Source organism: Corynebacterium glaucum, assembly GCF_002287505.1.
Taxonomy (GTDB): Bacteria; Actinomycetota; Actinomycetes; order Mycobacteriales; family Mycobacteriaceae; genus Corynebacterium; species Corynebacterium glaucum.
Window position 1 is genome coordinate 338,723 of the sequence record NZ_CP019688.1, and the last position, 56,532, is coordinate 395,254.

Sequence of the window (56,532 nt, forward strand, 5' to 3'; positions counted from 1 at the left end):
CGCAGGGTGTCAACTACCTCGACATTTCCCCGCGCCAGATGGTGTCCGTGGCAACGGCAATGATTCCGTTCCTCGAGCACGATGACGCTAACCGTGCGCTGATGGGTGCGAACATGCAGAAGCAGGCTGTGCCGCTGCTGCGTTCTGAGGCGGCTTACGTTGCTACCGGTATGGAGCAGCGCGCTGCCTACGACGCAGGCGACACCGTCATCTCCGCGCTCTCCGGCGTGGTTGAGACCGTCACCGGTGACTACATCACCGTGATGGGCGACGAGGGCACGCGCGAGACGTACATGCTGCGCACCTTTGAGCGCACCAACCAGGGCACCTGCTACAACCAGACCCCGATTGTGAACCAGGGCGACCGCGTCGAGGCCGGCCAGGTCATCGCGGACGGCCCGGGCACCAAGAACGGCGAGATGGCTCTCGGCCGCAACCTGCTCGTTGCATTTATGCCGTGGGAAGGCCACAACTACGAGGACGCGATCATCCTCAACCAGCGCGTGGTGGAGGAGGACATCCTCACCTCCGTGCACATCGAGGAGCACGAGATCGATGCCCGCGACACCAAGCTCGGTGCCGAGGAGATCACCCGTGAGATCCCGAACGTGTCCGAGGACGTGCTCAAGGACCTCGACGAGCGCGGCATCATCCGCATCGGTGCGGACGTGCGCGACGGTGACATCCTGGTGGGCAAGGTCACCCCGAAGGGTGAGACCGAGCTGACCCCGGAGGAGCGCCTGCTGCGCGCCATCTTCGGCGAGAAGGCCCGCGAGGTCCGCGACACATCTCTGAAGGTGCCGCACGGTGAGACCGGCAAGGTCATTGCAGTGCGTCGCTTCAGCCGCGAAGACGACGACGATCTGAGCCCGGGCGTCAACGAGATGATCCGTGTCTACGTCGCCCAGAAGCGCAAGATCCAGGACGGCGACAAGATGGCCGGCCGCCACGGCAACAAGGGTGTCGTCGGCAAGATCCTGCCGCAGGAGGACATGCCGTTCATGGCGGACGGCACCCCGGTGGACATCATCTTGAACACCCACGGTGTGCCGCGTCGTATGAACATCGGCCAGGTCCTCGAGGTTCACCTCGGCTGGCTGGCCAAGGCCGGCTGGACCGTGAACCCGGACGACCCGAAGAACGCGAAGCTTTTGGAGACCTTGCCGGAGCACCTCTACGACGTGCCGGCTGAGTCGCTGACCGCAACCCCGGTGTTCGACGGCGCGACCAACGACGAGATCGCCGGCCTGCTGGCGAACACGAAGCCGAACCGCGACGGCGACGTCATGGTGGATGAGAACGGCAAGACCGTGCTCTTCGACGGCCGCTCTGGCGAGCCGTACAAGTACCCGATCTCCATCGGCTACATGTACATGCTCAAGCTGCACCACTTGGTGGATGAGAAGATCCACGCACGTTCCACCGGCCCGTACTCCATGATTACCCAGCAGCCGCTGGGTGGTAAGGCCCAGTTTGGTGGCCAGCGCTTCGGTGAGATGGAGGTGTGGGCGATGCAGGCATACGGCGCCGCCTACACCCTGCAGGAGCTGCTGACCATCAAGTCGGATGACGTGGTGGGCCGCGTGAAGGTCTACGAGGCCATCGTCAAGGGCGACAACATCCCGGATCCGGGCATTCCGGAGTCCTTCAAGGTGTTGCTCAAGGAGCTGCAGTCGCTCTGCCTGAACGTGGAGGTCCTCTCCACCGACGGCACACCGATGGAGCTCGACGGCGACGACGACGAATTTGATCAGGCAGGTTCTTCCCTGGGCATCAACCTCTCGCGCGATGAGGGCTCGGCGGCAGACACTGCATAAGCGCTAGGCAAGGGGTCGTCGACAAGCACAAAGAGCTTATCGACGGTTCCTTTACAACGAACTTGAACAAAAACTACTGAAAAGGAACTTTTACGTGTTTGACGTAAACCTCTTCGACGAGCTTCGCATTGGCCTGGCCACCGCCGACGACATTCGTCGTTGGTCCCACGGCGAAGTGAAAAAGCCGGAGACCATTAACTACCGCACCCTGAAGCCCGAGAAGGACGGCCTGTTCTGCGAGCGCATCTTCGGCCCGACCCGCGACTGGGAGTGCGCCTGCGGCAAGTACAAGCGCGTGCGCTACAAGGGCATCATCTGCGAGCGCTGTGGCGTTGAGGTGACCAAGTCCAAGGTGCGTCGTGAGCGCATGGGCCACATCGAGCTTGCCGCTCCGGTGACCCACATCTGGTACTTCAAGGGTGTGCCGAGCCGCCTGGGCTACCTGCTTGACCTGGCGCCGAAGGATCTCGAGCGCATCATCTACTTCGCCGCGAACATCATCACCTCCGTGGATGACGAAGCGCGCCACAACGATCTGTCGACCCTCGAGGCCGAAATGATCGTGGAGAAGAAGGAAGTCGAGGCGGACGCCAACGCCGAGATCGCCGACCGTGCGCAGAAGCTCGAGGAAGACCTCGCTGAGCTGGAGTCCGCCGGCGCGACCGCTGCTGCCCGCAAGAAGGTGCAGAACGCTGCCGACAAGGAGATGCAGCACATCCGCGAGGCTGGCGAGCGCGAGGTGGAGCGCCTCGACGAGATCTGGACCACCTTTACCAAGCTCGCCCCGAAGCAGATGATCATCGACGAGAACCTCTACGAGGAACTGGTCGACCGCTACGAGGACTACTTCACCGGCGGCATGGGCGCTGAGGCGATCCAGACCCTGATCCGCAACTTCGACCTCGATGCTGAGGCTGAGGAGCTGCGCGGCATCATCGCCGAGGGCAAGGGCCAGAAGAAGGTCCGCGCTCTGAAGCGCCTGAAGGTTGTCGCTGCGTTCCAGCGCTCCGGCAACGACCCGGCCGGCATGATCCTGGACGCGATCCCGGTGATCCCGCCGGAGCTGCGCCCGATGGTGCAGCTCGACGGTGGCCGCTTCGCCACCTCGGACCTGAACGACCTGTACCGCCGCGTGATCAACCGCAACAACCGCCTCAAGCGCATGATCGACCTCGGCGCGCCCGAGATCATCGTGAACAACGAGAAGCGCATGCTGCAGGAATCCGTCGACGCGCTGTTTGACAACGGCCGCCGCGGCCGCCCTGTCACCGGCCCGGGCAACCGTCCGCTGAAGTCCCTGTCCGACCTGCTCAAGGGTAAGCAGGGCCGCTTCCGCCAGAACCTGCTGGGTAAGCGCGTGGACTACTCCGGTCGTTCCGTGATTATCGTTGGTCCGCAGCTCAAGCTGCACGAGTGCGGTCTGCCGAAGCTGATGGCTCTCGAGCTGTTCAAGCCGTTCGTGATGAAGCGCCTGGTGGATCACGACTACGCGCAGAACATCAAGAGCGCGAAGCGCAAGGTGGAGCGTCAGCACCCTGAGGTGTGGGACGTGCTTGAAGAGGCGATTGCAGAGCACCCGGTGCTGCTTAACCGTGCACCGACGCTGCACCGCCTGGGCATTCAGGCCTTCGAGCCGAAGCTGGTCGAGGGTAAGGCTATCCAGCTGCACCCGCTGGCTTGTGAGGCGTTCAACGCCGACTTCGACGGTGACCAGATGGCAGTCCACTTGCCGCTGTCCGCCGAGGCGCAGGCTGAGGCCCGCATCCTCATGCTGTCTTCCAACAACATCCTGTCCCCGGCGTCCGGCAAGCCGCTGGCAATGCCGCGCCTGGATATGGTGACTGGCCTGTACTTCCTGACCATGCTGAAGTCTGAGGGCGAGATCGGTGGTGAAGGCGGCTACGCTCCGGCTGACGAGAACGGCCCGGCACGTGGCGTGTACTCGTCGTACCGTGAGGCCATCATGGCTTACGACCGCGGTGTGCTTGGCCTGCAGGCACCGATCAAGGTGCGCATCGACCACCTGCGTCCGACGCCGGAGATCGAGGCTGAGCAGTTCGCCGACGGTTGGGAGAAGGGTCAGCCGTGGATGATGGAGACCACCCTGGGTCGCATCATGTTCAACGAGCTGCTGCCGTTCAACTTCCCGTACCAGGAAGGCGCGATGGTGCGTAAGGGCGGCGGCTCCGGCAAGGTGCTGCTCGGCGACATCATCCAGTCCATGGTGGAGAAGTACCCGATGATCACCGTGGCTCAGGTGCTGGACAAGATGAAGGACGCCGGTTTCTACTGGGCGACCCGTTCCGGCATCACCATCTCCATGTCCGACGTGCTCGTGCTTCCGAACAAGGAAGAGGTGCTCGAGGAGTACGAGCGCGAGGCTGAAGAGATCGAGCGCAAGTTCTGGGAAAAGGGTGCGCTGACCGAGGAGAACCGCTACGACCGTCTGGTCGAGCTGTGGCAGGACGCCACCAACAAGGTGGGTCAGGCCGTGGAGGATCTCTACCCGGACGACAACCCGATTCCAATGATCGTGAAGTCCGGTGCGGCCGGTAACATGCGCCAGATCTGGACCCTGGCGGGCATGAAGGGCATGGTCGTGAACTCGCGTGGTGAGTACATCACCCGCCCGATCAAGACCTCCTTCCGCGAGGGCTTGACCGTGATGGAGTACTTCAACAACTCCCACGGTTCCCGTAAGGGCCTGGCCGATACCGCGCTGCGTACCGCAGACTCTGGATACCTCACCCGTCGTCTGGTGGACGTGGCGCAGGACGTCATCGTCCGCGAAGAGGACTGTGGCACCCACCAGGGTGTCAAGGTTCCGGTGGCAACGGCTGCAGGTGCCGACGGCCGCTTCGTGCGCCACGACCTCGTCGAGACTTCCGTCTCCGGCCGCGTGCTCGCAGCTGACGCGAAGGACGCCGAGGGCAACGTGGTGCTGGCGGCTGACACGGAGCTCTCCGAGGAGCGTATCGACGCCCTCGTTGCAGCCGGTGTCACTGAGGTCAAGGTCCGCTCGGTGTTGACCTGCCAGACCCCGACCGGTGTTTGCGCGAAGTGCTACGGCAAGTCCATGGCTTCCGGCCAGCTGGTGGACATCGGCGAGGCCGTGGGCATCGTCGCCGCCCAGTCGATTGGTGAGCCGGGTACGCAGCTGACCATGCGTACCTTCCACCAGGGTGGTGTCGGCGGCGACATTACCGGTGGTCTGCCGCGTGTTCAGGAGCTGTTCGAGGCCCGCGTGCCGAAGAACCGCGCCCCGATCGCGTCGGTGGCTGGCACCATCTCGCTCGAGGACGAAGGCAACTTCTGGACGCTGACCATCCACCCGGACGACGACTCGGACGACGTGGTCTACGAGAAACTGTCGAAGCGCCAGGGCCTGGCACAGGTGCGACGCCCGATGGAGTCCAACCCGGATGCCATGATCGAGCGCTCGCTTCGTGAAGGCGACCGTGTTGAGGTGGGTGAGCGCCTCATGCGCGGTGCCGCTGACCCGCACGACGTGCTCGAGGTTCTCGGCCGCCGAGGTGTGGAGAAGCACCTGATCAACGAGGTGCAGGCTGTGTACCGCACCCAGGGTGTGTCCATCCACGACAAGCACATCGAGATCATCATCCGCCAGATGCTGCGTCGCGGTACCGTCATCGACTCCGGTTCTACCGAGTTCCTGCCGGGTACCCTGGTCGACCTCGCCGAGGCACGCCAGGTCAATGCCGCAGCGGTGGCCGACGGCGGCGAGCCTGCCGAGATGCGCTCCGAGATCATGGGTATCACCAAGGCCTCGCTTGCCACCGAGTCCTGGCTGTCCGCGGCCTCCTTCCAGGAGACCACCCGCGTGCTTACCGATGCCGCGATCAACAAGCGCTCCGACAAGCTCATCGGCCTGAAGGAGAACGTGATCATCGGTAAGCTGATCCCGGCTGGTACGGGCATCTCCCGCTACCGCAACATCCAGGTCAAGCCGACCGAGGCGGCTCGCTCCGCGGCATACTCGATCCCGAGCTTCGGCGATTCGATCTACGGCGACGAGGGTTACGGCGAGTTCACCGGCGCCTCCGTCCGCCTCGACGAGTACGGCTTTGAGCAGATGTAGCGCACAGTAGGCGCGTCGCGTTGCAGCCCGGCCCCAATTCATTGTGGGGCCGGGCTTTTTGCATACGATTTTGCCTATTCGGGCACGTATAAATCTGCTTGAATATGAATTGTCGGCACAAAACCCTCCAAGCATGCTGCGCAGAACCGGCGGCCAGTGAGCGATTTCGTGGTGTCAGTCGCCGGCGATTTAGCCACCCGCACGAACGCAACAATCGTCGCGTTGCTCGCCCTGGTGGGTATCACCGGCCTCGCGGGCGGGTTCGAAGCCGCGGAACCGGAGGGATTTGTCACCGTCTCGGCGCCCCTTGGTGAAAACCCACTCGAACCGCCCGTGGAGCTCGAAGTCGAGCCGTTTGAAATCACAATCCGCCGGGCCTACGAAAAGGATGGTGCCCGGGTCGTAGAAATGCAGGTGACAAACACCGCGTCACGTCCACTTTCCCCAACCGACTTCATGCTCGGGTTTGCACTGAAGAATTCTGGCCTTCCCGAGGATCAGCAGCCGGATTTCGATGAGGCTTTCCATCGCCTGAAGGAGATCGGGGAAGTGCCGGAAGACATGTTCGGTGATCAATTTTCGCTCAACCCTGCAGTGCCCATGGATCTGGCAATGATTTTCAGCGACCCGTACGATGGCACAGCCAACGGCCAGGCGTTAGAGGCTGACATCCTCTATATCCGGTCGCGCGAATATCGGACTTCCATTCTCGACGGCACGAAGCGGTGGCTCGACGGGGAGACCACCGCGGAGGTGAAGTTGAAGTGAGTCCGAATCCTAATACCACGGTAACTCGCAGGATCTGGCCGATCGTCGTCTCGCTTGCGTTGCTGAGTTTCGGCGTGATCCTTCGGGATCAGCTGCCTACACCCGAGGACCTGGCGTACGAGACGTTCAATTACGACGAAAGCGCACCGCTGCTCGGCGAAATCAGCAATGTCCGCGTCACCACCGGCGAGACTCTAGGCGGGGTGAGTACCTACGCTTCGTGGGTGGTCATCGACTACCACTTCATCCCCGATTCGTTGGGCTCACCGGATGCTCGACTAGTTACTACAGACGGAACCATTTACGACGAGCTGCCTGTCACGGCCTGCCCTTCGGCGTACCCGGGCCTGAAAGTTGAATGCACGCTGGCATTTGAGATGCCGCTGGAAAAGCTTCCCGGCGCCGAGGTGTACTTCAGCCCGGAGGACACTTCGATGGCAACGCGAATCGTCGTTCCGCTCCAGAACCCGGTAGCAACCCACGATATCGTGAGGGAAAGGTTCGAGCTGTGAGAAAAATTTGGTGGGCGACAGCGCCTCTTGCTGCGGGCCTGATGCTGGCGGCGTCGTCGCAACCTTATTTCAGCCTGTACCGGCCTTGGGCACTTACCAAAGAACATGTGGTTGCGGCAGAGGGCGGGCACTTCAGCTTGCCGGTTGGGGAGTGGGGCCTTCAGGATACCCAGGCCACAACTGACCTTGCGCACGAGGCTGAAATCAAGATCCTCGGCTTCCAAGAGATAGTGCACAACGAGCAGATCGGCATCTATCCACCCGACGGGTTCACCACCTGGTTGGTCCTCATGGAGTGGAACGCGCCCTCCGATTCACTACTTTCGCGGTGCGGGATGTGGTTCACGGGTTCCGACGGCAAAGATTATCCCCGAAGCGATTTCGTCTTCTCAAGCGACGTGGATGAAAACCTGCAAGCCCGAGAAAGCTGCACACCACCCAGAGCAGGCGGGCCGAAGCAAGACTGGGACACCGGCGAGGTGACCACGGAAGAACCGAGGCCGGAGCAGTGGAGGAAGCTCGCCCCGATTGCAATGCCCAATGGAGTGCGACCGACAGAGTTGCACTTTTTATGGCTCAAACCGCATTACGTGACGATCGTGCTTCCCGAGCCGGCAGAGTTCATCGATGAATCCTCGGACGGTGCAGCAGGGGAGTAGGAGTGGCGCAAGAAGAAGTCGAGCGCTGAGGCGATCAAACAAACCACTACCAGCAGATAGGCTGCGCGAGCAACGATGAGGATGTAGGCGCCTAGCGGGTACCCAAGCTGCGGATCCTGCGGACCAAGCATGGCCCGACCAAGTTCGACAACACCGAGCTCCACAACTGTTGACAGCATGAACACCAGGCAGAAGATGGTCATCGGGATTAGCCCTGCCCGTGAGAGGGTCTTCAGCCCTTTCCACGTGGTCTTGAGGGGGCCGGCGACCGGCTTTACCGCCTCGTCGACAGCGTACTTGGCCTCGTGTTCCGCGGCACTCTTGAGACGTGTGCGCACCCGTGAGTCAGATGGCTCGTCCGCAGCTTCTGTAGCTTCTGCTGCTTTGTCCTTCACCTCTTTTGCCACTAGGGAAGTGCCGAAGACCACTGCGCCCAGTGTCAGCCATGCGATTGGGACGGTGACGAGTTGGTTGAGCGCGGGCAGCTTTGCCGCCAACCATGCCCACGCGTCCCCCAAGGGGCCGAACGAATCCCCGATGCTCGTTTTGATCTCAAGAAACTTCCGGTAGATCGGCGCCAGACTTTGCCTAGTGAGTGCCCAATCCTGCACAGCAGCCAAGCGGTTGGTGAGAAACACCGAGACAGTGGTCATCCACAGCACTTCCAGGTAGGCCGAAAGGTAGGTAAAGCCGAGGCCACGTTCCGTGAGGGTGAAGTAACCGATGATTTTCCGCAGCACAATCGTGCCAACGATGAGTGCTATGAGTGCGCCAGTGCTGTGCACAAACGCGCGGTAGAAATCCGCGTCGAAGTAATGGTTTTGGTACTCGTCGAAGGTCGCTGCTCGTCGAAAAGCATCGAGGTCTTCATTGAGCATGCCGTGCGTGGCGTAGACGGTGAGGAATGAAATCAACATGCCCCCTGCTGAAAGCAAACGCGTGCGTGCCGACGTCTCACTGAGCTCGGGGAAAATTGCGGAAAGGAAAGGCAGCGACGGGCGCAGTACCCAGAGACAAAAGACCAGCGACAGCATGACGCTCAGGGGTGCGAGAGGCATGATCAAGCTCGCTGCGAAACTGCTGTAATCGGACACCCACGTGGCCAGCCAAATCACTGCTTGGCGCCCGGCGAGCCCCAGGCAAACCAGAGTGACAAGCTGCGGTAGATGCCTGATGAGAAGACCCGCTGCCCGGAAGGGGATAATCGCTGATTCGGTAGCTATGTCTCGCAGCGTGCGCGATGCCGCATAAACGCGAGTGCTCATGTGACCAGTGTAAATGAGGTGAGAACGGCGCGCGCGTGCTTATAGCTCCGCGTTGCGCGCAGCGCGCCGAATTTCTACCCCGCCCATTAACGCCATGCCGCGCACGCGGATCACCGGTGCGTCGGCTGGAAGCTGATCCATCCTCACAGTGCAAGAGCGATCATTTCTGATTCCAAACCCACCCATAATGCCAATGCCGCCGTCGACGACCCGGACATCCTCAGGGACGATGATCTCGATGCCACCCATGCACGCGAAGGCGTTGATCACGGTTTCCGCTGAGGAAAGCCGCGCGTGACGCAAGTCGAGGAGATTGGCGCCCATGAGCGTCAGCGAGGTGTGCGTCGGCGCAACATGCCAGTCTCCACGCCGGTCGATCCCGCCCATCATTGAAATCGACGTACCCGAACCACCTGATTCCCCGGTGACGTAAGACAGGGCATCTGATCGCGGCCGCGTTACCGCGACGGACGCTGAGTGCGCGACGGGGGACACAGGGGACACGGGGGCCACAGGGGAGAGGTCTGCGGTCAACGTAGCAAGCTCATCGGAGTACACCGCCGCCCACGCTTCGCGCGTGCGCTCGTCAAACTCGTTGAGGGAAAGTTGACCATCCGAAAATGCGTCATGGAGGATTGCGGCAACGTGTTGGCGATCGGCGTTGCCTGCGCGTTTACGGGGGAGGTTCGCGTCGCTCATAAGGCAGATCTTACGGGTAGCGGCACTTTGCTGCCGTCTGGGAAAATGCGGCATTTTGGTCCAGGATTCGCGGCACCATCGTTGCCACACCGCTCGCGAGAATCTCGCCACTCGCAGACTCGCTGAGCTATTTCGATCTCATCGACACGCCTCGCCCGGACAAGGCTCGTCACAAGTAAACGAGGGGGAAAGACTAATCCATGCCGTATTTCATGCAGTTCGATCCGTCGATGAAGGCGATCCGGCCAACTGATAACACGAGGCTGCGTATGCCCACCCACAACGGTGACATCGAAGCCCACATCTACTACACAAAGTTTCAACAAATTGGCCCACCTCTTGTCGCAGTGCCAGCCACGGACGACAACTTCCGAGTACTCGGTCTTGACCCCGCAACTCACACTGAAACCAGCCGGTGGATCGTGCCCCCGTTCCCACTGTTGAGCATCGCATTCCAAAAAGGCGGGCCGTTTATCCGCGACGGAAAGCTCTCCGACGACTGGCCCGGTTTCACACGTGAGGAAACCGCCATCGTTTCAGGCGACTACCGCCCCGGCGTGCCCGGGTTCGTAGCCCGAGAACTGGACTACCCGCTCGATGTCGCAGAAGTGGACACCACCGACTGGCCTATTGAGATGTGGGTGGGTGGTAGCGCCGTCCGCGAAGCAGAACCCGAAGAACGCAACTACCAACTCGTTCCCTGGGCATATTTCCCGCTAGGCTACCTTGACTTGTGGTTGGAGCAGTACCGCTGTTTCCACCTCGGGCTCGACATCCCGACCAAACTCAGCCCTCCAGACACCGACATCGACTCCGACCGCGATGAGCACACCACCGACTCCGGTATGAAAACAACCGTCGTCTCCCTTGATGAATCTGCCGGCGACGATGCCGGAAAGCACACCATGTACGCCCAAGTCCTCGTCGACAGCGACATCGATAAAGCAGTCGCGGCGACGCAGTACTACCCCACGGCTACTTCCTCGAAGGCGTTCTGAAGTACTGGCAGACCACCAACCAGGTCGACCCGGAGCTCGAACTTGACCCCGAAGGCGACGGCATCGGCATCACCGGCCAACCCGACCACGTCCGCACCGTCCGCGAAAAACTCAACAGCCTGCCCACCACAGCCGAGGATATGCAGGCCCTCGTCGACGACATCGAAGCAGCCGGCATCTACCTCGACTAAAAACACCTGAGCTCCGGGATTTCCAAGAATGTGAGGACTTCTATCATGCCGGATGATTACGAATCCATCCTTCTCGCCGAGCGACAATTGGACGGCACGGGCGAGCAGATAGCAGCGGCCAAGGCCCTGGTGTATGAAGCAAGCTGTCTGGTATACCCCGGTGGGACGCTCCACTTTGAATTACTTAAGCGGGTTCAAAATCGGGGCCACGAAAGAAGAACGAGCCCAACTCATCGAGATTTTGCGCCCATACGCCGAACGCAGTTTTGCCGATCCCCGGGCACGCCGCATTTTCATGTATCTAAGTGAAAGCGGCCTAGTTGATGACCTTGACCTCTCCTTCCCCGTCGACGAGATCGAGCTTCTGAAGGACATACCGCTGGCTCGCGGAGTGATCTCCTACGACACCACGCTTGTTATTCACGGTATGTCTTCGAAAAATCTAGAACAGGTGGAACGATTTCTGCGGATTGAATCTCCGCGCCTGGTCGACTTCCAAGTACCGACAATAGAGGAAGGCACGCGCAAAAAGTTCTTCCGCCAAGCACCTGAGCTGCGGTGGCTAAAGGAATCTCGATTCCGCGGACTTGACAAAAGAACAGATAAGATCCTGGACCGAATGGGCTCATGACAGCAAATGGACACTCGCGCAGTGAAGTCTTCAACTAGAGTGAAATTGCAATTCGCCGCCGCAGCCAAATCTATCGAGCATGAGATCGTTGCATGCATCCGTCCAGATATTGCTGGCACCTTCTCTATCGGAGCCGACCTCGCCAACGCGGTCAACGCCCATGCGACAGACGATGAAAAGAATCGCATTATCGACGCATTGCTTCCTCGCGCCAATCCGGCGTTGGACGACCGTCGGGGAGACCACCACCGAGAGTTCCTCCGCGTACTTGGCGTCACCGACTTCGTGTAACCACACCCCAAAACATCGCGGGCGGAAAACGCCTCCCGGGCCCATTGCCCGCATTACCATCGGTGAAGGGGTGCTGTGGGCCGTTTCTTACGCGTCCGCGTCGCTGACTGCGAATCGATCAATTAGGGGGAAGCAATCGTGGAGAGCCTCGGCGGGGCACCAGTGCCACTCGACCCTACAAGCACGCCTTGAATTACGCCGATCTGAAGAAAGGTACTTTTGGCTTCATGTTCATCCCGGTTTACATCTCTATGCCTGCTGCCGACTACCCCCAGTTCATCGCCAGCGATGAGGAAACGCGGATAGATACGTTGGACGAGCGGGATTACCCATCGGACGACATCGACAAAAGGTATATCGGCACCCACGAACTCCTCGTCGAAATCCTCGACGCCGATACTGCGCACGCCATCGTCTACGGAACACACATGCTTGACGACGAGATGTATCACAACTCACCCGAAGACGTCGCACGCCTGGCGGAAATCCTTAACAACATCGACCATGACCAGATTGAAGATTCGCTGTCGATCTTCGAGCTCACGGACATCTACACCGATGCCCACAGCCGAGGAGATGCAATCATCACCACCCTATGACTGCTCGAAACATTGACCCGCTCGAGCGGCGCCAGATCGATTCCACTGGAGAAAACGGCGCGGCAGCGAGTTCGCTTCTGTACGAGGCTATCCGGAAAGTTCGTCCCGATCTTGTCGGTGAGTTAGCTTTCAACGTCTCCTACACGGCCATTTTCAAAGCTGAAGCATCAGAGGAGGAGGTCGCCGCAGTGGACGCACTTCTCCGACCGTACGCGGAGCGATCCTTTGCCGACCCGCGCGCACGCTACATCACGTGGTATCTCATCGCGATCGGGATCACAGACCTTGATGTCGCGTCCCATATTGCAGACGACATGGAATTGCTGCAGAACGTTCCCGGGGCACGGAGGGCGCTCAATGACGATGCAGACCTAATGTCAAAAGTTGCGTCACCTGACAATATTCAACACATCGATCGTGTCTTGCGCCTCGACGGTGAGCATGTGCGCGACGCTCAGTTGTTGATTCTTGTAGACATGGTCGGCAAGAAATTCTTCCGTCAGGCACCCGAGCTTCAGTGGATCAAAAATTCTCACTTTAGAGGGGAGCATCCCCGAATGGACAAAGCCCTCGACCGAATGGGCACATAGGCAGCGACAACACTCAAGGACAACAAAGTGGCAAACCCTCGGACAATTCGCCTCAAATTTGACGCGGCAGCAAAATCCATTGAGCACGAAATCGTCGCGTGCATCCGCCCGGACATAGCCGGTGATTTCTCGGTGCACACTGATCTGGCCGCGGCTGTCAATGCGCAAGCGACAGAGGATGAGAAGCAGCAGATCGTCGACAAGCTTTTGCCCCGTGTTAACCGCTCCGCTGAGGATGTGCGGATCGACCACCACCGTGAATTCCTCCGCAAACTTGGCGTGACCGACTTCGGAGGGAGATAGTGGTGACAAACGTAGATGGGGCTGCGCTGTTGGCGATGCGTTCGATGGAGAGAATGAGGGAATACAACGCAGCAGTAGACTCGATCCTGTTTGAAGTGGGATGTGCGGTACGTCCGTGGTTTGCGGCACACGGATTTGAGACCTCCTCCGTTGCCTATTTCGAAACGTTTATTGGTGTCATCCCGGAAGAAGATGCCCGGTTCGTCGAAACCTTGCGGCCATTCGCTGAGCGCAGCTTCGCTGATCCCCGGGCGCGGCTTATCTTCGGGCACCTCGCGGAAAGTCGCCTCGTTGACGATCTGGATATTTCCTATCCAGTGGACGAGATCGAACTGCTCAAAGACTATCCTGCTGCCTTTCGGAATCTCAGCCACGATGCTTTTCTCGTACTGAATGCGATGTCGCCTAAGAACATTGACCAGGTCGATCGGTTCTTCCGCATCGAATCCCCCAGCATTGAAAACTTCCAATTGGGAATTATCCGGCAGGGTGTGAAGAAGAAATTCTTCCGCCAGGCACCGGAGCTGCAATGGTTAAAAGAATCTCGCTTCCGTGGTTTAAACAGGGCCATAGATAGCGCACTCGACCGAATGGGAATGTGACATGACAGACTTCGATAAAGCGCTGTTGTTATCGGAGCGCGGGTTGGACGCCACAGGGGAGCAGGACGCGGCAGCGAATTCAATCCTGTACGAGGTGAGCTGTGGAGTACGACCTACGTTTTCAATGATCGGGTATCGCTCTACGGCGATATCGTATCTCGACTCGTTCTTGACCGATCCCACCGAAGCGCAGCTTGCTTGGTTCGTCGAAACCTTGCGGCCGTTTGCCGAGCGCAGCTTTGCCGATCCTCGGGCGCGGCGGGTCTTCTCCTATCTCGCTAGGCGTCAACTGGCCGATGATCTGGATCTCTCATACCCGGTCGACGAGATCGAGCTGCTCAAGGATTTCCCAGAGGCGTACATGACTATCAACTTCGATTACAACCTAGTAGATGACGCGATGTCGCCTAAGAACATTGACCAGGTCGTCCGATTTCTTCGCATGGAATCCCCCAACCTGGAACGCTTCCAGTTCGCAAACATCCGGCAGGGTGTGAGAAAGAAATTTTACCGTCAAGCACCGGAGCTTCAGTGGTTGAAGGAATCTCGCTTCCGGGGCGCGAACAAACCTGTGGATAGAGCGCTCGACCGAATGGGTACATAGAGGAGGCCGTGACGTGAGAGAAAAAGACAATGCAGCTGCGAAATCTGTGGAATACGAGATCGTCGCAAAGATCCGGCCAGATATTGCTGGAACCTTTGCGGTCGGCGCCGATCTTGCTGAAGCAGTGAAAACGCAGGCAACGGACGAGGAAAAGCAACGCATTGTTGAGATGCTGGTTCCCCTGGCTGATCCGGCGTTAGATGACCACCGCGGGCGCCACCACCGCGAGTTTCTTCGCGCCCTGGGCGATACGAGATTCGAGGAGCAATCCGGCACTCAACACCGCAGCGTGGACGACACAAGTTTGGAGCTCGCCGCCGCAGCGAAGTCTGTTGAACACCAGGTCGTGGTCAAGATTCGGCCAGACATTGCTGGAACTTTTTCCCTTGACGCTGACCTTGCTGAGGCAGTGAAGGCGAAAGCTACAGACGAGGAGAAGCAACGCATCGTCGAAAAGCTGCTTCCGCGAGTTGACCCTGCGCTAGGAGACCCCCGCGGTGCCCACCACCGAGAGTTCCTCCGCGCACTGGGCGTTACCGACTACAAATAACGTTATGGATATCCCGTTCTATATCTCGATGCCCGCTGCCGATTACCCTGACTTCCTCGCCACAGACGGGGAATCGCGGTTTGAGATCACCACAGAAGCGCTCGAGGAAGAGAACTTGCCGGTTGAAGACATTGACAAAATGCACTTTGTCACCGAGGAACTACTCGCGAAAATTCTGGATGCGGATACCGCACATGCCATCATCTACGGCACCCTCACCCTGGAAGACCCGGGTTATGACGAGATCTTTGCCAACTCGCCCGAAGATGCTGCCCGCCTGGCCGCCATTCTTAACAACATCAACCACGATGAAATCGAAGATTCTCTCGCAATCTACGACCTCACCGATATTTACAACGACGCCCGCGACCGCGGCGACGCGATCATCACCGTGTGGGGATAGCAATTTGCTTGCGACGTGCGCGGTGTAGTACTTTTAGCGAGATCTCGCCCGCATTCTCGCGCGGTGCGATGTCCAACGAACTCCATGCAACCACGGTTGGCGTGGGTGTTCATGCACACGGTAGGGCCCCGGAAGGAAAGAGCCCCCATTTTTGCATGTACGGCCACGTTGGACTCCGGTTGCGAAATACAGAAAGAGCGTGAATGCCTACTATTCAGCAGCTGGTCCGTAAGGGCCGCCACGATAAGAAGACCAAGGTCGCTACGGCCGCCCTGAAGGGCTCCCCGCAGCGCCGTGGCGTGTGCACCCGCGTGTACACCACCACCCCGAAGAAGCCGAACTCTGCACTGCGCAAGGTTGCCCGTGTGCGCCTGACCTCCGGCATCGAGGTTTCCGCCTACATCCCGGGCGAGGGCCACAACTTGCAGGAGCACTCCATGGTGCTCGTGCGCGGCGGCCGTGTGAAGGACCTGCCGGGCGTGCGCTACAAGATCATCCGCGGCGCACTGGATACCCAGGGTGTCAAGGACCGCAAGCAGGCTCGCTCCCGTTACGGCGCGAAGAAGGGACAGTAAAGAACAATGCGTAAGCAACAAGCTCCGAAGCGTCCCGTTGTCAAGGATCCGGTGTACAACTCCGAGCTGGTGACCCAGCTGGTGAACAAGATCCTGCAGGACGGCAAGAAGTCCACCGCAGAGCGCATCGTGTACGACGCGATGGAGATCTGCCGCGAGAAGACCGGTACCGATCCGGTTGGCACCCTCGAGAAGGCACTGGGCAACATCCGCCCGGACCTCGAGGTCCGCTCCCGCCGTGTCGGTGGTGCTACCTACCAGGTGCCGGTCAAGGTTGAGCCGGCCCGTTCCAACACCCTTGCACTGCGCTGGATGGTCACCTTCACCCGTCAGCGTCGCGAGAACTCGATGACCGAGCGTCTTGCCAACGAGATCCTGGATGCATCCAACGGTCTCGGCGCATCCGTGAAGCGCCGCGAGGACACCCACAAGATGGCTGAGGCCAACCGCGCCTTCGCTCACTACCGCTGGTAGTAACTACTTCTCGTCCTATGCAGCGAATCACGACCCGGCCGACAAGCCGCCCACGCACCGCGCGGGCGTTTACCGTCGCCGGGTCGTTGTGCTGGCACCTATAGGGGCCTTACACTGCTTCTTTGGACGAGTAGTGGAATAATCGACCAAGGACAATATCCGCCATAGACGCTGACTGCCGGGATTAACCGGGGCCGCAAGCGTCGACAACCTACAAGTTGGGGTAACAAACGTGGCACAAGAAGTGCTTAAGGATCTGAATAAGGTTCGCAACATCGGCATCATGGCCCACATCGATGCTGGTAAGACCACCACCACCGAGCGCATCCTGTTCTACACGGGTATTAACCGCAAGGTTGGCGAGACCCACGACGGTGGCGCGACCACCGACTGGATGGAGCAGGAGAAGGAGCGCGGCATCACCATTACCTCCGCCGCTGTGACCTGCTTCTGGAACGGCAACCAGATCAACATCATCGACACCCCAGGCCACGTTGACTTCACCGTTGAGGTGGAGCGTTCCCTGCGCGTGCTCGACGGCGCTGTTGCAGTGTTCGATGGCAAGGAGGGTGTGGAGCCGCAGTCCGAGCAGGTGTGGCGCCAGGCCGCTAAGTACGACGTGCCGCGTATCTGCTTCGTGAACAAGATGGACAAGCTCGGTGCGGACTTCTTCTACACCGTTGGCACCATCGTTGACCGCCTCGGCGCGAAGCCGTTGGTTATGCAGATCCCGATCGGCGCTGAGGACGATTTCGACGGCGTCGTCGACCTCGTCGAGATGAAGGCATACCTGTGGCCGGGCAAGGTTGAGACCGGCACTCCGCCGCAGATCCAGGAGATCCCGGCAGACCTGCAGGACAAGGCTGAGGAGTACCGCGAGAAGCTTCTCGAGACCGTTGCTGAGTCCGACGAGGCACTCATGGAGAAGTACTTCGGCGGCGAAGAGCTGAGCACCGAGGAGATCAAGGCTGCGATCCGCAAGATGACGGTCAACTCCGAGGTTTACCCGGTCTTCTGTGGCACCGCGTACCGCAACAAGGGCATCGAGCCGCTCCTCGACGCTGTTGTCGACTACCTGCCGACCCCGCTGGACATCGGCGAGGTGCACGGCACCACCGTGAACGGTGAAGACGCTTTGACCCGTAAGCCGTCTGTCGACGAGCCGTTCTCCGCGCTGGCGTTCAAGATCGCCGTGCACCCGTTCTTCGGCAAGCTCACCTACGTGCGCGTCTACTCGGGCCGTACCGAGCCGGGCGAGCAGATGCTCAACTCCACCAAGGACACCAAGGAGCGCGTGGGCAAGCTCTTCCAGATGCACGCGAACAAGGAGAACCCGGTCGACGAGGCTCTGGCCGGCAACATCTACGCGTTCATCGGCCTGAAAGCAACCACCACCGGTGACACCCTGTGTGCCGCTGACGCGCCGATCATCCTTGAGTCCATGGACTTCCCGGACCCGGTTATCCAGGTGGCCATCGAGCCGAAGACCAAGGCTGACCAGGAGAAGCTGGGTACTGCGATTCAGAAGCTCGCGGAAGAAGACCCGACCTTCACGGTCAAGCTCGACGAGGAGACCGGCCAGACCGTCATCGGCGGCATGGGCGAGCTCCACCTCGACGTGCTGGTCGATCGCATGAAGCGCGAGTTCAAGGTCGAGGCGAACATCGGTTCCCCGCAGGTTGCCTACCGCGAGACCATCCGCAAGAAGGTGGAGTCCCTCGACTACACCCACAAGAAGCAGACTGGTGGTTCCGGCCAGTTCGCGAAGGTCATCGTCACCATCGAGCCGTACAACCCGGACCCGGAGACCCTGGAAGAGGGCGAGAGCGCAACCTACGCGTTCGAGAACGCCGTCACCGGTGGTCGCGTGCCCAAGGAGTACATCCCGTCGGTCGACGCCGGTATCCAGGATGCGATGCAGTACGGCTACCTGGCTGGCTACCCGCTGGTGAACATCAAGGCCACCCTTGAAGATGGCGCCTACCACGAGGTTGACTCCTCTGAAATGGCGTTCAAGATGGCTGGTTCCCAGGTGCTCAAGGAAGCTGTTGCCAAGGCGAAGCCGGTCCTGCTCGAGCCGCTCATGGCCGTTGAGGTTGTGACCCCGGAGGAGTACATGGGTGATGTCATCGGCGACCTCAACTCTCGCCGTGGCCAGGTCCACTCCATGGACGACCGCTCCGGTGCGAAGGTTGTCAAGGCCGTCGTGCCGCTGTCCCAGATGTTCGGCTACGTCGGCGACCTGCGTTCCCGTACCCAGGGCCGCGCGAACTACACCATGGTGTTCGACTCCTACGGTGAGGTTCCGTCCAACGTCGCCCAGGAGATCATCGACGAGCGCAACGGCAACTAGGTGCGTCTAACCTACGCCTCCGTGCCGGCTCGCTGCGGCTTACGTCAGCGCAGCGGGCTGGCCCCGAACTTAGTTCGAGAAACCGGGGGCGCGCCTTGCGGGTAGCGGCTTGCTGAGACCCCTCCATAAGTGGAAGCGCAACACAGCGCAAGAGGGGCCTGAGCTGGCCGTTACTCACTAGGTGGATCCGGGTTTTGTCTGGGTCGGCCGGTTTGAAAAACGGTCATCAGGTATCTAGGATCATGTAACTGGCACATTGCGAAATGGTCATTGCTGCATGTCTCGCGCATGCGGGCCATGAGGCAAGGCAAATGTAAATCGCGTGGCTGCGAAGGTCGTAGCCACCATGAAGTCCAGGAGGACAACAAGTGGCAAAGGCAAAGTTCGAGCGTACGAAGCCGCACGTCAACATCGGCACCATCGGTCACGTCGACCACGGCAAGACCACCACCACGGCTGCCATCACCACGGTTCTGGCTAACCAGTACCCGGAGGAGAACCAGGCTTTCGACTACGCTGCCATCGATAAGGCTCCGGAGGAGCGCGAGCGCGGTATTACCATCAACATTTCCCACGTTGAGTACAACACCCCGAAGCGCCACTACGCACACGTCGACGCCCCGGGCCACGCCGACTACATCAAGAACATGATTACCGGTGCTGCTCAGATGGACGGCGCAATCCTCGTGGTTGCTGCTACCGACGGCCCGATGCCGCAGACCCGCGAGCACGTGCTGCTCGCTCGCCAGGTTGGCGTTCCGTACATCCTCGTTGCACTGAACAAGTGCGACATGGTTGACGACGAGGAGATCATCGAGCTCGTCGAGATGGAGGTCCGCGAGCTGCTGGCTGAGCAGGAGTACGACGAGGACGCTCCGATCGTCCACATCTCCGCTCTGAAGGCTCTCGAGGGTGACGAGAAGTGGGTTCAGTCCATCGTTGACCTCATGCAGGCTTGCGACGACTCCATCCCGGACCCGGTCCGCGAGACCGACCGCGACTTCCTGATGCCGATCGAGGACATCTTCACCATTTCCGGCCGCGGTACCGTGGTTACCGGTCGTGTGGAGCGCGGTGTGCTCAACCTCAACGACGAGGTCGAGATCATCGGCATCAAGGAGAAGTCCCAGAAGACCACCGTTACCTCCATCGAGATGTTCAACAAGCTTCTCGACACCGCTGAGGCCGGCGACAACGCTGCTCTGCTGCTGCGTGGTCTGAAGCGTGAGGACGTTGAGCGTGGCCAGGTCGTCATCAAGCCGGGCGCTTACACCCCGCACACCAAGTTCGAGGGTTCCGTCTACGTTCTGTCCAAGGACGAGGGCGGTCGCCACACCCCGTTCTTCGACAACTACCGTCCGCAGTTCTACTTCCGCACCACCGACGTGACCGGTGTTGTGAAGCTGCCGGAGGGCACCGAGATGGTCATGCCGGGCGACAACGTCGAGATGTCCGTCGAGTTGATCCAGCCGGTCGCTATGGATGAGGGTCTGCGCTTCGCTATCCGCGAGGGTTCCCGCACCGTCGGCGCTGGCCGCGTAACCAAGATCGTCGAGTAATTTCGGCGCTGGTCTAATCCAGCACACGTGTTGAAAGCCGTGTCCCAGTCCTGGGGCGCGGCTTTTTCGCATCTCCAGCCGGGTAAAGTTGCTCGGCGTGCACCAAAGCGACCCCACACGCATCCCGAAGCTGATCGCTGCCCTTCAGGAGACCTGGGAGGGTCAACCGGACCTTACGCTCCCAGCTTTTCTCGGCATGTTGCACAACCGAGGCTTGTCGTGGGCGAGCTCAGAAGAAGAGTTGCTCCAATTGCTCTCGCGCATCCAGACAGAGCACCCATCGCTAATCGACGGCCCGTTAAACGCCCCCGTTGTTTTCACCACCTCATCTCCCCGGTTCAGCGTGACAATGACGGGGTCCAAAGTCGTGGTGCGTAGCGGGGAGGATGCGCAACGAATGCCGAGTCTATGGACCTACACCAGCTTTCGACCGGCAGGCCCGGGGCGACCCCTTGTTATCACCGATGAAGAGGGGATAGAGCACCGCCTCGGCGTCACCGACCTTGCCACCGTCTTTGATCCGGGAAGCGCGCCGCCGTTGGCCGGTCTGGAACGCACCGAGGTGGGCGCCGCCCGCTGGCTCGTCACCTTCGCTTCAGGGGAGCGAGCGGTGCTCGGACAGCGCCTGCGGGTATGGGCAACGCACGGCCGCGAGACTGATGTTGAAGCCTACGCATGGGGCAGGGTGGAGACACTCGAACCGGGTTCAGACATGCGACTGGCCCCAGCCGATGGGGGAAAACCTATCGTGCTGGGGCCGGTCAGAGAGATCGTTTTGCTTGAAGTGTGAGCGCTACGAGGGGTGAGCGCTACGAGACGGCGATTCGGTCGAGCTGGAACTTCCACACTGTGTCGATGTCCATGGTGTCGTTCGCCATCCGGAAGTCTTCGTCCGCATTCTCCAGGATCGTGATGACTTCGTTGAAGCTGTAAGCCGGATCTGCGGTCACGGTGAACGTGACAGTCGGGCGCTGGCCCTCCATCGCAACTCTGGATTCCGCTTTGGTAATGGCGTCATTGCGCTTGACAAGGGCGTCGCACGCGGCTTCGCTGAGACGCTGCACGTTGATCACGGTGTCGCCGTGTGCGGGATCTGCCGGTGCGATCGCACGGTTCGAGAACGCCCGGCTGCGGATGTTTGCCAGAAGTATCCAAAGACCCAGGATGAACCCGATGATGGCGGTGGTGATCAGCACCGTGTTGTACCAAGACGCTGCCGAGAGCCTTGTCAAAGCAGAACGGTCGAGCTGCCCGAGAAAGTCACTGACGTAGGGAATATCCCAGTAGAGTGCCGCTGGAAGGAGACCTGCCAGCAGCAGAGCCAGCCCGAGAACAAACACGATGAGGCGGTCAAAGAATGCAAGCGTTTTCGTCATCGCTGAATCTCCTGAGGCCCGGGGTAGGGGGCATCGATGGGTTGCGGCGGGGCGTAAGGATCGGCTCCGGTCTTAGCACTCGGGTTGGTGCTTTGGGTTTGTGGGAGCACTTTCACGCTGACTGCCGGAGGTGTTTCGAGACCGCTGAACTCGTTGCTGAGCGTTGCGGCAACGCGCTGGTCAACAGTGCCTGTCCCGTCGTCTTCAACCTGCACGTTGAGACGCTTCCGATCGGCCCGTGAACGAATGTTTGCTCCGCCAATCTCCGAGCGCGTTGTGTGGCTGGCCTTCCGGGCGACATCGACGGGGCGAACCCAGATTGACGCCGGTGAGTTAACGCGCATATGCGTGCGCCCGCGGGGAAGGAATGAAGTGATCAGCAACCACAGGCCCAGGAGTGAGATGAAAATACCGATTGTGACCGCCCACCCATTCACCGTTGCAGAACCGAGGAGCTCAAAAACCGGCTCGAGCCACGAATCATAAGTCTCACCCTGGTAGCGATACCACAGTTCCCGGGCAATCACTCCCGCTAAGGACAGCAGCAGGATCGAGATGATGATGGCCAACCACCGAGCCGCAGGGTTCGACCTCGGCTCGGTGCCAGGGTGTGGCCCAGCTTGTCGCGCCATGTCAGCCGGAAAGAATTCATCGTCCGGCACCGGGTACGTTTGCGAGTTAGCTGGTGCGGTCATAATACTTCTCCACCGGTTCAATCGTGATTTGCTTCAGCGGCGCCGGAGCCGGCGCTGTTGGGTGGTGGACCGGCGTCGGCCGCGGTGGGGCGACTGGACGCAGTCGCTGTGCCGGTGGAACAGCCACCGGGATAAGGGGCTGGCGTTCGACCAAGATCTCTTTCAACGGGGCGCGGGCCGGCAGCGAGACCGGCTCAAGCCGCATCGCACTGTGGATATCCACGGGCTTTAGAGGATGCGCGGGTGCCGCGTACACCGGTGTTATGGTGATCGGCTCTGCGAACACAGAAGCGATGTCTACGGGCGCAGGCGTGCGCGGGGAGCGCACGGGGGTGGGCCGAACGCTGATCGGCATCACATCGCGCTGCGGTGGAATGGCGACCACCCGCAGCGGGCGTGGTTCCGGTGTCATCGGCACACGGACGGGGCCTGGAGCCGGCACTGAAATCTCCGCCAGCGGTTGCGGGTCTGCCACGAAGCCGTTGGTCTGCACCGACGGTGCCTCAGGTACCTCCACGTGCTCCACCTCTGGAGGCGCAGGCACCGTGACATCACGCAGATCCTCGAGCAGCGAACGTGCTTCAATCGGCGTGAGCGGCACACGCTCCTTGGTCACAGGTGACGTGACCTCCGACGGCGAAATGCGGATTGGTGTCGGTTGTACGGCAGCGTAATGGTGCGTGACCTCATCCCAAGTCACGCGGCCCCCGTCTGCATCAGCTTCAACGTTGGCAACGGTGACCTTGACTTTCGAAACATCAAGGCCGCAAAGCGTACGCACGTGAGCGATGATCGTTGCTCGCACTGCATCGGTTATAGCTGCAACGGGTGCCGGATACGTGGTTGCGATCTCGGTTTCAATCGCAGCGATGCCGAGGGCGCGATCCAAGTGGACGTCGACACGCGGAAAGCTTCGGCCGGCGAGCCCGGCCAGCTTGGCATCGAGTGCGCGCACGCCGGGCACCGTGAGCACCGCAGCGTTAGCCACGCGCTCTACCGCCTTCTCGCTGATGTGGTAGAACGACGTGTCCATTAGCCTCTGCCCCTACCGGAGATGGGACTCACGATGCGGGCGAGGTCCAAGCGGCCGTCGAGCTGCGCGCCGACAACGCCGCCGATGGCTGTGAAGAGGAGCAGCCATAGCAGCCCGGTCGCACCGCCAAAGGTGACAAAGAAGGCGACAACAATACCGATGATCACACCGGTGACGGCTTTGTTTGCAAAGAGATTCATGTTTGCACCAAGTTTCGGGGGGTTAATCGTCGGCGGCGCGAGCATCTGCTACCACCACATCGACAAAAGGCAGGGCGGTTGCCGAGACAACGGCGTCACGAACCTCGTCGGCGACCGCCAGGATCTCCCGGCGGGGGGTCAAATCGAAGACGATATGGATCTCGAGTCCAGTCACCTCACCGCGGTGGGCGGGACGCAAACCTTCGATTCGCTCGCCCGGCAGCAATAGCGCGACCTCGCCGACTCGACCGCCGTGAAGTCCCGCCACGCCGGGGACGGCAACCGCCGCTTCGCGGGCTGCCTCCCCCTGTTCGCGGGTTACGGAGGTCTGCGCCATGACTACTGTGCCAACTGCGGGTTGGTGTTCGAAGCCTGGTAGTTAGCCGGCTCGTCGTACTGCTCGACCTGGTTCTGTTCCTGCTCAGGCAGGTGAACGTCGTGGACGGTGACATCGACGCGGTCCACAATCAGGCCGGTCATACGAGTGATAGCGACGGTGACGTTCTCGCGGATAGCGTTCGCCAGCTCGTGGATTGCCACACCGTACTCAGCGATGATGGCGACCGCGACGGAGACGTGACCTTCCTGCACCGCGACGTTCACGCCCTGCTGGACGTTGGTGGAGGAGGTGAAAGTGTCGCGGACTGCGCCCCACATACGGGCTGCGCCACCGCCGAGGTTGTTCACACCGGAGACCTCGCGAGCCGCAATGCCGGCGATCTTGCCCACAACGTTGTCATCGATAACGGTGGTGCCGTGGTCGGTCTCCAGGTTCTCGTTGCGCGGGCGGATCTGCTCCGGCTCGACTGCGGAGGAGGTGGAGGCTGAGTCAGCCGGATTGTTGACCGGGTTGTTTGCCGGGTTGTTGGCCTGGCTGCTCGAGGCCGGGTTGGACTTGCTCTGCTCGTTCACGGTGTTCGGGGTAGCCGGGGTGTTTTGACGCACGTTGTTGTCAGCCATGACAATCCTCTCCGTATGGATTCGTTGTGGGTTGCGTACCTAACAAATAGTACCCAAAATTGCGCGGCTAGCTCCGGGATGCGGTTTCCAATGGGCCGTCGATAAGCAACTTGCTTTCGCGCGACCACTGTGTTTAACTAGCTAGGTTGCCTTGACATGGCCTGCTTGAACGTAGGCGATGGCGGGGTGACCATGACACCTTCGTAAACGAGGGCCCTTTCGCGAGGGACCGGTGAAGGGCCATGGCAAATAAACAGCGGCAGTACGCAAGGGTCACGCACCCTTCCGAGCCTGACATGCGAAAGCACTGACATGCCCGCGCGCGTTTGTTTGCAGCGCCCGCATTCACCTTTCGTTTTACGTGTCGTGGCAGTCAAAACGACACTGGCGTTGAGCCAAGGGCCCAGCCCGGACAACGTTATAGAGAAACTAGAAGCTACAACCCCACCGCTTCGCGCCCGTTTTGCGGGAGTTCGAACGTGGGGATGCGAGGAAGAGGTAAGCGTGGCGGGACAGAAGATCCGCATCAGGCTCAAGGCCTACGACCACGAAGCGATCGACGCATCCGCGAAGAAGATCGTTGAAACGGTCACCCGCACGGGTGCCCGCGTCGTTGGACCGGTGCCGTTGCCCACTGAAAAGAACGTGTACGCCGTTATCCGTTCTCCGCACAAGTACAAGGATTCTCGCGAGCACTTCGAGATGCGCACCCACAAGCGCCTCATCGATATTCTCGATCCGACGCCGAAGACCGTCGACGCTCTCATGCGCATCGACCTTCCGGCCAGCGTTGATGTGAACATCCAGTAAGCACCAGAGATTCCCAACTGTTAGTGGAGAACTGATACATGTCTGATAACCAGATCAAGGGCATTCTGGGCAAGAAGATCGGCATGACCCAAATCTTCGACGAGGACAACCGCGTCATTCCGGTAACCGTCGTCGAGGCTGGGCCGTGCGTGGTCACCCAGATTCGTACCCCAGAGACCGATGGCTACTCCGCCATCCAGATCGCTTACGGCGACATCGATCCCCGTAAGACCAAGAAGCCGCAGGCTGGCCACTACAAGAAGGCTGGCGTGAACCCGCGTCGTTACGTCGCGGAGATCCGCATGGACGACACCTCGGAGTACGAGGTCGGCCAGGAGTTCAACGCCACCATCTTCGACGGCGACACCTTCGTCGACGTCGTGGGCACCACCAAGGGCAAGGGCTACGCAGGTGGCATGAAGCGCCACGGCTTCGCCGGCCAGGGTGCCGCACACGGTAACCAGGCCTCCCACCGTCGCGTGGGCTCCATCGGCCAGGCTGCAACGCCGGGCCGCGTGTTCAAGGGCAAGCGCATGGCTGGCCGTATGGGCGGTAACCGAGTTACTACCCAGAACTTGAAGATCCAACGCATCGACGGCGACAACAACCTGATCCTGATCAAGGGCGCCATCCCTGGCGCCAAGGGCAGCGTTGTTACCGTCAAGACCGCAGTGAAGGGCGGTGCTCACGCATGACGAACCTGACGCTCGACGTCCACACCGCCGACGGCAAGACCAACGGTTCCGTTGAGCTTCCGGCAGAACTTTTTGACCGCGAAGCATCCATCCCCCTGATGCACCAGGTTGTCACCGCACAGCTGGCAGCTGCACGTCAGGGCACCCATTCCACCAAAACCCGCGGCGAAGTCCGCGGCGGTGGTAAGAAGCCGTTCCGCCAGAAGGGCACCGGCCGCGCCCGCCAGGGCTCGATCCGTGCGCCGCATTTCACCGGCGGTGGCATTGTCCACGGTCCGAAGCCGCGTTCCTACGCGCAGCGGACCCCGAAGAAGATGATCAAGGCAGCTCTCGCAGGTGCACTGACGGACCGCGCTCGTAACCAGCGCATCCACCTCGTCGAGGACCTGGTGCCGGGCCAGACCCCGTCCACCAAGTCTGCACGTGCGTTCATCGAGCGCCTGACCGACCGTAAGTCCGTTCTCCTGGTGATCGGCCGTGAGGACAACAACTCCCGTCTTTCCGCACGGAACCTGCCGGGCGTTGTCATCCTTGAGCCGGCTCAGCTGAACACCTACGACGTGCTCAACGCGGATGACGTGATCTTCTCGGTCGAGGCACTGAACACCTTCATCAACCGCGCTAGCAACAACGCAGTTGCTGCTGCTGCGGAGGAGGAGAAGTAAATGGCTAAGATCGCTAACCCCCGTGACATCATCATCGCCCCGGTCCTCTCCGAGAAGACCTACGCGCTGATGGAGCAGAACACCTACACGTTCTTCGTGAACCCGTCTGCCAACAAGACCCAGATCAAGATTGCCGTGGAAGAGATCTTCGGCGTTGACGTCGCTTCGGTGAACACCGCTAACCGTGAGGGCAAGCGCAAGCGCTCCCGCACCGGTTACGGCAAGCGTAAAGACACCAAGCGCGCCTACGTCACTCTCCGCGAGGGCAGCGACTCCATCGACATCTTCGGCGGCGCAACGGTCTAGCGGCCGACGCCTTTGAAGTGACGATAGAAAAGGACACACTATGGCTATTCGTAAGTACAAGCCGACAACCCCGGGTCGCCGCAACAGCTCCGTTTCCGAGTTCGAGGAGATCACTCGTTCCACTCCGGAGAAGTCTCTGCTGCGCCCGTTGCCGAAGAAGGGTGGCCGTAACACTCACGGTCACATCACCACCCGTCACCGCGGCGGCGGCCACAAGCGTCGCTACCGCGTGATCGACTTCCGCCGCTCGGACAAAGACGGCGTGCAGGCCAAGGTCGCTCACATCGAGTACGACCCGAACCGCACCGCAAACATTGCGCTGCTGCACTACACCGACGGCGAGAAGCGCTACATCATCGCGCCGAAGGGCATCAAGCAGGGCACCATCGTTGAGTCCGGCCCGAACGCCGACATCAAGGTGGGCAACAACCTGCCGCTCCGCAACATCCCGACCGGTACCACCATCCACGCAGTTGAGCTCAAGCCGGGCGCAGGCGCCAAGCTCGCCCGCTCCGCTGGCGCTTCTATCCAGCTGCTGGGTAAGGAAGGCAACTACGCAGTGCTGCGTATGCCGTCCTCTGAAATCCGCCGCGTGGACATTCGCTGCCGCGCCACCGTGGGTGAGGTCGGCAACGCCGACCAGATCAACATCCGCTGGGGTAAGGCCGGCCGTATGCGCTGGAAGGGCTGGCGCCCGACCGTGCGTGGTGTGGTTATGAACCCGGTCGACCACCCGCACGGTGGTGGTGAGGGTAAGACCTCCGGTGGTCGCCACCCGGTTTCGCCGTGGGGCCAGAAGGAAGGCCGCACCCGCAACCCGAACCGTTATTCCAACAACATGATCGTGCGGCGCCGCCGCTCGAAGAAGCGCTAAGAGGAGGTAAGTCAACATGCCACGCAGCCTGAAGAAGGGCCCGTTCGTCGATGAGCACCTCCTCAACAAGGTGGACGCTCAGAACGAGGCCGGCACCAAGCAGGTCATCAAGACCTGGTCTCGCCGTTCGACCATTCTCCCGGACTTCATCGGCCACACCTTCGCCGTTCACGACGGCCGTAAGCACGTGCCGGTGTTCGTCGACGAGTCCATGGTTGGCCACAAGCTCGGTGAGTTCGCCCCGACCAAGACTTTCAAGGGGCACGTCAAGCAAGAGAAGGGACGTCGATAAGCAATGGCTGACACGATCACCACTGCATCCGCGACGGCCAAGTTCGTCCGCACTTCGCCGATGAAGGCCCGCCGTGTGCTGGACCTCGTCCGCGGCAAGTCCGTGTCCGAGGCTCTCGCGATCCTGAAGTACGCGCCGCAGGCCGCCGCAACCCCGGTTGCCAAGGTCGTCGCGTCCGCAGCGGCCAACGCTGAGAACAACTTCGGCCTGGATCCGCGCACGCTGGTCATCTCCGAGTGCTACGCCAACGAGGGCCCGACCATGCGTCGCTACCAGCCGCGCGCACAGGGCCGCGCTTTCCAGATCCGGAAGCGCACCTCCCACATCACTGTTGTTGTCGAGTCCAAGGAAGGGGCGAAGTAATGGGTCAGAAAATCCACCCCCACGGCCTGCGCCTGGGTATTACGGCTGACTGGAAGTCCCACTGGTACGCCGACAAGAACTACGCCGACTACGTCGCCGAGGACATCAAGATCCGGGAGTTCCTCTCCACGGGTCTGGAGCGCGCCGGCATTGCCGACGTTGTCATCGAGCGCACCCGCGACCGCGTCCGCGTGGACATTCACACTGCCCGCCCGGGCATCGTGATTGGCCGCCGCGGCGCCGAGGCTGACCGCATCCGCCGCGAGCTGGAGAAGCTCACCGGCAAGATGGTTGCGCTGAACATCCTCGAGGTCAAGAACGTCGACGCGAACGCGACCCTGGTCGCCCAGTCGATTGCGGAACAGCTTGTCAACCGTGTGGCGTTCCGCCGCGCGATGCGCAAGGCTATCCAGTCCGCGATGCGCAACCCGCAGGTCAAGGGCATCAAGGTTATGTGCTCTGGCCGCCTGGGTGGCGCTGAAATGTCCCGTGTCGAGCGCTACCACGAAGGCCGTGTGCCGCTGCACACCCTCCGCGCGGAGATTGACTACGGCACGGCTGAAGCACACACCACCTTTGGCGTCATCGGCGTCAAGGTGTGGATCTACAAGGGCGATGTTGTTGGCGGCGTCCGCGAGTCTGAGCTCAACGCACCGAGCAACGACCGTCGTGGCCGCGGCGACCGCGATCGCCGCCCGCGCCGCGGTGGCCAGCGCCGCCAGCGTGCAGAGCAGAATCAGGAGGGCTAATCATGCTTATTCCTAAGCGCGTGAAGTACCGCCGCCAGCACCGCCCGGGCCGTTCCGGCGTGTCCAAGGGCGGCAACACCGTCAACTTCGGTGACTACGGCCTGCAGGCTCTCGAGCCGGCCTACATCACCAACCGTCAGATCGAGTCCGCTCGTATTGCGATCAACCGCCACGTCAAGCGTGGTGGCAAGGTCTGGATCAACATCTTCCCGGATCGTCCGCTGACCCAGAAGCCGCTTGGCGTGCGTATGGGTTCCGGTAAGGGCCCGGTGGAGAAGTGGGTGGCCAACGTCAAGCCTGGCCGCATCCTGTTTGAAATGTCCTACCCAAACGAGGAGACCGCTTTGGAGGCACTCCGCCGCGCAGGCGCGAAGCTTCCGTGCAAGACCCGCGTGATCAAGAAGGAGGACCTGTTCTAATGGCTGCCGGTACCCCCGCATCTGAATTCCGCGTGCTCACCGATGACGAGCTGCGCGACCGCCTGACTGAGGCGAAGGAAGAGCTGTTCAACCTGCGCTTCCAGCTCGCCACCGGTCAGCTGACCAACAACCGCCGCATCGGCACGGTCAAGCGCGACATCGCACGTATCTACACCGTGCTGCGCGAGCGCGAGCTCGGCCTGTCTGTCGTGCCCGAGTCCGAAGGAGCTGAGGCATAATGACTGAGGCAAAAGTGAACACTGAGACCGCGACCACCACCGGTAAGGGTCCGAAGAACACTCCGGCCCAGCCGAAGGAGAAGGGTCTGCAGAAGCGCCGCCGAGGTTACGTCGTGTCCGACAAGATGGACAAGACCATCGTCGTCGAGGTCGAGGACCGCAAGTCCCACGCCCTCTACGGCAAGATCGTGCGCACCACCAAGCGCGTGAAGGCACATGACGAGGACAACACCGCAGGTGTTGGCGATCTCGTCCGTATCGAGGAGACTCGCCCGCTGTCCAAGGACAAGCACTTCCGTCTCGTCGAGATCATCGAGAAGGCCCGTTAAGAGCTTCTTGCTTGTCGACGTTGCGTCGACCCCAACACCCGTCCAACCCCTCGCGGCTGGGCGGGTGTTCTTCTTTTTGCATTCAGCCGCGTACCTTGCCGACACCATTTATTGTCATAAGTATGACGAAAGAAAATCTTCGTAGTGACGTTGTCGTGGTCGGCTTCGGCATGGTCGGCCACCGCTTTGCACAGGAGCTTGCGCAGCGACGCCCTGATACGTCCATCACCATCATCAACCGCGAAACCGAGGACTACGCCTACGACCGCGTGCACTTGTCTAGCTACGTGGGCAACTGGAAGCGCGAGGAACTCTACCTCGAGCCGTTGCCAGAAAACGTAACTGTCGTGCCTGGGCGCGCGGTGTCGATCAAGCCCGAATCTCAAGAGTTGGTGCTGGAAGACGGCACTGTGTACGCGTATGGCGAGCTTGTGATGGCAACCGGATCACGTCCGTTCGTGCCGCGTCTGCCCGGTAACGATCTGCCGCAGGTGCACCTCTACCGCACCCTGGATGACATGGACGGCATTCGCGCCGCCATTGAGAATGTGGAAAACAAGCACGGAGAGGTTACCGCCACGGTTGTCGGCGGCGGTCTGCTCGGACTTGAAGCCGCCGGAGCTACTCAGACAGATGGGCGTGGAGATTCATGTGGGGGCGGTGACTAGGTCGATCGTGGCGTCGACAAGCAAGGAAGGCTCTGTTGTCCTTGATATGGGCGACGGCGGGGAACTGGAAACTGACCTGGTGATTTTCTCTGCCGGTATCCGGCCGCGAGATTCCCTCGGCCCGGACGCGGGCTTGGAACTGGGTTCGCGCGGCGGGTTCCTCACAGACCGGCAGTGCCGCACCTCCATCGAGCACATTTCCGCAATCGGTGAGTGCGCGGCCGTGGACGGCAAGACCTACGGTCTGGTTGCTCCCGGCTACACGATGGCGGAAATTACCGCCGCGCGGCTGGCGGGGGAGCCGATTGCAGATTTTGAAGACCCGGACATGTCCACCAAGCTGAAGCTGATGGGTGTGGACGTGGCGTCGTTCGGAGACGCCTTCTCCACCATCGAGGGGCGCAAGGAACTGCACATTCAGGATCCGGTGTCTGGTGTGTACAAGAAGCTGATTCTGGATGCGGAGGGCAAGCGTCTCCTAGGCGGCATTCTGGTCGGCGAGGCGTCGAGCTACTCGCTGCTGCGTCCGATGGTTGGCAGTGAATTGCCGGGAGATCCGGTCAGTTTGATCGCACCGGAGACGGGCGCGGGTACTACGGCCATCGGGGCTGGCGACTTACCGGATTCGATGCAGATTTGCTCCTGCAACAACGTGACCAAGGGACAGATCCGTGACGCGATTGGTCAGGGCTGCCACTCGGTGGAAACCGTCATGGGGGCAACCCGCGCGGGTACGTCGTGTGGATCGTGCGTGTCGCTGTTGAAAGGAATTCTGGACGCGGAAGGCATTGAACAATCCAAGGCCGTATGCGTGCATTTCCCGCAATCGCGTGCAGAGCTGTTCGAAATCGCCCAATCCACAGGCATCACCGAGTTTGATGAGTTCATCGCACGCTTTGGCCAAGGCCGCGGCTGCGAGGTATGCAAGCCGACGTTCTCCAACATCGTTGCGTCAATGCACACAGAGCAGCACGTGCTTGAAGGGCGCCGTGCGGGCCTGCAAGACACCAACGACCGCATGTTGGGCAACATGCAGAAGAACGGCACCTACTCCGTTATTCCGCGCCAGCCGGCCGGCAATGTGACGCCGGAACAACTCATCGAGATGGGCCGCATTGCGGATGATTTCGGTCTTTACCTCAAGGTCACCGGCGCACAGCGCATTGCTATGTTCGGTGCCCGCACCGAGGACTTGCCGGAAATCTGGCGCAGGCTGATCAGTGTGGGCATGGAATCGGGCCAGGCCTACGGAAAGTCCCTGCGTGCAGTGAAATCCTGCGTGGGCACGGACTGGTGCCGCTATGGGCAGCAAGACTCTGTGGCCATGGCGGTCAGACTTGAACTGCGCTACCGCGGTCTGCGCAGCCCGCACAAGCTCAAGATGGGTGTGTCTGGCTGCGCACGCGAGTGCGCGGAATCGCGTGGCAAGGACGTCGGCGTTATTGCGACTGAAACCGGGTGGAACCTTTACGTAGGCGGTAACGCAGGTGCGACGCCGCGCCAAGCGCAGCTGCTGGCCAAGGATCTAGACGATGACACGCTGATCCGCTACATCGACCGTTACCTGTCTTTCTACATCCGCACTGCAGACCGGCTGCAGCGCACCGCCGCTTGGTTGGCGGAGGTTGAAGGAGGGTTGGACCACGTGAGGGATGTTGTGGTGGATGACTCGCTGGGCATTGCTCGCGATCTCGAGGAGTTTATGGAACACCACGTGGCCAATTACTCCGACGAGTGGCAGGACGTGCTAAATGACCCGGAGAAGCTCAAGCGCTTCGTCAGCTTCATTAACGCACCCGATACCCCGGATCCCACGGTGCAGTTTGAGGAGCACCCGCAAGGTGGCCGAAAGGTGCCGCTGATGATGCCGGTTGTGGGCGCACAGTAGTTACGTGCAGAACTTAAGCACAGGAGTTGAAGGAGAATCCAGATGTCTATTTCCGTGTGCAAGCTTGCAGACCTCACCGAGGGCGTCGGAGCGGCTGCCCTGCTGCCCGATGAACGCCAGGTGGCAATCTTCCGGGTGGAAACGGAAGACGGCGAGCAGCTGTTTGCGGTTGACAACATTGACCCGTACACCGGCGTCGCAGTGATTTCCCGCGGCATTGTCGGAGAGTCTGAGGGACGGCCCACTATCGCCTCGCCACTTCTGAAACAGAAGTTCTTTCTAGATTCGGGGGAGTCGCTGCAGGGCGATTCCGTTGCGCTTCGCACCTATGCAGTGCGTATCGACGGTTCCGGGGACGACTCCCACGTCATCGTCGAAGCGTAAGCGCTCAATCCGGGAGTGGAAAGTTCAGCAGATGTTCATTTGAATTTCTCCATTTGGTGAGGCGGCGGAAATAACGTCTGAAGCGCTTTGTGCCGCAAGGCGATCTTTGCTACCAACCACCGGGGAGAACTTCCATGTCTATCTTGGGCAAGAACTTGTTCCAGTCCAACCGCTCGAGCCTGACCTGCACCTACAAGTGCGGTAACGCATGTGCAGGCGAGGCACCGAACCACTCCGATAACGCGTACTTCGGCGACATCATGTCCCGTCGTGGCGCGCTCAAGGTGATGGGTGCAGGTGCTGTCACCATCGGTGGTGGCGCAGCGCTAGCCGCATGTGGTTCTGACAGCGACTCTGAGGCGGCCAGCACGGTTGGAGAGACCGCAACCTCGACGAACCAGGTGACTGAGACTAGTGCCTCCGCTGGCGAGTCGAAGAAGATCGAGCCGGTCAAGGGCATGCAGTTCGAGCCGGTTGCTCCGAACAAGAATGACCAGATCACCGTGCCGGAGGGCTACGAGTCCAGCGTCCTGATCGCCTGGGGCGACCCGGTTTACGAGGACGCTCCGGAGTTCGACCCGAACAACCAAACCGCTGCTGCGGCTGCACGCCAGTTCGGCTTCAACAACGACTTTGCTGGCCTGTTCGACCACCCGGACGATGAGGGGCGCAAAGTCTACGTCTGCTCCCACGAGTACTCCACCGAACCGCAAATGCTCCCGAACTACAACGCTGATGACCCGACCGAGGAAGAGGTCAACATCGGCATTGTGTCCCACGGCCACACCATCCTCGAGGTGTCCCAGAACCCGGAGACTGGTGAGCTCACCCGCGAGTTCGGTCCGCTGAACCGCCGCATCACCGGTGAGACCCCGATGGTGCTGACCGGTGTCGCGGCCGGCCACGAACTGCTCCAGACCTCTGCAGACCCGACCGGTACCAAGGTCAACGGCACCTTCAACAACTGCTCCGGCGGTGTGACCCCGTGGGGAACCTTCCTCTCCGGCGAAGAGAACATTGACATGTACTGGGCTAACGGCGAGGCTGTCACCGACGAGCGCGCTGCAGCGGACCTGAAGCGCATGGGCGTTGTAGAAGGCGAGTCCGAGCGTAAGTGGGAGCGCTACCACGACCGCTTCGACCTGGCCAAGGAGCCGAACGAGATCAACCGCTTCGGCTACCTCGTCGAGATTGACCCGTTCGATCCGAACTCGACCCCGATCAAGCACACCTCCACCGGTCGTTTCAAGCATGAGGCCGGCAACATTGCCATTGACAAGGATGGCACCGTCGTTTGCTACTCCGGCGATGACCAGCGCTTCGAGTACATGTACAAGTTCGTCTCCTCCGAGAAGGTGGTTGAGGGCGACAAGGCCCACAACATGACCATCCTGGACTACGGCACCCTGTACGTCGCACAGTTTGAGGGCAACTCGCCGAAGGATGAGATCACCGGCGACGGCGACCTGCCGAAGGACGAGGCATTCGACGGCAAGGGCAAGTGGATCCCGCTCTACACCGTTACTAAGGACGGCTCCGAGTCCCACGTCGACGGCTTCACTGCCGAGGAAGCAGCTATCTTCACCCGCCAGGCTGCGGACGAAGTTGGCGCAACCAAGATGGACCGCCCGGAGGACTTCGAAGTTAACCCGGTTAACGGCAAGGTCTACGCAGCGCTGACCAACAACAAATACCGTGGCGCAACCGGCGAGAACGAGAAGAAGTCCAAGGAAGATGTCATGGAGTACGCGCCGATCCGCGAGAACAAAGACGGCTACGTCATCGAGATCGAAGAGGAGTCCTACGCAGGCACCGACTTCACCTGGGACCTCCTGCTGGTCTGTGGTGACCCGGAGGCCGCTTCGACCTACTTCGCTGGCTTTCCGAAGGATCAGGTTTCGCCGATCACCTGCCCGGACAACCTTGCGTTCGACGAGCACGGCAACCTGTGGATTTCCACCGACAGCCTCTATGCCCTGGACATTAACGACGGTCTCTACGCTGTCGGCCTTGAGGGCGAGAACCGCGGCCAGACCCTGTGCTTCCTCACCGTCGCAAACGGTGCTGAGACCTGTGGCCCGATCATCAAGGACAACCTGGTGATGGTCAACGTCCAGCACCCAGGTGAGATGGACGACGCAACCTTCGAGAAACCGGGCTCCAACTGGCCTGACGGTGGCGACTCCGTCCCGCGTCCGGCAGTGGTCCAGGTGTTCCGCACCGACGGCGGCAAGATCGGCGTCGCGTAACCCTGCCATCCTGAGTTGCGCTCAACGCGCGGCTCACCGCGTAAGTTGAGCTAACCCGCATCCACCTAAAACCGGTGGTTGCGGGTTTTCTCATGGGATTCCCCTACGGCAAAAATCAGGGTGAAACCCTAGGTAGTTTCCGCTCTTAAACTGTTAGGCTAAACCTGTGAATTCCCGTAAACGACGCCGTACGCGCAGCCGCTGGCGCGCTTTTCAATCCGCTGTTATCACCGTCGCTGCGGCGGGTTTACTCGCCAGCTGTTCTCAAGGCGCGGGTGCGGTTCCAGAGGCTGATGTGGTGGAGCTCCAGCCGAAGGATCTCGCGTCTCGGGTAGCGGTGAGCGCGAGCGTCGAATCCGAAGAAGTCGTTGCCCTCACGACCACGCTGACCGGAGCCGTGACCGAAATCGACGTGCATGTCGGTCAACCGGTGCAAGAGGGCCAGGTTGTTGCCCGCCTCGACACTTCCCAGCTGCAGCGGGATCTGGAGGCGCAGCGTGCGGATCGCCTCGCTTCGGATGCGTCCGCGCAGAACGAGATCGAGCGGGCCCAGCAGCAGCTGCAGCAACAGCAAGACGCGCTCAACAGCGGCCTCAACGGGAACATCGTGCAGGCACAGTCCGCACAACGTGAGGCGCAGTCTCAGTACGACGAGGCGCAGGCTGTGTTCGACCAACGCGTAGCTGAAGTCCAGGGTGGTCACGACCCGGCACTCCTCGAGCAAGGTCAAGCCGTGGAAGCGGCCCGTCGTAACCTCGACGCTGTTGCGATGGAGTCTGTGCGCGCCAACCTTGCCAGCCACCTCGCAGCCCTGGCTGAGCAGCCGGATCAAATCAGCCCGGTGCTCGGAATCCTTGAATCCGACGACAAATACGTAAGCGCGGAACGTGACCTGGAGACCGCCCAGCAGGGATTTGAACACGCGCTTTTCGCGGTCGATGCAGATCTAGCGGCGAAACAGCGCGCCGTCGCTCAAGCTTTTAATGCCAGGTCAGAAGCCGACCTTGGGGTAGAGGTAGCGCGTTTCGCCGCCCAGCAGCAGCTCGACACCAGCGCCTCCGGGGTCGACCAAGCGCGCCGTGTCCGCGACGCCTCGCAGCAGGCGGCAGCTATCGCAGAGAGCAAGCTCAACATCGACATCCAGTCGGGGGAGGTGCGAGCGCCGGTGAACGGGGTGGTCACAGAAGTCATCGCCGAGCGGGGCAAGGCAGCTGCAGGCCACCTGCTCACTGTCGCCGACCCGAAGAAGCTCGTGCTCAACGCCAATGTCAACGAGGTCGACTCCGGCCGAGTGTCGGCGGGCGACGAGGTCACGTTCACCACCCCAAGCACGGGAACGAAGCAGTTCCGCGGACGGGTCACCGAGGTTTCGCCGGTAGCAGCGAAAACCTCGTCCGCCACTGAAGGCCCGAACACTGCGCCGGCGCGCCCAGAGTTCCCAGTTTCCATCGAGGTCGTCGGCGATACCGAGGGGCTGCGCATCGGTGGATCCGCGAAGGTGCAGATCACCACTGGCACGTCAAAAGACACCCTCACGGTGCCTCGCGAAGCGGTGATTGACGATAACGGCAAGTACTCCATCCTCACCCTCCACGAAGTTGAGGGGGGAAAGCAGGAGTTCGAAATCCAGGAGTCCGAGGTGGAACTCGGTATCGTCACCGATCTGGAAGCTGAAGTCCTCGGCGTCTCCGAGGGAACGCGCGTGCTGCGGGCCCCGGGTGAGTACCGCGATCGTGTGGGGGAGCGAGTCGCGTTGGACGCTCCGCGATGAACCCGCGCGAAGCTGTCAGACTCGCGGCGACCAGCCTGCGAGCGAACAGAATGCGTTCGGTGCTCACACTGCTCGGCGTGATTATCGGTATTTCCGCAGTGATTGCCATCATGTCGCTGGGCAAGTCCATGCAGGTCATGCTCGAGCAAGATCTCGAGAGCTTTGGGCTTAACGACGTCAACGTTCAGGTCCAGGCCCGTGAAACTGTCGACGGCGCGGAGAACATGTACTCGTTTGAGGACGTGCCAGATTCAGCACTGATCACCCCGGAGATGATCGATGAGCTTGCTGCGCTGGTGAGCGATCGCGCGCAAGGTGTGGCAGTGCAGGGCGGGAGTGCGAACGGGCGAATCACCCGTGGGCTAACCGAAGGCCGGGCCCGCATCGACTTCGTCAACGCGGACTTTCTGGAGCTGCAGCGGCTGCACATGACGGGCGGTCGTTTGCTCAGTGCGGACGACGTCTCAAGTGAGCGGAGCGTGGCAGTAGCTTCCCCGCAGCTCGTCGACAAGTACTTCAACGGCGATCCTGCAGCAGCGATCGGTTCCGACATTGATGTGGAAGTGGAGGGCCGTTACGTCCCGCTGCAGATTGTGGGCACGTACGGCAAGGACCCTGATGCGTCGATGTTCGCTCAAGAGCAAGACGACGCGCAGGTCTATGTGCCGTACACCATGCAACCGCGGATGAGCGCGACTCCTTTGCAGGGGTTCCGGGATATTCAGGTGCGCGCGGCACCGCCGACCACCACTGACCAACTCGCAACGGACGTCGAAGCGTGGGCGCAGCGTGCCTACGCCGATGACCCGGACTACACCGCGAAGGTGCTGAACACGAAGGCGGAGATTGACCAGGTCAACCAGCAAATGGCCACGACGAGCCTGATCGTGTCCGCAATCGGAGGCATCTCGCTGCTGGTCGGCGGCATCGGCGTCATGAACATCATGCTGGTATCCGTTACTGAACGCACGAAGGAGATTGGCATCCGGAAAGCTCTTGGCGCGACACGGCGTGCGATCCGCGCGCAGTTTGTCACTGAGGCCATGATGATCTGCCTCGTCGGCGGAGTTATGGGCGTCGTGCTTGGAGGTGCGATCGGGCTCGCGAGTACAAATGCAATGGGCAAGATGGTGCTGCCGCCGGTGGACTCCATTGTGATTGCGCTGCTGTTTTCACTGGCGATCGGTCTATTCTTCGGTATCTACCCCGCGAACCGCGCCGCCCGGCTGCATCCGATCGAAGCGCTGCGTCACGAATAGGGGACAAAGGCGCAGTAAAGTTTCACCCATGTGTGGAATCGTTGGATACGTCGGCAATGAGCGCGACGCCAAGAAAGTGATCATTGAGGGCCTGCGCAGGCTGGAGTACCGCGGATACGACTCCGCTGGTGTGGCTGTGGCGCAGCAAAGTGCGATCGAATACCGCAAGAAAGCGGGCAAAGTTGCAGATCTCGAGGCGGCGATTGAGGCCGCACCGCTCGACAAATCCGCACTCGGTATTGGACACACGCGCTGGGCGACGCACGGTGGCCCAAGCGACGTGAACGCCCACCCGCATGTGGTCGGTGACGACAAGCTCGCGGTGGTGCACAACGGCATCATTGAAAACTTTTCGACGCTGCGCGCAGAGCTTGAGGCGAAGGGGTACAATTTCGTCTCCGAGACCGACACCGAGGTTGCCGGTACCTTGCTGCTGGAGGTGTACAACACCGAAGCAGAGGGTGACTTGACCCGTGCGATGCAGCTGACTGCGCAGCGCCTGGAAGGTGCTTTCACCTTGTTGGCCATTCACGCCGATCACCCAGACAGGATTGTGGCTGCGCGGTGGAACTCCCCGTTGGTTATCGGCGCAGGTGAAGGGGAGAACTTCCTCAGCTCTGACGTGTCCGGCTTCATCGAGTTCACGCGCGACGCGGTAGAGCTGGACAACGGTCAGATTGTTACCCTCACTGCCGACGGGTACGAGGTGACCACGTTCGACGGGGAAGCCGCCGAAGGCAAGCCGTTCCGTGTTGAGTGGGATGTGACCGCGGCGGAAAAGGGCGGTTTCAACTCCTTCATGGAAAAGGAAATCTTCGACCAGCCAGCTGCTGTGCGCGACACCCTCTACGGACGTTTCAACGAAGAAGGTGCGCTGACGCTCGATGAGCTTCGGATCGATGAGGCGCTTCTGCGCAGCGTGAACAAGATCATCATCGTCGCCTGCGGTACCGCCGCATATGCGGGACAGGTGGCGCGGTACGCCATCGAGCACTGGTGCCGCATTCCGACGGAGGTCGAGCTGGCCCACGAGTTCCGTTACCGCGACCCGATCGTGGACCAGCAGACCCTCGTTGTGGCTGTGAGCCAGTCCGGCGAGACGATGGACACGCTCATGGCAGTGCGTCACGCGCGCGAACAGGGTGCGAAGGTGATCGCGATCTGCAATACCGTCGGCGCTTCGATCCCCCGCGAGGCGGATGCGGTGCTGTACACCTACGCCGGCCCGGAAATTGCAGTGGCGTCGACGAAGGCGTTCATTTCCCAAATTGTCGCCGCGTACCTGCTAGCGCTGTATCTGGCGCAGGTGCGGGGCAACAAGTTCGCGGATGAGATCCGCGGGATTATTGCGGAGCTGCAGGAAATGCCGGACAAGCTGCAAACTCTGCTAGACAACGCGGACGAGATCAAGCAGCTGGGTCAGGATCTAGCGAATTCGAAATCGGTGCTGTTCCTCGGCCGCCACGTAGGCTTCCCCGTCGCTCTCGAAGGCGCGCTCAAGCTGAAAGAGGTAGCGTACCTGCACTCCGAAGGCTTCGCGGCTGGCGAACTCAAGCACGGCCCTATCGCCTTGGTGGAGGAGGGCCAGCCGGTATTTGTGATCGTGCCGTCCAAGGGCTCGCGCCACAACCTGCATGCAAAGGTCTTTTCCAACATCCAAGAGGTTCGCGCTCGCGGGGCAGTGACCATTGTTATTGCGGAGGAGGGCGATGAAGACGTCGTGGAATTTGCGAACCACGTCATCCGGATTCCGGAGTCGGCTGGGCTCATGCAGCCGATCTTGTCGACGGTCCCGCTGCAGCTGTTCGCCTGCTCGGTGGCCGAGGCCCGCGGTTTGAACGTGGACCAGCCTCGCAACCTCGCGAAGTCAGTCACCGTGGAATAGCCGCACCATGAAGCGGCTGATTGTGGCTCTCTTCGCGGTGACCCTCGCGGCAACAACTTCGGCATGCGGTTCCAATGTTGCAAGATTCGAACGGGAGGCGAAGGCCGCGGGATTCGGCGAGGCAGTGAGCTATGAAGCGTATTCCGCAGGGCTGCCGAACAACGAGACTCGTGCCCGCGTTGACACCTCGAAGGTTGATGATCCGGATGCGCTTTTGCGACTGTTAGAGGGGCAGAGGATCACCGATGTCGCTCTCAGTCGACCCGATGGCGGCGAAAGTAACTTCGACCGAGCACGCTTCTCGTACCTGTCGGTGTTCTTCGACGCGCTGCCCATTGACGCGAAGCTCGAAGGCACCCACGTATACGTGAGCAACTCCACCTTGGTGATCGAGGGCGAGGTCAGCGCACCAGCGTTGCGTGAGGCTGCTCCGCTGGGGAGCCGGCTGGAGAAAGTGTTGATAGTTGGAACGCCAGAGGTGTCGATCAAGGATGGGCTCGCCGAACCAGATCTAGTGGCGGGAGTTGTTGAGGCTGCTCGATCGCAATCGCCGTACCCAGTGTTCAGCATCGACTGGGACCGCGGGGTGAAGCATCTCATGGTTCTGGCCGGCGAGCGGCCTGATCAGATTGATCGTGCAGAGTTCGCCTGGGTGGAACCGTACTTATCCAATGAGGATCCGCGGGTCTTGTTCTCTCAACCCCGTGGCGGAGGTGGCGGTCCGTTGAGGATGCCGCCGAACTTCCAGCTGCGGTAAGAACGCTGGCGCCTCCTCGCGCCTAGCGCGAATCGGTCGCGGCCAGCACTTCTTGGTGGGTCGGGGTATCGGCACCGGTTCGCGAAACTGTGATCGCGGCAGCGTTGGCGGCAAACCGCAGGATCTCTGCCCATTCGGATTCGTCGAGCGCCAGAAGCGCGTCCCGATCGAGTTCGCGGATGTCGAACTGGTGGACAAGGGCCGCCATGATGGTGTCGCCGGCACCGATGGTATCGGCGACGGTGACGCGCGGCGCCTCGACACGGAGCGTGCCAAATGGGGCGCGGACTTGGAGGCCGTTGGATCCGAGAGTGGTCACCACAATTGGCACGTGCGAGGTGTCGCCGAGAAAGCCCACTTCTTCGTCCGACAGCTTCAGCACGGTCACGGATTCCAGCATGCCGCGCAAGAATAGGCGGTGCTTCTGCGATGCGAACGCCGGGCGGATATTTGGGTCTAAACACACAACAGCGCCCAAGCGGGCGGAAGCTTCGGCGGCTTCCGCGTATCGCTGCGCCCCCGGCTCTAACGCGAGCGACAGTGTGCCAAAGACCGCGAAACCTTCAGCTACCGGCGTGGGCTGTGCCAGCCGATCGGCTGTTCCGTCGACATAGAAGGTGTATTCCGCGGAACCGTCTTCACGCAGTGCCACGACGGCCAGGGTGGTCGGTTCGACTCCGGTTTGGCATTCGGAAACGTCCACGTGGGCGTCGATAAGCGATTGCTCGAGCAACCTTCCGAATGCGTCGCTGGAGAGCCGGGACTGGAACGCGACCTCCGAGCCGAGTCGCCCCAGCGCTCGTGCGACATTGAACGGCCCGCCGCCGAGTGCTGGCTGCAGCTTCGCTAGGGGTTGGGTGCTCTCGGGCACGAGATCGACCAGCGCTTCGCCGTACACAGTAATCACACCTTCACCGTAAACTATGGCGCATGTCTTATAGGCCGAAGTTCCACCTTTCTGCGCCGCAGGGTCGTTTGAACGATCCGAACGGCATGACACTGATCGGCGATGAGCTGCATGTGTTTTATCAGCATGACCCTGTGTTTCCGCACGCACCCAAGCGGACGGGATGGGGGCACGCGGTGACGACACTGGGGGATGGCACTTGGCGCCACTTCCCCGACGCGCTCTACCCGGGCATGCCGTACGACGAAAACGGTTGCTATTCCGGGTCGGCGGTGGTGCACGAGGGTCGCATGCGCCTGTTCTACACGGGCAACGTTAAGTGTGAGGGGGTGCGCTTCACCAGCCAGAACATCGTGGACGTGGAAGACCTGCAGGGGCCGATGGGCGGGGTTTACCGTCGCCGGCCCAACAACCCGTTGATCGACGGCTCTCCGGAGGGCTACACCGCGCATTTTCGGGATCCGCACGTGTCCTTCGATCCCGATACCGGTACCTGGCGTATGGTGATCGGCGCCCAGCGGGAGCAGGAGACCGGGACGGCGGTGCTTTACACTTCGCCCGACCTCGACAACTGGGAGCTCGCCGGCGAGATCGAGATGATCGGGCTCAATTACAACGTGGCTTCGGCGTACATGTGGGAGTGCCCCAACTTGCTTCGCATGCGGGATCTCACCCGTGGCGAAGACTTCGACGTGCTGGTGTTCTGCCCGCAGTTTCCCGACTCAGACCAGTGCGGCTACATCGTCGGCCGCCTGCAGGGCCTGCGTTTTGAAGTGCTCACGGATTTCACCCCGCTCGACTACGGCCATGAGTTCTACGCGCCGCAACTCGTGCCGTTTGGCCAGGGTGCACTCATGCTCGGCTGGATGGGTCTGCCGGGGCGCGACGAGACCCCCTCGTTGGAGTCGGAAGGCTGGGTTCACCAGCTCACTCTTCCGCGGGAGCTTTCGCTTATCGACGGCTCACTGCACACCTCCCTCACGCTTCCCCAGAATCCAACCGGGATGGTTGTGGCGCGCCATGAGCTTGGCGCGGAGCCATGGTCAGCGGACTTGATTGACACTGGCGGGAACGTCGGGGCGAGGCTGCAATGGCAGCCTTCAGCTCATGGGTCGCACACCCTGTCGCTTGCCGTCAACGGGTTGATGCGGTGGGCACACTGCGACGCAGGTGAGTTGGTGTTCACTGCGGACGGGGCCGCGGTGGAACTGACTGCAGGGGGTGGGGAAGTGGCGTTCTCCTCGGCAGTGTTCCCACAAAACGGGCATGAATGGAAAGAGCTGCAAGTGAGGTAGCCAACAAACGGGCATAAACCGCGAAATTTTGGGTACCTGAATGTTTGACTAGTCCCATGGAACACCGTGATGTAGCGAAGCGAGTCATCACCGCCGTGGGGGGTGAGGATAACATCGTGGGCGCGGCGCACTGTGCGACCCGACTGCGCATGGTGCTCAAAGATTCGGGCATCGTTGATACCGCCGCGCTGGACAACGATCCGGATCTCAAAGGCACCTTTGAAACCGGCGGAATGTACCAGATCATCGTCGGACCAGGTGACGTGGACCTGGTCTTCGATGAAATGGACAAGATGACCGCGAAGAACATCGCGGTATCCACCGAGGAACTCAAAGGTGTCGCGGCGAACCAGGGCAACTGGTTCACCCGCGCAATCAAGGTCCTCGCCGACATCTTCGTGCCGCTGATCCCGATCCTTGTCGGCGGCGGCCTACTTATGGCGCTGAACAACGTGCTCACTGCAGAAGGGTTGTTCGGCGAGAACTCGCTCGTGCAGATGTTCCCGCAAATCCAGGGGCTCTCCGAGATCATCAACGTGCTCGCATCTGCGCCGTTCGCGTTCCTGCCTGTGCTCGTCGGTTACTCGGCGACAAAGCGTTTCGGTGGCAACGAGTATCTCGGCGCCGGCATCGGCATGGCGATGGTTCATCCCGCACTGGTGAACGGCTACGACGTCGGTGTCGCCGCCGCGAATGGGGAGCTGCCGTACTGGGACCTGTTCGGGCTTCCCGTTGCGCAAGCTGGATACCAGGGAGCTGTGCTCCCGGTGCTCGCGGTTGCGTGGATCCTGGCCACTATTGAGAAGTGGTTCCACCGCCGCCTCAAAGGCACCGTCGACTTCCTGGTCACACCACTGGCAACGCTGCTCATCACCGGTTTCATCACGTTCATTGCCGTTGGCCCCGCAATGCGCTGGCTCAGTGACCTCCTCATTACCGGGCTGTCCACCCTCTACGAGACTGGTGGTCCAATCGGCGGATTCATCTTCGGCCTGGTGTACTCGCCGATCGTGATCACCGGCCTGCACCAATCCTTCCCGCCAATCGAGCTGGAGCTGTTCAACCAAGGCGGATCCTTCATCTTCGCTACCGCCTCGATGGCCAACATTGCTCAAGGCGCGGTCGCGCTCGCTGTTGCCGCGTTGACCAAGAACGAAAAGCTCAAGGGCTTGGCAACCTCAGCTGGTACTCCGGCACTCTTCGGCATCACTGAACCTGCAATCTTCGGTGTCAACCTCCGCCTCCGGTGGCCGTTCTTCATCGGGATGGGTGCCGCGGGCATCGGCGGCATGCTGATCGCGCTGTTCGACGTTAAAGCCGTGGCCTTGGGTGCTGCCGGTTTCATCGGAGCGGTGTCGATTCGCAGTACCGACGTTCCAACCTTCTTGGTGCTGTGTGTGGTGACGTTCGTAGTCGCGTTCGCCGCCGCATACGCCTACGGCCGGTACCTCATCGCCCGCCAGGGCACGATCGATCCGGATTCGCCCGATGACGTTCGCGCCGATGAGGCAGCTGCCGCGACACTGCACGAAGCTTCCGAGAACGCACTGCGGGTGGCCTCGCCGCTCACGGGTAGGGCAATGCCGCTTTCGGACGTGTCGGACCCGATGTTCGCACAGTCCAAGTTGGGGGAGGGCGTGGCCATCCATCCGTCGATAGGCGAACTTCGCTCTCCGATTGACGGCAAGGTTGCGGTGACCTTTCCCTCCGGCCATGCGTACGCGATCCGAGGCAAGGGTTCCGATGGGAAGAACGTCGACGTGCTCATGCATATTGGCTTCGACACCGTCAACCTGAAGGGTGAGCACTTCACCGCGCACGTTTCCAAGGGCGACGAGGTTGAAGCTGGTACTTTGCTGGCGACGTTTGATATCGGCGCGATCGAGGCTGCTGGGTACGAGGTGACCACTCCGGTTGTTGTCTCGAACACGAAGAAAGTCGGCCAGATCGCCCCGTTGCTGCTTCTGCCTGCTGAGATCACCACGGGCGAAGAACTCTTCAGCGTTGAACCGAAGACGGAGGAACCGGTCGCGACGGGCGAACCGGCCGCAGGCTCAACGGGTGTTGAACCTTAAACCTGGGCATTAGAAATCCCGCAGCGAGGTGCTGCGGGATTTCTGTGTTTGGCCGCTTCGAAGGCTCACCGGCTTTCGCCGGTGTTGCCTCAGCGGAGCCAGCGCTGTGCGACGGAGAACGCGTACGCGATCGAGTTGATGAAGCTAGCGAGACTGGAGCCGTAGATCATGGGAATCACCTTTCAAATTGGGGAATGGATCGAACTGTCAGTTGCCGGTGTCGGCCTCCGCAGTCACACGTGGAATGCGGAAGCTGGCGTCAAGGTTCCCCAAGAAAAGACAAAACTTTTCCATTGCCCGCAGATGTTTGGCGATCTAGTTGCTTGGTGCCTCGTCGGCGAGGCGGTAGAGGCGGTGGAAGTGGTGCACCGGGCCGTTGCCCTTGCCCACGTTGAGCTCGTCGGCAGCGGAGATCGCCTCGTGGAGCCAGTCGGAGGTCCAGGTGAGGGCGTCGGCGGGGTCGTCGTCAAGCACGATGCGTGTGGCGAACGCCGAGGAAAGCGAGCACCCTGTGCCGTGGGTGTTCTTGGTGTCCACGCGCGGCACAGTCGCTGTGTGAGTGGTGCCGTCGGGCTGTACGAGTGCGTTCGAGGCGTCGCCTTGCTCGAGGTGGCCGCCCTTGACCAGCACGGCGACGTTGGCATCGGCAGCGTACGCGCGGCCCTGCTCCAGCGCCTCGTCGAAGGTGGTCGCGGGGGAGGAGCCGGTAAGCACGGCAAGCTCGGGGATGTTGGGCGTGACGACGCTCGCGTGGTCCCGCACAAACTGGCGCAGGGCTTCTTCCGCGTCTTCGGTGAGGAGCCGATCGCCGGAGGTTGCGACCATGACTGGGTCCACCACGATGACCGGTACTGAATTGGCGCTCAGGAACTCCGAGACAGTGCGGGTGGTTTCGGCGTCGCCGAGCATGCCGATCTTCACGGCATCGACGTCGACATCGTCAAACACCGCCGCAAGCTGCGCGCGCAGAAAGTTCTGCGGCGGGGTGTGGATCTCGCGAACACCCTGCGTGTTTTGCGCCACCAGCGAGGTGACCACGCACATGCCGTAGCCGCCCGCCGCGGCAATGGACTTCAGGTCGGCCTGAATGCCGGCGCCGCCGGTCGGGTCGGTGCCGGCGATGGACAAAATGTTGGGAACGCGCGAGTTAGTCATCACGGTGCCACGCTACCGGAATGCGGGTTGGCGCTGTCGTTTTCTCGGGCTCCCAGCTACCCAACTGCGGCGGCGATGTGCTGCGCGAACCGGTTGTAATCGTCCCGGATCGCGTCAAGTGGCTCAACCACCGCCGTTTGCGTCGCCGCCGAGACTTCCTTCTGCACGGCTTGCCGAGTGCGCCGTTTCACCCCGGAGCCGATGACCCCGCCGAATACGGCGGTGATCAGGCCAATCACGATGCCGCCTAAGAGGCCGGCGAGTATCAGCAGCGTCGGAATCGGCCAGCCTTCCACCTGCGGCACCAAATCGGTGCCCAGCAGTGGAGTGAGAACCCCCGGCACGAACGCCACCAGCAGGTACCACAGCACACCAATCAGCGCAGCCACCAGGGCCAGCCACTGCACTACGGTGAGCAGGGTCCAGCCTTTCGACGGCTCGGCCGGCAGCTGCGTGCGCGCCACCGCGCGGTCAAGCTCGGCAGGCATCCGGGTTGAAATCTCCTCCGCCTGATCGGCGATCGCCGACGACCACGCGTGAGGCAACCCGTCCGCCGCGGCCGTCGCGTACTCGCGCACACCGCGGTTCGCCACAGCCTTCGACGCCGCGTCCAGCTCAGGCATCGAGGTGCGGCGCACGCCAATCTCGTCCGCCTCCTCGCGCAACCCCAAGCGCTTCAACGGGTCAGGACGAAACCGCGTAATCCAACTCGTGGCCAGCCAGCCAGTGCGCTCGTGCAGGCGTTTGCGGTACGCAGCAGCCGTCGAATCAGCGATTCGCTCCGCCCCCGCAGCCTGGGACAAGGTTTGGTCCATCGTGTGCTTCGCTTGTTTATCGACGGCACCGACCACGCCCAACCGAGCAAAGTCACCCGTCACAGCCTGGATATCCGCCTCAATACGCGCACTTTGCGCATTGTGTGCCTTGGCCACTTTCGCGATCGCCTTGACGAGGTTGTCAATGCCCGCTCCGGATCGAGTCGAGGTGGGGATGACTTGGACGTTGCTCAGGCCGTCGTCGATAAGCAATTGCTCGAAGTTTCCCGCAACCTTGGGCACGTCGTTGACGTGGAGCAAGTCGGCCTTGTTGAGCACGGCGAGCGTGACGGCGGAGTGGTTGGCGTGGGGGCGGATGAACTGGTCGTGGATGACGGAGTCCGCGTACTTTTCCGGATCGGAGACCCAGACCAGGACGTCGACTTGGCCGGCGAGGCGGGTGGCGATTTCGCGGTTGGACAGCTCGACGGAGTCGAAATCCGGCAGGTCAAGCAGGATCAGCGGGCCGGCGCCGGGGGCGAACTCGCCCTCGCGGGTGCGGCGGTCCTCGACGCCGAGCCAGTCCAGAAGCTCCTCGGAGCCTTCTGGCTGCCAGATTGCGGCCAGGGGAGAGGAGGTGGTTGGGCGGCGTGCGGCGGCTTTGCCCAGGTCTTCGCCGACGACGGCGTTGAACAGCGAGGTTTTGCCGGAGCCGGTAGCGCCGAAGAATCCGACGACGGTGTGCTCGGCGGAGAGGGCGCGACGCTCGGCGCCGGCGCGGGCAACCTTTTCAATGCGCTCAAGCTGGGTCTGCGGGAGGTAGGGGCGCGCGATGTCCGCGGCGTCATCGAGCGCGCTGAGTCGCTCGCCGAGGGTGGGTTTGCGTTTAAACAGCGCCATTAATTGTCTCCCGTCTGGCCGGGGCGCTGGCCAAAGGTGCCGCGGAGCTGGTCGAAGAGGCCACGCAGAGTGCCGTGGTCGAAGCTGTCCTGAACGTCCTCGGTGAGCTCGGTTGCGTTGGCGGCCGGCGCTGAGAGGGCGGGCGGCGTGATGGTGCCGGGGAAGCGGGTGTCAACGGCAACGCGGGCGTCGTGGGCGGCTTCGCGGATGGAGGCGGCGGAGGTGCCCTCCAGCAGCGGGTCGGTGAACTGGTAGTAGCGCTCGCGCTCTTCGCGCAGTAGGCCGTCCAGGCGCTGGTTGAGGTCTTCTCGGGCATCTGCAGCCATCTGGCGCACGGTTTCTTCGCCGAAGACCGTTTCCAGCAGCTTCTGACCGAGCACCGCGGAGCCGCCGGCGATGGCGACCTCGCCGCCGGTAATGCCGGCGGTGGTGGAAAAGACCATGAGCATCAGCGCGACGGTGGCGACGTTGAGGCCAAGCGACATTATGCGGGCACGTTGGCGCTTCTCGCCGGCGGTGTTCTGGATGCGGTCGAGGATGGTGCCTTGCCACTCGCGGATGAGCTCCGCGGCCTTTGCGTCGATGTCGCGGCTTGCGCGAGCCAGTGCCGGATCAGCGTGTTCGCGCAGCTCCGGCGCAACCGAGCCGACATGGGACCACGCACGGGAGGCGGCGGTATCGGCGGCGTCCACAATCACGGCGTGCAGGCCGGATTCCAGCTCCGTCTCTACCTCGCGCAAAGGCGCAGGCTCACCGGTGAAGAAACTGCCTACCCGGTCTACAGTCTGTGAGAACCAGCGTTCAAACCCGCGGATCACATCAGAGGTGCCCACGACATCCTGCCAGCGGTCGAGCACCTCGGTGCGCAGCATCTTGCCGTCGGAGGTGGCATCGATGATGTGCCGGTGAGCAGTCTTGTACATCTCGAAGATCGACTCATCGAGCTGGTGAGCGAAGTTCTCTTGGCGCTCGCGTCGGGATGCGAGCTGCTCGACGCGCGTGAGCGCCCCGTCGAGTGCGCCGGCGACGGTCTTGCCGGCCACCGCGCGCCGGGCTGCGGTATCTTCCGCCAGGTTGCCCAGGTAGGCGCGCAAAGGGGCGACGAGTTCGGTGCCCAAGAATCCGTCGTTAGCAACCTGTGCTTCCTGGCCCAGGCCGGGGACAAAGGGGACGGTGAAGACGGTGGCTCCATCGAGTCCTGCCTCATCCATCATGCGGCGCAGGTCGGCCGGGACGGTTTGCGCTGCGACGTCGTCGACGCGGTTGAGCACTACGACGACTTCGATGCCGCGGCCGGCGGCGTCGTTGAGGAAGTTCCACACCATCTGGTCGGCGTAGCGCGCAGGTGTGGTGACGAAGATCCACAGGTCGGCGGCTGCCAGAAGCTGGGAGGCGAGTGCGCGGTTGCGGTCGTCGATCGAATCGAAGTCCGGAGCGTCGAGCAGGGACAGGCCTGCGGGGATGCTCTGTGTTTCCACGACCCGCAGAGTGGTCGACTGCTCATCGCCGGCACCGTGGGAACGGGCGAGGCCAGGCAGTACCTCCGGCGAGTTGAACCAGTCTGCGTCTTGCGGGTTGGCGACCAACACCGGCTGGCGGGTGGTGGGGCGGATGACGCCTGGGTTGGAGACCCGTTCGCGCAACAGGGCGTTCACCAGCGTGGACTTGCCCGAGCCGGTGGAACCCCCGATCACCGCAAGTAGCGGTGCATCGAGGTTGGCCAGGCGGGGAAGTATGTAGTCATCGAACTGATTGACTAAGGCCTTCGCGCCCGCCTCTGCCTCGTCGGGGAGGGAGGTCGCGGCGAGGGTATCGCGCAGACGGCGGACGGAAACCGTGGGGTCCGTCAGATCCGTCGGCGCAGCATCGGGTGTTGGTGTGCTCACCCGACCTATTCTGGCAGATGACTAGTCTTTGTAGTTCGTCTTGGTCAGGTTCAACCAGCCATATATGCCGCCCATGATGAGGCCGCCGCCAATGAGGTTGCCTACCCACACGATGGTCCAGTGGCGGGCGATGTTTTCAAATGTGTAGCCGGGGATGTTGGCCGGCCCGAACTCGAAGCCGGTCAGTGACGTCAGAACGAAGTTCGCAATCGAGTGCTCGTAGCTCATCGCCGCGAAGGCCGGAATGATGAGGATGACACCGAAGAGCTTCGCCGTGAAGTCCTTGCCCGCTTGTGCGGAGAGCATGAATGCGATGTTGACCACGATGTTGGCCAGGATGGCTTCCACGAAAAGCTTGCCGCTCGGTTTCTCAAGTTTGGCCGATATCAACTGGTAGATGAAGCTGTCCATGGTGACTGCTTCGCCGATCGTGGTAATCGAGATCAGGTAGGTGACTATCACCCCGCCGATGAAGTTGAACAGGGTGACGAAGCAAACGATCGCGAAGCCCCTGGAAATGGTGTTTTTCCGGTGTATGGCCCCGTACGTCATGAACATCATGTCGCCGGTGGCGAGTTCTCCCTGCAGCACCACGATGATGTAAAGCGTGGAGGCGAAAATCGCTGCGAAGGCGTATCTGCCCATGCCAGGGGCAGCCGCTTCAACCGTAGTTGCGGTGTTGGCGGCGAACGCCGTCATGATGCCGAGGTAAACGCCGGCCATGATTGCGCGAACCGCGAAGCGCGCAGGCTCCTGGCTAAAGAGGTCAAGTTTGTTCGTGATGGCCCGTGAGGCGGTGTCCGAAAAGCTCATGATACTAAGGTAGTGCTAAATTGTGATAGGCGAGGGATTTGCGCCCAGGTTGTGACCCGCTCCATAGAGTACCCGGAGCACAAGCTTCAGGCGCCAGCTTTGATTTGGGAAAACGCGCTGGGACGTGCTTTAATACACCAGTTGTCTTGAGCTGGTCGGTTGCAACGCGCGTTTCCGAGCGAAGCGGCCGAGACCCTTCGACCACGCTGCCAACCCCACCGGTGCGAACCAGTGAGGTTCGCACCGGTGGTTCGTCGATAAGCGAAAGGCTCCAACAAGCAAGTGACCACGTGCGTGCAGGACGGAAATCTGACGCACATTGACCCAGGTCAGGAGACCAAGAAGTGATTCAGCAAGAATCGCGTCTGAAGGTCGCCGACAACACTGGTGCGCGCGAGATTCTGTGCATCCGTGTCCTCGGCGGCTCTGTTCGACGCTTCGCCGGCATCGGCGACACGATTGTCGCCACCGTGAAGGAAGCCGCCCCGGGCGGCAACGTCAAGGAGGGCGAGGTTGTGCGCGCCGTCGTCGTGCGTGCACGTAAGGAGACCCGCCGTCCGGACGGTTCCTACATCTCGTTCGACGAGAACGCCGCAGTTCTGATCAAGAACGACACCGAGCCGCGCGGTACCCGCATCTTCGGCCCGGTGGCTCGTGAGCTGCGCGACAAGAAGTTCATGAAGATTGTTTCTCTCGCACCGGAGGTGATCTAACCCATGAAGATCAAGAAGGGCGACATGGTTCAGGTCATCGCCGGCAAGGACAAGGGCGCACAGGGCAAGGTCATCGAGGCCTACCCGAAGCGTGAGAAGGTCCTGGTCGAGGGTGTGAACCGCGTGAAGAAGCACGTCGCGAACTCGTACAACGAGCGCGGCGCAGAGTCCGGCGGCATTGTTACCCAGGAGGCGCCGATCCACGTCTCCAACGTGATGATCCTCGACTCCGACGGCAAGCCGACCCGCGTTGGCTACCGCTTCGACGAAGACGGCAAGAAGGTCCGCGTGGCCAAGTCGAACGGGAAGGACATCTAGACATGACTGAGACTGTGAACCAGACCCAGTACACCCCGCGTCTGAAGACCCGCTACCAGGACGAGATCCGCACCAAGCTGAACGACGAGTTCAGCTACGACAACGTCATGCAGATCCCGGGCCTGACCAAGATCGTGGTCAACATGGGTGTCGGCGACGCTGCCCGCGACTCCAAGGTGATCAACGGCGCGCTCGAGGACCTCACCGCCATCACCGGCCAGAAGCCGCAGCTGCGTCGCGCAAAGAAGTCCATCGCGAACTTCAAGCTCCGCGAAGGCATGCCGATCGGCGCAAAGGTCACCCTGCGCGGCGACCGCATGTGGGAGTTCCTGGACCGTCTGCTGACCGTGGCACTGCCGCGTATTCGCGACTTCCGAGGTCTGAGCGACAAGCAGTTCGACGGCAACGGCAACTACACCTTCGGCCTGTCCGAGCAGACCATGTTCTACGAGATCGACATCGACAAGATCGATCGCGTCCGCGGCATGGACATCACCGTTGTCACCACTGCGACCAACGACGACGAGGGCCGCGCACTCCTGCGCCACCTCGGCTTCCCGTTCGCGGACAAGGACGGCAAGATGCAGCAAGCCTAAGGCCCAAAGCATTTCGCTTTGCTTAACGACGATGCCTCCGGTTCTCCTTGAGCTGGGGGCATCTTCGCGTCTTGGTGGGAATGAGGGGCGAAAAGCAGACCTCAAGATCCGCGGTCGGGGTGAGCTCGGCTCTGAATGGAAGCTTTCTGTTCCGCCAACCTGGGAGATATGATGCGCTGCGAAATTTATGCAGGGGAGACGGCAGGAAGCGTCCATGTCATTCTTCTTCCGGGGTGCGATTATCGCGCCTAAGGAATTCAACCGCTGGCTCATCGTCCCGGCAGCACTAGCTATCCACCTCTCCGTCGGGCAGGTGTACGGGTTCTCCGTGTTTAAAGAGCGCGTTCACGGCCGACGCTGCCGTTCTATCCACGCTGAACGGGGACTCTAGATCGGTGATCTGTCGTCCATCGCGATTGTGCAACTTTTTCTGTACGGTTATCGTGCAAGGAAAGTTGCACAATCTTTGGAGACTCGATGACACCACGCGAATACCATCATCCAACTACCGACGAAATCACCCTGACCAGGGTGCTTGGTGCTTTGAGTGACCCCACGCGACTGGAGATGATTCGCCGGCTCGCCGATGGGTTGGACCATGACAGCCTTGAGTTGGCGGACGATTTGCCCAGGTCGACGCTCACGTACCACACGCGCATGTTGCGAGAAGCAGGGGTGACGTGGACCCGGGGAGACGGGCGCGCGTGCTTGATCCGATTGCGGCGGGACGACCTAGATCGTCTATTTCCCGGCGTGCTTGCGGCAGTGATCGCCAATGCGGCTACCGAGGTTGAACAGGGATGATGCGTCGGCTATGGCCTTTCGTGCTGGGGAGCGTGGCGCTTGGCCTGGACGCATACGTCGTAGCGGGACTTCTGCCCGCCATTGCAGCTGCCCTTGGAACGCCGGAAGCTACGGTTGGGCTGGGGGTTGCGGCGTTTACAGGCTCGTATGCTGTCGTGGGGCCGTTGCTGGCGGGGAAAGCGGGGCAGCGGTCGCGGCGCAGCCTGATCGTCGCCTTGCTGGTGTTTACGGTAGCCAACTTGGCCACGGCGTTGTCGCCAACCGTCTGGGCCTTTCTGGGGTCTCGCGTAGTGGCCGGCGCAGCAGCCGGCGTGTATTCGCCGCTGTCATCGGCGGTCGCCGCGGAACTCGTGGGGCAAGAACACCGAGGGCGAGCATTGGCGTTAGTCCTTGCTGGCTTAGCGGTGGGCACCGTATTCGGTGTACCGATCGGTCTGATGTTAGCGCAACGTTGGGATTGGCGCGCCGCGATGCTGCTGATCGTGGTCATCGGAGGAGCAGCACTCGCAGGTATTGTGCTGCGGGGAGGGGATCTGCCAGCTATCCCAGCGTCTGGTCCCGCCGACCGGCTGCGGTCTATTACACGACCTGAGAATCTCCTCACGGTCACTGTGACGCTGTTGACCGGTGTCGCTTCGCTGGGGCTTTATACCTACCTCACAGTCGTGCTATCCGAGGGAAGCCTCGCGTCGTATCAAAACATAGCGATTTGGGTATGGGGGCTTGGTGGAGCGGCCGGAGCGCTGGGGATTGGGCGGCTCGCGGACAAATATGACCCGCTACGGCTAAGTGCTGTGATCCTTGGGGGCCTTACCTGTGCGTTGCTCGGTATGACCCAAGGCCAGGTTCCAGTGTTAGTGGTGGCCAGTCTGTTTGTTTGGGGGTGGTGCGGTTGGGCTTCCCTCGCGCCCCAGCAGCAAGTGCTACTTCAAGCGAATCCAGCTGATGGCGCAACGGCTGTGGCCGCGAATGCTTCGGCCAACTATCTAGGTTCGGCGCTGGGCGCGACCGCCGGATCGCTGTTGGTCGCTGCACATGCGTCGCCGACCGTACTTTGTGGATCAGCAGCGGCCGTGGCTGCGATCGCGTTGTTCTGCCAGCTCGTTCGCCAGCGCATGAATTCCAACGTTTGAGGCAAACCTCCCTTTACCTTGCGCCGTCCACCAGCCACGCCGCTGCGGCCACGATCATGGCCTCGGCCGCGCGGTCGAGCGTCGGCTGCAGGTCGGGTGCGAAGCTTGGGGAGTGGTTGCCCGGGGCGTCTTCCCAGTCCTCAAAGCCGCCCCAGCCTCAGTAGGTTTACGGCACGACGAGCGCGTCCGGGATGATGGAGAAGTCCTCCGAGGCGGGGATCGGATCAAGACCCGTGGCGTCGCTGCCGAAGTGGGCATCGAAGGCGCCGCGCGCGCGAGGTGATCGCCGGGTCGTTGTCGGTGAGCGGGTACTCGTCGTAGAACCTGATCTCCGGTTCCCGGAGGCAGCCCGCGGTGGTGCACTCGCCCTGCACGATGCGGGTGATCGCGCTGCGCAGCGGGTCGCTGACCTCCCGGGTGTAGGCCCGAGTGTTGATCGCCGTCCGGACGGTTCCTACATCTCGTTTGACGAAAACGCCGCAGTTCTGATTAAGAACGACACCGAGCCGCGCGGTAGCTGTTCGATGGTGCTGGTAACTACACCTTCGGCCTGTCCGAGCAGACCATGTTCAACGAGATCGACATCGACAAGATCGATCGCGTGCGCGGCATGGACATCACCGTTGTCACCACTGCGACCAACGACGACGAGGGCCGCGCACTCCTGCGCCACCTCGGCTTCCCGTTCGCGGACAAGGACGGCAAGATGCAGCAAGCCTAAGGCCCAAAGCATTTCGCTTGACGACGGCACCCCCCGCCCCCGGTTCCACACCGAGGTCGCGGGGGTTTCGTCGTTATTGGGTTTAGGTGGACAGTTGTAGCGCTGGCGGTCGAAACGGGGTAGCGGATTTCCTTATCGTGGAAGTTGGCCCGACATTTCCGGCAGGTTTGCGTCGACTATTCCGGCAGGTTTGCGTCGACTATTCCGGCAGGTTCGCTTATCCTTGCAGTATGCAGGCTTACCGACCTCGAATCGTTGACGGCATTCTGGAGACCTATTTGGCTGCATCGCCTGCGGTGCAGTTGGAAGGTGCCCGTGCTTCTGGAAAAACGACTACCGGCATGCAGGCGGCATCGTCGTCCGCTCAAATCGACCGCCTAGGAGCCGACATCGACCAAATGGTGAATCTCAATCCGGGAGCATTCCTAGAAGGAGCAACGCCTCGTCTTTTGGACGAATGGCAGCTGGCGCCGAGCTTATGGGGTGCCGTTCGCCGTGCTGTGGATGATGATCCCACTCCGGGGCAATTCATTCTCTCCGGATCGGCGTGGCCCGACAGTGAGACGATTAAACATCCTGGTGCCGGAAGGATCTTGAACCTGGTGATGCGCCCAATGACGCTGTTCGAATCTGGCGATTCGTCAGGTGGCTTCTCACTTCGACGGCTACTTGATGGCGAGGATCCCCTCTACGGTGATCAGTCCAGTACCCATCAGATTTCGGATGTTTGCAGACTAATTACGAGAGGCGGATGGCCCGCCTGGATCGACCGGGAGGCTGACACTGCTGAGCTTCTGGTTGAAGGGTACCTGGACAATCTCGCGGAGAACGAGTTCCCGTTTGTGGGCGGGCCGCGTCGATCGCCGCAACGCTTCTTGCACTTTGTCCGAGCTTATGCGTCCTTGACAGCGCACCCCTCACCTTTGACCACAGTTCAAGAACGGCTCGGTAAAGACGGGATCGAAGTCGGAGAAAAATACGCTCCGCTTTTCCATGAGTTTGCGAGTCGCATGTACCTTGTGGAAGATCAGCCTCCATGGGCACCGGCTCGCC

At 61.2% G+C, this 56,532-nt stretch carries 59 protein-coding genes and 4 pseudogenes (2 of these 63 only partly in view); 48 read left to right on the top strand and 15 right to left on the bottom strand.

The window, feature by feature from the left end:
• The 5 genes from rpoB to CGLAU_RS12220 all read left to right on the top strand — a co-directional run.
• Positions 1 to 1,817, top strand: the 3' portion of a protein-coding gene (gene rpoB, locus CGLAU_RS01670; protein WP_095659190.1) for a DNA-directed RNA polymerase subunit beta. 1,693 nt of this gene lie to the left of the window's left edge; only the last 1,817 of its 3,510 coding nucleotides appear in the window; the start codon falls outside the window, past its left edge; its stop codon occupies positions 1,815 to 1,817.
• Between the two features lie 94 nt (positions 1,818 to 1,911).
• Positions 1,912 to 5,916 carry a DNA-directed RNA polymerase subunit beta' gene (locus tag CGLAU_RS01675; protein WP_095659191.1) on the top strand — a complete coding sequence of 1,335 codons (4,005 nt, stop codon included), beginning with the start codon at positions 1,912 to 1,914 and terminating at the stop codon, positions 5,914 to 5,916.
• A 156-nt stretch (positions 5,917 to 6,072) separates the two neighbouring features.
• On the top strand, positions 6,073 to 6,684 hold the full coding sequence (locus CGLAU_RS01680) for a hypothetical protein (protein ID WP_095659192.1): 612 nt from the start codon (positions 6,073 to 6,075) through the stop codon (positions 6,682 to 6,684).
• Complete coding sequence (locus CGLAU_RS01685) at positions 6,681 to 7,196, top strand: hypothetical protein (protein WP_157731231.1); 516 nt, start codon at positions 6,681 to 6,683, stop codon at positions 7,194 to 7,196. The genes CGLAU_RS01680 and CGLAU_RS01685 overlap by 4 nt, the downstream gene beginning before the upstream one ends.
• Complete coding sequence (locus tag CGLAU_RS12220) at positions 7,193 to 7,855, top strand: hypothetical protein (protein ID WP_157731232.1); 663 nt, start codon at positions 7,193 to 7,195, stop codon at positions 7,853 to 7,855. Before CGLAU_RS01685 ends, CGLAU_RS12220 begins: the two co-directional genes overlap by 4 nt.
• Here the strand turns inward: CGLAU_RS12220 and CGLAU_RS01690 are convergent.
• Positions 7,783 to 9,120 (bottom strand): hypothetical protein, encoded by a 1,338-nt coding sequence (locus CGLAU_RS01690; RefSeq protein WP_157731233.1) that lies wholly within the window; start codon positions 9,118 to 9,120, stop codon positions 7,783 to 7,785. The genes CGLAU_RS12220 and CGLAU_RS01690 overlap by 73 nt on opposite strands.
• 39 nt (positions 9,121 to 9,159) lie before the next feature.
• Positions 9,160 to 9,819, bottom strand: coding sequence for a DUF1707 SHOCT-like domain-containing protein (locus CGLAU_RS01695; protein ID WP_095659195.1), 660 nt, complete (start codon positions 9,817 to 9,819; stop codon positions 9,160 to 9,162).
• 200 nt (positions 9,820 to 10,019) lie between these two features.
• Between CGLAU_RS01695 and CGLAU_RS01700 the strand changes: the two genes are divergently transcribed.
• Positions 10,020 to 10,817: a hypothetical protein gene (locus CGLAU_RS01700; protein WP_095659196.1), complete on the top strand. Its 798-nt coding sequence runs from the start codon at positions 10,020 to 10,022 to the stop codon at positions 10,815 to 10,817.
• On the opposite strand, the gene CGLAU_RS01705 is transcribed toward CGLAU_RS01700, so the two are convergent.
• Positions 10,784 to 11,014: a hypothetical protein gene (locus tag CGLAU_RS01705; protein ID WP_095659197.1), complete on the bottom strand. Its 231-nt coding sequence runs from the start codon at positions 11,012 to 11,014 to the stop codon at positions 10,784 to 10,786. The two genes, CGLAU_RS01700 and CGLAU_RS01705, sit on opposite strands and share 34 nt — an antisense overlap.
• Before the next feature lie 127 nt (positions 11,015 to 11,141).
• Between CGLAU_RS01705 and CGLAU_RS01710 the strand changes: the two genes are divergently transcribed.
• The 9 genes from CGLAU_RS01710 (at position 11,142) to CGLAU_RS01750 (ending at position 15,581) form a co-directional block, all read left to right on the top strand.
• Positions 11,142 to 11,639 carry a hypothetical protein gene (locus CGLAU_RS01710; protein WP_095659198.1) on the top strand — a complete coding sequence of 166 codons (498 nt, stop codon included), beginning with the start codon at positions 11,142 to 11,144 and terminating at the stop codon, positions 11,637 to 11,639.
• A gap of 39 nt (positions 11,640 to 11,678) precedes the next feature.
• The gene (locus CGLAU_RS01715) at positions 11,679 to 11,930 is read left to right on the top strand and encodes a hypothetical protein (protein ID WP_095659199.1); all 252 of its coding nucleotides are present in this window, start codon (positions 11,679 to 11,681) and stop codon (positions 11,928 to 11,930) included.
• A 227-nt stretch (positions 11,931 to 12,157) separates the two neighbouring features.
• Positions 12,158 to 12,529 (top strand): DUF1877 family protein, encoded by a 372-nt coding sequence (locus tag CGLAU_RS01720; RefSeq protein ID WP_095659200.1) that lies wholly within the window; start codon positions 12,158 to 12,160, stop codon positions 12,527 to 12,529.
• On the top strand, positions 12,526 to 13,119 hold the full coding sequence (locus tag CGLAU_RS01725; protein WP_095659201.1) for a hypothetical protein: 594 nt from the start codon (positions 12,526 to 12,528) through the stop codon (positions 13,117 to 13,119). Before CGLAU_RS01720 ends, CGLAU_RS01725 begins: the two co-directional genes overlap by 4 nt.
• 27 nt (positions 13,120 to 13,146) lie before the next feature.
• Positions 13,147 to 13,422 carry a hypothetical protein gene (locus tag CGLAU_RS01730; protein WP_095659202.1) on the top strand — a complete coding sequence of 92 codons (276 nt, stop codon included), beginning with the start codon at positions 13,147 to 13,149 and terminating at the stop codon, positions 13,420 to 13,422.
• A gap of 2 nt (positions 13,423 to 13,424) precedes the next feature.
• A complete protein-coding gene (locus CGLAU_RS01735) occupies positions 13,425 to 14,024 on the top strand; it encodes a hypothetical protein (RefSeq protein ID WP_095659203.1) in 600 nt (199 codons plus the stop codon).
• A 1-nt stretch (position 14,025) separates the two neighbouring features.
• Positions 14,026 to 14,628 carry a hypothetical protein gene (locus CGLAU_RS01740; RefSeq protein ID WP_095659204.1) on the top strand — a complete coding sequence of 201 codons (603 nt, stop codon included), beginning with the start codon at positions 14,026 to 14,028 and terminating at the stop codon, positions 14,626 to 14,628.
• 13 nt (positions 14,629 to 14,641) lie between these two features.
• Positions 14,642 to 15,178, top strand: a complete 537-nt coding sequence (locus CGLAU_RS01745) for a hypothetical protein (RefSeq protein ID WP_157731234.1) — start codon at positions 14,642 to 14,644, stop codon at positions 15,176 to 15,178.
• Positions 15,179 to 15,182: 4 nt separating this feature from the next.
• The gene (locus tag CGLAU_RS01750) at positions 15,183 to 15,581 is read left to right on the top strand and encodes a DUF1877 family protein (protein ID WP_095659206.1); all 399 of its coding nucleotides are present in this window, start codon (positions 15,183 to 15,185) and stop codon (positions 15,579 to 15,581) included.
• A gap of 109 nt (positions 15,582 to 15,690) precedes the next feature.
• Here the strand turns inward: CGLAU_RS01750 and CGLAU_RS12645 are convergent, their stop codons facing one another.
• Positions 15,691 to 15,795: a DUF3309 family protein gene (locus CGLAU_RS12645; RefSeq protein WP_157731406.1), complete on the bottom strand. Its 105-nt coding sequence runs from the start codon at positions 15,793 to 15,795 to the stop codon at positions 15,691 to 15,693.
• Here CGLAU_RS12645 and rpsL point away from each other — a divergent pair.
• The 5 genes from rpsL (at position 15,785) to CGLAU_RS01775 (ending at position 21,332) form a co-directional block, all read left to right on the top strand.
• Positions 15,785 to 16,156: a 30S ribosomal protein S12 gene (gene rpsL, locus CGLAU_RS01755; RefSeq protein ID WP_095659207.1), complete on the top strand. Its 372-nt coding sequence runs from the start codon at positions 15,785 to 15,787 to the stop codon at positions 16,154 to 16,156. The genes CGLAU_RS12645 and rpsL overlap by 11 nt on opposite strands.
• A 6-nt stretch (positions 16,157 to 16,162) precedes the next feature.
• Positions 16,163 to 16,630, top strand: a complete 468-nt coding sequence (gene rpsG, locus CGLAU_RS01760) for a 30S ribosomal protein S7 (protein WP_095659208.1) — start codon at positions 16,163 to 16,165, stop codon at positions 16,628 to 16,630.
• 232 nt (positions 16,631 to 16,862) lie between these two features.
• Positions 16,863 to 18,983 (top strand): elongation factor G, encoded by a 2,121-nt coding sequence (gene fusA, locus CGLAU_RS01765; protein WP_095659209.1) that lies wholly within the window; start codon positions 16,863 to 16,865, stop codon positions 18,981 to 18,983.
• A gap of 368 nt (positions 18,984 to 19,351) precedes the next feature.
• Positions 19,352 to 20,542, top strand: coding sequence for an elongation factor Tu (tuf, locus tag CGLAU_RS01770; protein ID WP_095659210.1), 1,191 nt, complete (start codon positions 19,352 to 19,354; stop codon positions 20,540 to 20,542).
• Between the two features lie 97 nt (positions 20,543 to 20,639).
• Positions 20,640 to 21,332: a hypothetical protein gene (locus CGLAU_RS01775; RefSeq protein WP_095659211.1), complete on the top strand. Its 693-nt coding sequence runs from the start codon at positions 20,640 to 20,642 to the stop codon at positions 21,330 to 21,332.
• A 19-nt stretch (positions 21,333 to 21,351) separates the two neighbouring features.
• Here CGLAU_RS01775 and CGLAU_RS01780 read toward each other — a convergent pair whose 3' ends face one another.
• The 6 genes from CGLAU_RS01780 to CGLAU_RS01805 are packed head-to-tail and all read right to left on the bottom strand — an operon-like array spanning position 21,352 to position 24,806.
• Positions 21,352 to 21,918 carry a hypothetical protein gene (locus CGLAU_RS01780; RefSeq protein WP_095659212.1) on the bottom strand — a complete coding sequence of 189 codons (567 nt, stop codon included), beginning with the start codon at positions 21,916 to 21,918 and terminating at the stop codon, positions 21,352 to 21,354.
• On the bottom strand, positions 21,915 to 22,613 hold the full coding sequence (locus tag CGLAU_RS01785) for an Asp23/Gls24 family envelope stress response protein (RefSeq protein ID WP_198304976.1): 699 nt from the start codon (positions 22,611 to 22,613) through the stop codon (positions 21,915 to 21,917). Before CGLAU_RS01785 ends, CGLAU_RS01780 begins: the two co-directional genes overlap by 4 nt.
• The gene (locus CGLAU_RS01790) at positions 22,597 to 23,646 is read right to left on the bottom strand and encodes an Asp23/Gls24 family envelope stress response protein (RefSeq protein WP_095659213.1); all 1,050 of its coding nucleotides are present in this window, start codon (positions 23,644 to 23,646) and stop codon (positions 22,597 to 22,599) included. Before CGLAU_RS01790 ends, CGLAU_RS01785 begins: the two co-directional genes overlap by 17 nt.
• Positions 23,646 to 23,846, bottom strand: a complete 201-nt coding sequence (locus tag CGLAU_RS01795; RefSeq protein WP_095659214.1) for a hypothetical protein — start codon at positions 23,844 to 23,846, stop codon at positions 23,646 to 23,648. The genes CGLAU_RS01790 and CGLAU_RS01795 overlap by 1 nt, the downstream gene beginning before the upstream one ends.
• 22 nt (positions 23,847 to 23,868) lie before the next feature.
• On the bottom strand, positions 23,869 to 24,183 hold the full coding sequence (locus CGLAU_RS01800) for a hypothetical protein (RefSeq protein ID WP_095659215.1): 315 nt from the start codon (positions 24,181 to 24,183) through the stop codon (positions 23,869 to 23,871).
• A gap of 2 nt (positions 24,184 to 24,185) precedes the next feature.
• A complete protein-coding gene (locus tag CGLAU_RS01805) occupies positions 24,186 to 24,806 on the bottom strand; it encodes an Asp23/Gls24 family envelope stress response protein (RefSeq protein ID WP_095659216.1) in 621 nt (206 codons plus the stop codon).
• 504 nt (positions 24,807 to 25,310) lie between these two features.
• Between CGLAU_RS01805 and rpsJ the strand changes: the two genes are divergently transcribed.
• From rpsJ to CGLAU_RS01895, 18 genes and pseudogenes are all read left to right on the top strand, one after another.
• Complete coding sequence (rpsJ, locus tag CGLAU_RS01810) at positions 25,311 to 25,616, top strand: 30S ribosomal protein S10 (protein ID WP_003848085.1); 306 nt, start codon at positions 25,311 to 25,313, stop codon at positions 25,614 to 25,616.
• Between the two features lie 38 nt (positions 25,617 to 25,654).
• Positions 25,655 to 26,311: a 50S ribosomal protein L3 gene (gene rplC, locus CGLAU_RS01815; RefSeq protein ID WP_095659217.1), complete on the top strand. Its 657-nt coding sequence runs from the start codon at positions 25,655 to 25,657 to the stop codon at positions 26,309 to 26,311.
• Positions 26,308 to 26,976: a 50S ribosomal protein L4 gene (rplD, locus tag CGLAU_RS01820; protein ID WP_095659218.1), complete on the top strand. Its 669-nt coding sequence runs from the start codon at positions 26,308 to 26,310 to the stop codon at positions 26,974 to 26,976. Before rplC ends, rplD begins: the two co-directional genes overlap by 4 nt.
• Complete coding sequence (rplW, locus tag CGLAU_RS01825; RefSeq protein ID WP_095659219.1) at positions 26,977 to 27,282, top strand: 50S ribosomal protein L23; 306 nt, start codon at positions 26,977 to 26,979, stop codon at positions 27,280 to 27,282.
• 40 nt (positions 27,283 to 27,322) lie between these two features.
• A complete protein-coding gene (rplB, locus tag CGLAU_RS01830; protein WP_095659220.1) occupies positions 27,323 to 28,156 on the top strand; it encodes a 50S ribosomal protein L2 in 834 nt (277 codons plus the stop codon).
• A gap of 16 nt (positions 28,157 to 28,172) precedes the next feature.
• Entirely contained in the window at positions 28,173 to 28,448 is a 276-nt protein-coding gene (gene rpsS / locus CGLAU_RS01835) for a 30S ribosomal protein S19 (RefSeq protein WP_042408274.1), read from the top strand.
• Positions 28,449 to 28,451: 3 nt separating this feature from the next.
• Entirely contained in the window at positions 28,452 to 28,811 is a 360-nt protein-coding gene (gene rplV / locus CGLAU_RS01840) for a 50S ribosomal protein L22 (protein WP_095659221.1), read from the top strand.
• Positions 28,811 to 29,560 (top strand): 30S ribosomal protein S3, encoded by a 750-nt coding sequence (gene rpsC / locus CGLAU_RS01845; protein WP_095659222.1) that lies wholly within the window; start codon positions 28,811 to 28,813, stop codon positions 29,558 to 29,560. The genes rplV and rpsC overlap by 1 nt, the downstream gene beginning before the upstream one ends.
• Before the next feature lie 2 nt (positions 29,561 to 29,562).
• Entirely contained in the window at positions 29,563 to 29,979 is a 417-nt protein-coding gene (gene rplP / locus CGLAU_RS01850; protein WP_095659223.1) for a 50S ribosomal protein L16, read from the top strand.
• Positions 29,979 to 30,218: a 50S ribosomal protein L29 gene (gene rpmC, locus CGLAU_RS01855; protein ID WP_095659224.1), complete on the top strand. Its 240-nt coding sequence runs from the start codon at positions 29,979 to 29,981 to the stop codon at positions 30,216 to 30,218. The genes rplP and rpmC overlap by 1 nt, the downstream gene beginning before the upstream one ends.
• Positions 30,218 to 30,547 carry a 30S ribosomal protein S17 gene (rpsQ, locus tag CGLAU_RS01860; RefSeq protein ID WP_232507150.1) on the top strand — a complete coding sequence of 110 codons (330 nt, stop codon included), beginning with the start codon at positions 30,218 to 30,220 and terminating at the stop codon, positions 30,545 to 30,547. Before rpmC ends, rpsQ begins: the two co-directional genes overlap by 1 nt.
• Before the next feature lie 122 nt (positions 30,548 to 30,669).
• A pseudogene (gene nirB, locus CGLAU_RS01865) lies at positions 30,670 to 33,103 on the top strand (nitrite reductase large subunit NirB).
• A 42-nt stretch (positions 33,104 to 33,145) separates the two neighbouring features.
• Positions 33,146 to 33,487, top strand: a complete 342-nt coding sequence (gene nirD, locus CGLAU_RS01870) for a nitrite reductase small subunit NirD (RefSeq protein WP_095659225.1) — start codon at positions 33,146 to 33,148, stop codon at positions 33,485 to 33,487.
• 134 nt (positions 33,488 to 33,621) lie between these two features.
• The gene (locus CGLAU_RS01875; protein WP_095659226.1) at positions 33,622 to 35,736 is read left to right on the top strand and encodes a PhoX family protein; all 2,115 of its coding nucleotides are present in this window, start codon (positions 33,622 to 33,624) and stop codon (positions 35,734 to 35,736) included.
• Positions 35,737 to 35,902: 166 nt separating this feature from the next.
• The gene (locus tag CGLAU_RS01880) at positions 35,903 to 37,507 is read left to right on the top strand and encodes an efflux RND transporter periplasmic adaptor subunit (protein WP_157731235.1); all 1,605 of its coding nucleotides are present in this window, start codon (positions 35,903 to 35,905) and stop codon (positions 37,505 to 37,507) included.
• Positions 37,508 to 37,566: 59 nt separating this feature from the next.
• On the top strand, positions 37,567 to 38,766 hold the full coding sequence (locus CGLAU_RS01885) for an ABC transporter permease (RefSeq protein ID WP_198304978.1): 1,200 nt from the start codon (positions 37,567 to 37,569) through the stop codon (positions 38,764 to 38,766).
• 28 nt (positions 38,767 to 38,794) lie between these two features.
• On the top strand, positions 38,795 to 40,651 hold the full coding sequence (glmS, locus tag CGLAU_RS01890; RefSeq protein ID WP_095659229.1) for a glutamine--fructose-6-phosphate transaminase (isomerizing): 1,857 nt from the start codon (positions 38,795 to 38,797) through the stop codon (positions 40,649 to 40,651).
• Between the two features lie 7 nt (positions 40,652 to 40,658).
• On the top strand, positions 40,659 to 41,408 hold the full coding sequence (locus CGLAU_RS01895; protein ID WP_095659230.1) for a hypothetical protein: 750 nt from the start codon (positions 40,659 to 40,661) through the stop codon (positions 41,406 to 41,408).
• A 22-nt stretch (positions 41,409 to 41,430) separates the two neighbouring features.
• Here CGLAU_RS01895 and CGLAU_RS01900 read toward each other — a convergent pair whose 3' ends face one another.
• Positions 41,431 to 42,315, bottom strand: a complete 885-nt coding sequence (locus tag CGLAU_RS01900) for a carbohydrate kinase family protein (protein ID WP_095659231.1) — start codon at positions 42,313 to 42,315, stop codon at positions 41,431 to 41,433.
• Between the two features lie 23 nt (positions 42,316 to 42,338).
• On the opposite strand from CGLAU_RS01900, the gene CGLAU_RS01905 reads away from it, so the two are divergent.
• Positions 42,339 to 43,610 carry a glycoside hydrolase family 32 protein gene (locus CGLAU_RS01905; protein ID WP_095659232.1) on the top strand — a complete coding sequence of 424 codons (1,272 nt, stop codon included), beginning with the start codon at positions 42,339 to 42,341 and terminating at the stop codon, positions 43,608 to 43,610.
• A gap of 56 nt (positions 43,611 to 43,666) precedes the next feature.
• Complete coding sequence (locus CGLAU_RS01910; protein ID WP_095659233.1) at positions 43,667 to 45,685, top strand: sucrose-specific PTS transporter subunit IIBC; 2,019 nt, start codon at positions 43,667 to 43,669, stop codon at positions 45,683 to 45,685.
• A gap of 327 nt (positions 45,686 to 46,012) precedes the next feature.
• Here the strand turns inward: CGLAU_RS01910 and thiD are convergent.
• From thiD to CGLAU_RS01930, 4 genes and pseudogenes are all read right to left on the bottom strand, one after another.
• Positions 46,013 to 46,840: pseudogene (gene thiD / locus CGLAU_RS01915) on the bottom strand (bifunctional hydroxymethylpyrimidine kinase/phosphomethylpyrimidine kinase); the annotation flags it as partial.
• Between the two features lie 56 nt (positions 46,841 to 46,896).
• Complete coding sequence (locus CGLAU_RS01920) at positions 46,897 to 48,495, bottom strand: GTPase (RefSeq protein WP_232507151.1); 1,599 nt, start codon at positions 48,493 to 48,495, stop codon at positions 46,897 to 46,899.
• Positions 48,495 to 50,381, bottom strand: coding sequence for a GTPase (locus CGLAU_RS01925; protein ID WP_232507152.1), 1,887 nt, complete (start codon positions 50,379 to 50,381; stop codon positions 48,495 to 48,497). Before CGLAU_RS01925 ends, CGLAU_RS01920 begins: the two co-directional genes overlap by 1 nt.
• A 21-nt stretch (positions 50,382 to 50,402) precedes the next feature.
• Positions 50,403 to 51,194 (bottom strand): formate/nitrite transporter family protein, encoded by a 792-nt coding sequence (locus CGLAU_RS01930; protein ID WP_095659235.1) that lies wholly within the window; start codon positions 51,192 to 51,194, stop codon positions 50,403 to 50,405.
• Positions 51,195 to 51,538: 344 nt separating this feature from the next.
• Between CGLAU_RS01930 and rplN the strand changes: the two genes are divergently transcribed.
• From rplN to CGLAU_RS01975, 8 genes and pseudogenes are all read left to right on the top strand, one after another.
• A complete protein-coding gene (rplN, locus tag CGLAU_RS01935) occupies positions 51,539 to 51,907 on the top strand; it encodes a 50S ribosomal protein L14 (protein WP_095659236.1) in 369 nt (122 codons plus the stop codon).
• A 3-nt stretch (positions 51,908 to 51,910) separates the two neighbouring features.
• The gene (rplX, locus tag CGLAU_RS01940; RefSeq protein ID WP_095659237.1) at positions 51,911 to 52,225 is read left to right on the top strand and encodes a 50S ribosomal protein L24; all 315 of its coding nucleotides are present in this window, start codon (positions 51,911 to 51,913) and stop codon (positions 52,223 to 52,225) included.
• Between the two features lie 2 nt (positions 52,226 to 52,227).
• Positions 52,228 to 52,821 (top strand): 50S ribosomal protein L5, encoded by a 594-nt coding sequence (rplE, locus tag CGLAU_RS01945; RefSeq protein ID WP_095659238.1) that lies wholly within the window; start codon positions 52,228 to 52,230, stop codon positions 52,819 to 52,821.
• A gap of 214 nt (positions 52,822 to 53,035) precedes the next feature.
• Positions 53,036 to 53,212: a hypothetical protein gene (locus CGLAU_RS01950; RefSeq protein WP_157731236.1), complete on the top strand. Its 177-nt coding sequence runs from the start codon at positions 53,036 to 53,038 to the stop codon at positions 53,210 to 53,212.
• 445 nt (positions 53,213 to 53,657) lie between these two features.
• Entirely contained in the window at positions 53,658 to 54,758 is a 1,101-nt protein-coding gene (locus CGLAU_RS01960; RefSeq protein ID WP_232507153.1) for an MFS transporter, read from the top strand.
• 437 nt (positions 54,759 to 55,195) lie between these two features.
• Positions 55,196 to 55,276 (top strand): annotated as a pseudogene (locus CGLAU_RS01965) (uL14 family ribosomal protein); the annotation flags it as partial.
• Positions 55,277 to 55,278: 2 nt separating this feature from the next.
• Positions 55,279 to 55,479: pseudogene (locus tag CGLAU_RS01970) on the top strand (50S ribosomal protein L5); the annotation flags it as partial.
• A gap of 230 nt (positions 55,480 to 55,709) precedes the next feature.
• On the top strand, positions 55,710 to 56,532 hold the 5' portion of the coding sequence (locus tag CGLAU_RS01975; protein WP_095659242.1) for an ATP-binding protein. It continues 431 nt past the right edge of the window; the window shows 823 of its 1,254 coding nt (coding positions 1–823); it begins with the start codon at positions 55,710 to 55,712; its stop codon lies off the right edge, out of view.

Bases quoted from the DNA above. Each gene is read 5' to 3' on its own strand.
- CGLAU_RS01690 (WP_157731233.1), bottom strand. From the start codon at position 9,120: ATGAGCACTCGCGTTTATGCGGCATCGCGCACGCTGCGAGACATAGCT.
- CGLAU_RS01695 (WP_095659195.1), bottom strand. From the start codon at position 9,819: ATGAGCGACGCGAACCTCCCCCGTAAACGCGCAGGCAACGCCGATCGC.
- CGLAU_RS01700 (WP_095659196.1), top strand. From the start codon at position 10,020: ATGCCGTATTTCATGCAGTTCGATCCGTCGATGAAGGCGATCCGGCCA.
- CGLAU_RS01710 (WP_095659198.1), top strand. From the start codon at position 11,142: ATGAAGCAAGCTGTCTGGTATACCCCGGTGGGACGCTCCACTTTGAAT.
- CGLAU_RS01720 (WP_095659200.1), top strand. From the start codon at position 12,158: ATGTTCATCCCGGTTTACATCTCTATGCCTGCTGCCGACTACCCCCAG.
- CGLAU_RS01725 (WP_095659201.1), top strand. From the start codon at position 12,526: ATGACTGCTCGAAACATTGACCCGCTCGAGCGGCGCCAGATCGATTCC.
- CGLAU_RS01740 (WP_095659204.1), top strand. From the start codon at position 14,026: ATGACAGACTTCGATAAAGCGCTGTTGTTATCGGAGCGCGGGTTGGAC.
- CGLAU_RS01750 (WP_095659206.1), top strand. From the start codon at position 15,183: ATGGATATCCCGTTCTATATCTCGATGCCCGCTGCCGATTACCCTGAC.
- rpsL (WP_095659207.1), top strand. From the start codon at position 15,785: ATGCCTACTATTCAGCAGCTGGTCCGTAAGGGCCGCCACGATAAGAAG.
- rpsG (WP_095659208.1), top strand. From the start codon at position 16,163: ATGCGTAAGCAACAAGCTCCGAAGCGTCCCGTTGTCAAGGATCCGGTG.
- CGLAU_RS01780 (WP_095659212.1), bottom strand. From the start codon at position 21,918: ATGACGAAAACGCTTGCATTCTTTGACCGCCTCATCGTGTTTGTTCTC.
- CGLAU_RS01785 (WP_198304976.1), bottom strand. From the start codon at position 22,613: ATGACCGCACCAGCTAACTCGCAAACGTACCCGGTGCCGGACGATGAA.
- CGLAU_RS01790 (WP_095659213.1), bottom strand. From the start codon at position 23,646: ATGGACACGTCGTTCTACCACATCAGCGAGAAGGCGGTAGAGCGCGTG.
- CGLAU_RS01795 (WP_095659214.1), bottom strand. From the start codon at position 23,846: ATGAATCTCTTTGCAAACAAAGCCGTCACCGGTGTGATCATCGGTATT.
- CGLAU_RS01800 (WP_095659215.1), bottom strand. From the start codon at position 24,183: ATGGCGCAGACCTCCGTAACCCGCGAACAGGGGGAGGCAGCCCGCGAA.
- CGLAU_RS01805 (WP_095659216.1), bottom strand. From the start codon at position 24,806: ATGGCTGACAACAACGTGCGTCAAAACACCCCGGCTACCCCGAACACC.
- rplC (WP_095659217.1), top strand. From the start codon at position 25,655: ATGTCTGATAACCAGATCAAGGGCATTCTGGGCAAGAAGATCGGCATG.
- rplD (WP_095659218.1), top strand. From the start codon at position 26,308: ATGACGAACCTGACGCTCGACGTCCACACCGCCGACGGCAAGACCAAC.
- rplW (WP_095659219.1), top strand. From the start codon at position 26,977: ATGGCTAAGATCGCTAACCCCCGTGACATCATCATCGCCCCGGTCCTC.
- rplB (WP_095659220.1), top strand. From the start codon at position 27,323: ATGGCTATTCGTAAGTACAAGCCGACAACCCCGGGTCGCCGCAACAGC.
- rpsS (WP_042408274.1), top strand. From the start codon at position 28,173: ATGCCACGCAGCCTGAAGAAGGGCCCGTTCGTCGATGAGCACCTCCTC.
- rplV (WP_095659221.1), top strand. From the start codon at position 28,452: ATGGCTGACACGATCACCACTGCATCCGCGACGGCCAAGTTCGTCCGC.
- rpsC (WP_095659222.1), top strand. From the start codon at position 28,811: ATGGGTCAGAAAATCCACCCCCACGGCCTGCGCCTGGGTATTACGGCT.
- rplP (WP_095659223.1), top strand. From the start codon at position 29,563: ATGCTTATTCCTAAGCGCGTGAAGTACCGCCGCCAGCACCGCCCGGGC.
- rpmC (WP_095659224.1), top strand. From the start codon at position 29,979: ATGGCTGCCGGTACCCCCGCATCTGAATTCCGCGTGCTCACCGATGAC.
- rpsQ (WP_232507150.1), top strand. From the start codon at position 30,218: ATGACTGAGGCAAAAGTGAACACTGAGACCGCGACCACCACCGGTAAG.
- nirD (WP_095659225.1), top strand. From the start codon at position 33,146: ATGTCTATTTCCGTGTGCAAGCTTGCAGACCTCACCGAGGGCGTCGGA.
- CGLAU_RS01875 (WP_095659226.1), top strand. From the start codon at position 33,622: ATGTCTATCTTGGGCAAGAACTTGTTCCAGTCCAACCGCTCGAGCCTG.
- glmS (WP_095659229.1), top strand. From the start codon at position 38,795: ATGTGTGGAATCGTTGGATACGTCGGCAATGAGCGCGACGCCAAGAAA.
- CGLAU_RS01895 (WP_095659230.1), top strand. From the start codon at position 40,659: ATGAAGCGGCTGATTGTGGCTCTCTTCGCGGTGACCCTCGCGGCAACA.
- CGLAU_RS01905 (WP_095659232.1), top strand. From the start codon at position 42,339: ATGTCTTATAGGCCGAAGTTCCACCTTTCTGCGCCGCAGGGTCGTTTG.
- CGLAU_RS01910 (WP_095659233.1), top strand. From the start codon at position 43,667: ATGGAACACCGTGATGTAGCGAAGCGAGTCATCACCGCCGTGGGGGGT.
- CGLAU_RS01920 (WP_232507151.1), bottom strand. From the start codon at position 48,495: ATGGCGCTGTTTAAACGCAAACCCACCCTCGGCGAGCGACTCAGCGCG.
- CGLAU_RS01930 (WP_095659235.1), bottom strand. From the start codon at position 51,194: ATGAGCTTTTCGGACACCGCCTCACGGGCCATCACGAACAAACTTGAC.
- rplX (WP_095659237.1), top strand. From the start codon at position 51,911: ATGAAGATCAAGAAGGGCGACATGGTTCAGGTCATCGCCGGCAAGGAC.
- rplE (WP_095659238.1), top strand. From the start codon at position 52,228: ATGACTGAGACTGTGAACCAGACCCAGTACACCCCGCGTCTGAAGACC.
- CGLAU_RS01950 (WP_157731236.1), top strand. From the start codon at position 53,036: ATGTCATTCTTCTTCCGGGGTGCGATTATCGCGCCTAAGGAATTCAAC.